The organism is Rhodococcus sp. X156 (assembly GCF_004006015.1).
Classification (GTDB): Bacteria; Actinomycetota; Actinomycetes; order Mycobacteriales; family Mycobacteriaceae; genus X156.
On the sequence record NZ_CP034766.1, the window covers coordinates 2871174 to 2928844 of the forward strand.

49 protein-coding genes, 2 pseudogenes and 1 riboswitch (2 of these 52 cut by a window edge) are annotated in these 57671 nt (G+C 72.5%); of the genes and pseudogenes, 19 read left to right on the plus strand and 32 right to left on the minus strand.

Annotation, left to right across the window (positions count from 1 at the left end):
• Nucleotides 1-3: the beginning of a uracil phosphoribosyltransferase gene (gene upp, locus ELX43_RS13605; RefSeq protein ID WP_127783890.1), read on the minus strand. 621 nt of this gene lie to the left of the window's left edge; only the first 3 of its 624 coding nucleotides appear in the window; its start codon is at nt 1-3; its stop codon lies beyond the left edge, outside the window.
• A gap of 96 nt (nt 4-99) precedes the next feature.
• Between upp and ELX43_RS13610 the strand changes: the two genes are divergently transcribed.
• The 6 genes from ELX43_RS13610 to ELX43_RS13635 all read left to right on the plus strand — a co-directional run bounded on the left by ELX43_RS13610 (nt 100) and on the right by ELX43_RS13635 (nt 6105).
• A complete protein-coding gene (locus tag ELX43_RS13610; RefSeq protein ID WP_127783891.1) occupies nt 100-1329 on the plus strand; it encodes a primosomal protein in 1230 nt (409 codons plus the stop codon).
• Complete coding sequence (locus tag ELX43_RS13615; RefSeq protein WP_127783892.1) at nt 1326-2411, plus strand: adenosine deaminase; 1086 nt, start codon at nt 1326-1328, stop codon at nt 2409-2411. Before ELX43_RS13610 ends, ELX43_RS13615 begins: the two co-directional genes overlap by 4 nt.
• 236 nt (nt 2412-2647) lie before the next feature.
• Nucleotides 2648-3061, plus strand: coding sequence for a succinate dehydrogenase, cytochrome b556 subunit (gene sdhC / locus ELX43_RS13620; RefSeq protein WP_127783893.1), 414 nt, complete (start codon nt 2648-2650; stop codon nt 3059-3061).
• A 2-nt stretch (nt 3062-3063) separates the two neighbouring features.
• Nucleotides 3064-3495 (plus strand): succinate dehydrogenase hydrophobic membrane anchor subunit, encoded by a 432-nt coding sequence (locus ELX43_RS13625; protein WP_127783894.1) that lies wholly within the window; start codon nt 3064-3066, stop codon nt 3493-3495.
• Between the two features lie 70 nt (nt 3496-3565).
• Complete coding sequence (gene sdhA, locus ELX43_RS13630; protein ID WP_127783895.1) at nt 3566-5317, plus strand: succinate dehydrogenase flavoprotein subunit; 1752 nt, start codon at nt 3566-3568, stop codon at nt 5315-5317.
• Nucleotides 5317-6105, plus strand: coding sequence for a succinate dehydrogenase iron-sulfur subunit (locus ELX43_RS13635; RefSeq protein WP_127783896.1), 789 nt, complete (start codon nt 5317-5319; stop codon nt 6103-6105). Before sdhA ends, ELX43_RS13635 begins: the two co-directional genes overlap by 1 nt.
• A 77-nt stretch (nt 6106-6182) precedes the next feature.
• On the opposite strand, the gene ELX43_RS13640 is transcribed toward ELX43_RS13635, so the two are convergent.
• The 6 genes from ELX43_RS13640 to ELX43_RS13665 all read right to left on the minus strand — a co-directional run bounded on the left by ELX43_RS13640 (nt 6183) and on the right by ELX43_RS13665 (nt 11090).
• Nucleotides 6183-6464 carry a hypothetical protein gene (locus ELX43_RS13640; protein ID WP_127783897.1) on the minus strand — a complete coding sequence of 94 codons (282 nt, stop codon included), beginning with the start codon at nt 6462-6464 and terminating at the stop codon, nt 6183-6185.
• Between the two features lie 28 nt (nt 6465-6492).
• Nucleotides 6493-7527 carry an inner membrane protein YhjD gene (gene yhjD / locus ELX43_RS13645; RefSeq protein WP_241248957.1) on the minus strand — a complete coding sequence of 345 codons (1035 nt, stop codon included), beginning with the start codon at nt 7525-7527 and terminating at the stop codon, nt 6493-6495.
• 3 nt (nt 7528-7530) lie between these two features.
• Nucleotides 7531-8559, minus strand: a complete 1029-nt coding sequence (gene trpS, locus ELX43_RS13650) for a tryptophan--tRNA ligase (protein ID WP_127783898.1) — start codon at nt 8557-8559, stop codon at nt 7531-7533.
• Nucleotides 8560-8612: 53 nt separating this feature from the next.
• A complete protein-coding gene (locus ELX43_RS13655) occupies nt 8613-9455 on the minus strand; it encodes an exodeoxyribonuclease III (protein ID WP_241248958.1) in 843 nt (280 codons plus the stop codon).
• Nucleotides 9424-9729 (minus strand): DivIVA domain-containing protein, encoded by a 306-nt coding sequence (locus ELX43_RS13660; RefSeq protein WP_127783899.1) that lies wholly within the window; start codon nt 9727-9729, stop codon nt 9424-9426. The genes ELX43_RS13655 and ELX43_RS13660 overlap by 32 nt, the downstream gene beginning before the upstream one ends.
• A gap of 140 nt (nt 9730-9869) precedes the next feature.
• Nucleotides 9870-11090, minus strand: a complete 1221-nt coding sequence (locus tag ELX43_RS13665; RefSeq protein WP_127783900.1) for an NADP-dependent isocitrate dehydrogenase — start codon at nt 11088-11090, stop codon at nt 9870-9872.
• A 267-nt stretch (nt 11091-11357) separates the two neighbouring features.
• Between ELX43_RS13665 and ELX43_RS13670 the strand changes: the two genes are divergently transcribed.
• The 3 genes from ELX43_RS13670 to ELX43_RS13680 all read left to right on the plus strand — a co-directional run bounded on the left by ELX43_RS13670 (nt 11358) and on the right by ELX43_RS13680 (nt 15143).
• The gene (locus tag ELX43_RS13670) at nt 11358-12350 is read left to right on the plus strand and encodes a malate dehydrogenase (protein WP_127783901.1); all 993 of its coding nucleotides are present in this window, start codon (nt 11358-11360) and stop codon (nt 12348-12350) included.
• Nucleotides 12351-12409: 59 nt separating this feature from the next.
• A riboswitch (SAM riboswitch) is annotated at nt 12410-12527 on the plus strand.
• Between the two features lie 151 nt (nt 12528-12678).
• On the plus strand, nt 12679-13989 hold the full coding sequence (locus tag ELX43_RS13675) for a bifunctional o-acetylhomoserine/o-acetylserine sulfhydrylase (protein ID WP_127783902.1): 1311 nt from the start codon (nt 12679-12681) through the stop codon (nt 13987-13989).
• Nucleotides 13990-14069: 80 nt separating this feature from the next.
• Nucleotides 14070-15143: a homoserine O-acetyltransferase gene (locus tag ELX43_RS13680; RefSeq protein WP_127784915.1), complete on the plus strand. Its 1074-nt coding sequence runs from the start codon at nt 14070-14072 to the stop codon at nt 15141-15143.
• A gap of 12 nt (nt 15144-15155) precedes the next feature.
• On the opposite strand, the gene ELX43_RS13685 is transcribed toward ELX43_RS13680, so the two are convergent.
• Genes ELX43_RS13685 through ELX43_RS13695 form a run of 3 tightly spaced genes read right to left on the minus strand, consistent with a single transcriptional unit; the run spans nt 15156 to nt 17010 of the window.
• Nucleotides 15156-15440 (minus strand): DUF3017 domain-containing protein, encoded by a 285-nt coding sequence (locus ELX43_RS13685; protein ID WP_127783903.1) that lies wholly within the window; start codon nt 15438-15440, stop codon nt 15156-15158.
• Nucleotides 15440-16303, minus strand: a complete 864-nt coding sequence (locus ELX43_RS13690) for a bifunctional methylenetetrahydrofolate dehydrogenase/methenyltetrahydrofolate cyclohydrolase (protein WP_127783904.1) — start codon at nt 16301-16303, stop codon at nt 15440-15442. Before ELX43_RS13690 ends, ELX43_RS13685 begins: the two co-directional genes overlap by 1 nt.
• A 59-nt stretch (nt 16304-16362) precedes the next feature.
• A complete protein-coding gene (locus tag ELX43_RS13695; protein ID WP_241248959.1) occupies nt 16363-17010 on the minus strand; it encodes a pentapeptide repeat-containing protein in 648 nt (215 codons plus the stop codon).
• A 269-nt stretch (nt 17011-17279) separates the two neighbouring features.
• On the opposite strand from ELX43_RS13695, the gene ELX43_RS13700 reads away from it, so the two are divergent.
• The 3 genes from ELX43_RS13700 to ELX43_RS13710 all read left to right on the plus strand — a co-directional run bounded on the left by ELX43_RS13700 (nt 17280) and on the right by ELX43_RS13710 (nt 20955).
• A complete protein-coding gene (locus ELX43_RS13700; protein WP_127783906.1) occupies nt 17280-18500 on the plus strand; it encodes an ice-binding family protein in 1221 nt (406 codons plus the stop codon).
• A gap of 92 nt (nt 18501-18592) precedes the next feature.
• On the plus strand, nt 18593-19201 hold the full coding sequence (locus ELX43_RS13705; protein ID WP_241248960.1) for a class F sortase: 609 nt from the start codon (nt 18593-18595) through the stop codon (nt 19199-19201).
• 98 nt (nt 19202-19299) lie between these two features.
• The gene (locus ELX43_RS13710; RefSeq protein WP_127783907.1) at nt 19300-20955 is read left to right on the plus strand and encodes an FAD-binding dehydrogenase; all 1656 of its coding nucleotides are present in this window, start codon (nt 19300-19302) and stop codon (nt 20953-20955) included.
• Here the strand turns inward: ELX43_RS13710 and ELX43_RS13715 are convergent.
• The 3 genes from ELX43_RS13715 to ELX43_RS13725 all read right to left on the minus strand — a co-directional run bounded on the left by ELX43_RS13715 (nt 20952) and on the right by ELX43_RS13725 (nt 27570).
• The gene (locus tag ELX43_RS13715) at nt 20952-24284 is read right to left on the minus strand and encodes an error-prone DNA polymerase (protein WP_127783908.1); all 3333 of its coding nucleotides are present in this window, start codon (nt 24282-24284) and stop codon (nt 20952-20954) included. The two genes, ELX43_RS13710 and ELX43_RS13715, sit on opposite strands and share 4 nt — an antisense overlap.
• Before the next feature lie 63 nt (nt 24285-24347).
• Complete coding sequence (locus tag ELX43_RS13720) at nt 24348-25889, minus strand: AMP-binding protein (RefSeq protein ID WP_127783909.1); 1542 nt, start codon at nt 25887-25889, stop codon at nt 24348-24350.
• Between the two features lie 64 nt (nt 25890-25953).
• Nucleotides 25954-27570, minus strand: coding sequence for an NAD(P)/FAD-dependent oxidoreductase (locus tag ELX43_RS13725; RefSeq protein ID WP_127783910.1), 1617 nt, complete (start codon nt 27568-27570; stop codon nt 25954-25956).
• Between the two features lie 138 nt (nt 27571-27708).
• On the opposite strand from ELX43_RS13725, the gene ELX43_RS13730 reads away from it, so the two are divergent.
• Entirely contained in the window at nt 27709-28362 is a 654-nt protein-coding gene (locus ELX43_RS13730; protein ID WP_127783911.1) for a helix-turn-helix transcriptional regulator, read from the plus strand.
• A 22-nt stretch (nt 28363-28384) separates the two neighbouring features.
• Here ELX43_RS13730 and ELX43_RS13735 read toward each other — a convergent pair.
• Together ELX43_RS13735 and ELX43_RS13740 are read right to left on the minus strand one after the other, a co-directional pair.
• Nucleotides 28385-29994: pseudogene (locus ELX43_RS13735) on the minus strand (DNA polymerase Y family protein).
• A gap of 14 nt (nt 29995-30008) precedes the next feature.
• Nucleotides 30009-30782 carry a hypothetical protein gene (locus tag ELX43_RS13740; RefSeq protein ID WP_127783912.1) on the minus strand — a complete coding sequence of 258 codons (774 nt, stop codon included), beginning with the start codon at nt 30780-30782 and terminating at the stop codon, nt 30009-30011.
• A gap of 269 nt (nt 30783-31051) precedes the next feature.
• On the opposite strand from ELX43_RS13740, the gene ELX43_RS13745 reads away from it, so the two are divergent.
• The gene (locus ELX43_RS13745; RefSeq protein ID WP_127783913.1) at nt 31052-31567 is read left to right on the plus strand and encodes a DinB family protein; all 516 of its coding nucleotides are present in this window, start codon (nt 31052-31054) and stop codon (nt 31565-31567) included.
• On the opposite strand, the gene ELX43_RS13750 is transcribed toward ELX43_RS13745, so the two are convergent.
• From ELX43_RS13750 to ELX43_RS13795, 10 genes are all read right to left on the minus strand, one after another.
• Nucleotides 31546-32643: a hypothetical protein gene (locus ELX43_RS13750; protein WP_127783914.1), complete on the minus strand. Its 1098-nt coding sequence runs from the start codon at nt 32641-32643 to the stop codon at nt 31546-31548. The genes ELX43_RS13745 and ELX43_RS13750 overlap by 22 nt on opposite strands.
• A 40-nt stretch (nt 32644-32683) precedes the next feature.
• Nucleotides 32684-33802, minus strand: a complete 1119-nt coding sequence (locus ELX43_RS13755; RefSeq protein WP_241248961.1) for a phosphotransferase family protein — start codon at nt 33800-33802, stop codon at nt 32684-32686.
• 107 nt (nt 33803-33909) lie between these two features.
• A complete protein-coding gene (gene purH, locus ELX43_RS13760) occupies nt 33910-35484 on the minus strand; it encodes a bifunctional phosphoribosylaminoimidazolecarboxamide formyltransferase/IMP cyclohydrolase (protein WP_127783915.1) in 1575 nt (524 codons plus the stop codon).
• 10 nt (nt 35485-35494) lie between these two features.
• Complete coding sequence (gene purN / locus ELX43_RS13765) at nt 35495-36139, minus strand: phosphoribosylglycinamide formyltransferase (RefSeq protein WP_127783916.1); 645 nt, start codon at nt 36137-36139, stop codon at nt 35495-35497.
• Nucleotides 36140-36245: 106 nt separating this feature from the next.
• Nucleotides 36246-37664 carry a DUF6350 family protein gene (locus tag ELX43_RS13770; protein ID WP_127783917.1) on the minus strand — a complete coding sequence of 473 codons (1419 nt, stop codon included), beginning with the start codon at nt 37662-37664 and terminating at the stop codon, nt 36246-36248.
• Nucleotides 37665-37779: 115 nt separating this feature from the next.
• Complete coding sequence (locus tag ELX43_RS13775) at nt 37780-38640, minus strand: DUF5336 domain-containing protein (RefSeq protein ID WP_127783918.1); 861 nt, start codon at nt 38638-38640, stop codon at nt 37780-37782.
• Between the two features lie 209 nt (nt 38641-38849).
• Nucleotides 38850-39725, minus strand: coding sequence for a succinate--CoA ligase subunit alpha (gene sucD, locus ELX43_RS13780; protein WP_127783919.1), 876 nt, complete (start codon nt 39723-39725; stop codon nt 38850-38852).
• A gap of 14 nt (nt 39726-39739) precedes the next feature.
• A complete protein-coding gene (gene sucC, locus ELX43_RS13785) occupies nt 39740-40906 on the minus strand; it encodes an ADP-forming succinate--CoA ligase subunit beta (RefSeq protein WP_127783920.1) in 1167 nt (388 codons plus the stop codon).
• Between the two features lie 145 nt (nt 40907-41051).
• Nucleotides 41052-41438, minus strand: coding sequence for a hypothetical protein (locus ELX43_RS13790; protein WP_127783921.1), 387 nt, complete (start codon nt 41436-41438; stop codon nt 41052-41054).
• Nucleotides 41435-43264, minus strand: a complete 1830-nt coding sequence (locus ELX43_RS13795; protein WP_127783922.1) for a hypothetical protein — start codon at nt 43262-43264, stop codon at nt 41435-41437. Before ELX43_RS13795 ends, ELX43_RS13790 begins: the two co-directional genes overlap by 4 nt.
• A 266-nt stretch (nt 43265-43530) precedes the next feature.
• On the opposite strand from ELX43_RS13795, the gene ELX43_RS18240 reads away from it, so the two are divergent.
• Nucleotides 43531-44421, plus strand: a complete 891-nt coding sequence (locus ELX43_RS18240) for a M23 family metallopeptidase (protein ID WP_277601700.1) — start codon at nt 43531-43533, stop codon at nt 44419-44421.
• Nucleotides 44422-44443: 22 nt separating this feature from the next.
• Here the strand turns inward: ELX43_RS18240 and pcrA are convergent, their stop codons facing one another.
• Nucleotides 44444-46831: a DNA helicase PcrA gene (pcrA, locus tag ELX43_RS13805; protein WP_127783923.1), complete on the minus strand. Its 2388-nt coding sequence runs from the start codon at nt 46829-46831 to the stop codon at nt 44444-44446.
• A gap of 299 nt (nt 46832-47130) precedes the next feature.
• Between pcrA and ELX43_RS13810 the strand changes: the two genes are divergently transcribed.
• Nucleotides 47131-47424 (plus strand): chorismate mutase, encoded by a 294-nt coding sequence (locus ELX43_RS13810; RefSeq protein ID WP_127783924.1) that lies wholly within the window; start codon nt 47131-47133, stop codon nt 47422-47424.
• 76 nt (nt 47425-47500) lie between these two features.
• Nucleotides 47501-48352: pseudogene (locus ELX43_RS18075) on the plus strand (serine/threonine-protein kinase); the annotation flags it as partial.
• A gap of 781 nt (nt 48353-49133) precedes the next feature.
• Here the strand turns inward: ELX43_RS18075 and ELX43_RS13820 are convergent.
• Entirely contained in the window at nt 49134-49796 is a 663-nt protein-coding gene (locus ELX43_RS13820; protein WP_127783926.1) for a response regulator transcription factor, read from the minus strand.
• Nucleotides 49789-50961 (minus strand): ATP-binding protein, encoded by a 1173-nt coding sequence (locus tag ELX43_RS13825; RefSeq protein WP_241248975.1) that lies wholly within the window; start codon nt 50959-50961, stop codon nt 49789-49791. The genes ELX43_RS13820 and ELX43_RS13825 overlap by 8 nt, the downstream gene beginning before the upstream one ends.
• Before the next feature lie 121 nt (nt 50962-51082).
• On the opposite strand from ELX43_RS13825, the gene ELX43_RS13830 reads away from it, so the two are divergent.
• Together ELX43_RS13830 and ELX43_RS13835 are read left to right on the plus strand one after the other, a co-directional pair.
• The gene (locus ELX43_RS13830; protein WP_127783928.1) at nt 51083-52240 is read left to right on the plus strand and encodes a PspC domain-containing protein; all 1158 of its coding nucleotides are present in this window, start codon (nt 51083-51085) and stop codon (nt 52238-52240) included.
• Entirely contained in the window at nt 52233-52595 is a 363-nt protein-coding gene (locus ELX43_RS13835; RefSeq protein ID WP_346773855.1) for a hypothetical protein, read from the plus strand. Before ELX43_RS13830 ends, ELX43_RS13835 begins: the two co-directional genes overlap by 8 nt.
• A 23-nt stretch (nt 52596-52618) precedes the next feature.
• On the opposite strand, the gene guaA is transcribed toward ELX43_RS13835, so the two are convergent.
• The 4 genes from guaA to guaB form a co-directional block, all read right to left on the minus strand.
• The gene (guaA, locus tag ELX43_RS13840) at nt 52619-54220 is read right to left on the minus strand and encodes a glutamine-hydrolyzing GMP synthase (RefSeq protein WP_277601701.1); all 1602 of its coding nucleotides are present in this window, start codon (nt 54218-54220) and stop codon (nt 52619-52621) included.
• Nucleotides 54221-54242: 22 nt separating this feature from the next.
• Entirely contained in the window at nt 54243-55991 is a 1749-nt protein-coding gene (locus ELX43_RS13845) for a GMC family oxidoreductase (protein ID WP_127783929.1), read from the minus strand.
• Nucleotides 55992-56097: 106 nt separating this feature from the next.
• Nucleotides 56098-57246: a GuaB3 family IMP dehydrogenase-related protein gene (locus ELX43_RS13850; RefSeq protein ID WP_127783930.1), complete on the minus strand. Its 1149-nt coding sequence runs from the start codon at nt 57244-57246 to the stop codon at nt 56098-56100.
• Nucleotides 57247-57344: 98 nt separating this feature from the next.
• A protein-coding gene (gene guaB, locus ELX43_RS13855) for an IMP dehydrogenase (protein WP_127783931.1) crosses the window boundary here: on the minus strand, nt 57345-57671 show its end. It continues 1197 nt past the right edge of the window; 327 of the gene's 1524 nt are visible here — the last part of the coding sequence; the start codon falls outside the window, past its right edge; its stop codon occupies nt 57345-57347.

The following is a 57671-nucleotide window of genomic DNA, read 5'->3' on the forward strand; positions in this document are numbered from 1 at the left end:
CATGCGGGCAGGATATGCGGGGCGCCTGCCGGGCTCGCTGCCGCCGGTGCCGGCCTGCCTCTGCAACCGGCACACCCGGTCGCCACTAGGCTCGCCCCCATGGCACAGGACATCGTTCCGGTCGAGCTCGGACTCACCGAGGGTGACGTGCTCACCCTCTGGGCGCCGCGCTGGCGGGAAGACGGCGAGGAGTGGGAAGCCTTCCTCGGGCACGGCGAGCACCTCTACTGCTTCGACGAGGTCGCCGAGCTGGCTGCCTTCATCCGGACGGTGGACGAGCACGACCTGGTGGAGCACCCGGCGTGGCCGGCGGTGACCAGCCTGGCCGTGGCCGAGCTGGAGCCGGACGAGGACCACCGCTACGACATCGTGGGAGTGCCCGAGCTGGCCGCCGGCGAGCCCGACGCCTGGACGGTGAACCAGCTCGACGACGTGCTGCAGATGGTCGGTGCGCTCGCCGAGGTCTGCGAGCTGGACAAGGTCACCGAGGTGCTGGACTCCACCGACGGCTTCGCCGCGCTGCCGGCCGGGCCGACGGCGTTCCTGGGCAAGGACGGCCGCAAGCTCTGGGACGACCTCGGCACCGTGCTGGCCGAGCGCTGGGACGACGTGCTCGACGCCCTGGACGGGCTGGTGTTCGTGCCTGAGGTGGACGAGGAGGCGCTGGAGACCGCGCGGGACGAGCTCCTCGCCGCCCAGCCCGACGACGACCCCGAGGAGACCGACGACCTCGACGTGGTGGACGAGGACGAGGAGCCCGACGCCGACGCGGCGCACGAGGACGGCTTCTGGGAGAACGTCGGCATCGACCCGATCACCATCATCACCAGCGGCGAGGAGCTGCACTCGCTGCGCTGCTACCTCGACGACAAGCCTCTCTTCCTCGGCAGCGGCGGCAAGATCGACGTCTTCACCTCCCCGCGGGCGCTGGCTCGGTTCCTCGCCGAGGACACCGACCACGACATGGCCGCGCTGAGCACCTTCGAGGAGGTGCAGCAGGCCGCCGTGGCCGGCGAGCTGGAGATCACCGTCTCCGACGACAACACCTACGTGCTGCCCGGCATCGCCGACGACATCGCCGACGGCCCGAGCGCGGTCGACCCGGCGCAGCTGGAGCTGGCGGTGGAGCTGTTCACCGACGCCGCGGACGCCGCCGGGGACGACTCGGTGGACGTCGCGCTGGTGAGCTCCTCCCCGCTGGGCTGGTTCGTGGACTTCGTGCTCCGGCCCAACCCGACCCGGCTGGCCCCCAGCCCGCCCTTCGACGGCGAGGCGGCGGCCTGGCGCGAGCTGGAGGCCGGCTTCGACGACCGGCTGCGACGGCGATGACCACGCCGGCCGGGGAGGCGCTGCGGCTCGCGCCGAAGGTGCTGCTGCACGATCACCTCGACGGTGGCCTGCGCCCGGCCACCGTGCTCGACCTCGCTCGCGAGGGCGGCTACCGCGACCTGCCCGCCGACGACCCGGCGAGCCTGTCGCGCTGGTTCCGGGAGTCGGCGGACTCCGGGTCGCTGGAGCGGTACCTGGAGACGTTCACCCACACCGTCGGGGTGATGCAGAGCCGGTCCGCCCTGGTCCGCGTGGCCCGGGAGTGTGCCCTCGACCTGGCCGCCGACGGGGTGGTCTACGCCGAGTCCCGCTTCGCCCCCGAGCAGCACATGGAGGACGGCCTGAGCCTGGACGAGGTGGTCCAGGCGGTGCTCGACGGCTTCCGGGCGGGCATGGCCGAGGCGGCCGAGCTGGGTCACCCCATCCGCATCGGGGTGCTGGTCACCGCGATGCGCCACGCGGCTCGGTCGCGGGAGATCGCCGAGCTGGCCGTGCGCTTCCGCGACGACGGCGTGGTCGGCTTCGACATCGCCGGCGCCGAGGCGGGCTACCCACCCACCCGTCACCTGGACGCCTTCGAGTACCTGCGCCAGGCCAACGCGCACTTCACCATCCACGCCGGCGAGGCCTTCGGGCTGCCGTCGATCCACCAGGCCATCCAGTGGTGCGGCGCCGAGCGGCTCGGCCACGGGGTGCGGATCACCGACGACATCACCTTCGCCGAGGACGGCACCGCGCAGCTGGGGCGGCTGGCGTCCTTCGTCCGCGACAAGCGGATCCCGCTGGAGCTGTGCCCGTCGTCGAACGTGCAGACCGGGGCGGTGGCCTCGCTGGCCGAGCACCCGTTCCGGCTGCTGGCCGACCTGCGCTTCCGCGTGACCGTGAACACCGACAACCGGCTGATGAGCGACTGCACCATGAGCTCGGAGATGGCCAAGCTGATGGAGACCTTCGGCTACGGCTGGACCGATCTGCAGCGGTTCACCATCAACGCGATGAAGTCCTCGTTCCTGCCGTTCGACCAACGGCTGGCCCTCATCGATGAGGTGATCAAGCCCGGCTACGCTGTGCTGGTCGGATAGGTCCAGGTCGTCCAGGCGGTCCTCCCCAACGGATTCGGCCAGAACCGACGGCTGATCTGTCTGGTTTCTCACACCGGCCCAGGCCAGTGTCGCGCAAGTTCACGTCCGGTTTACGATTCAGAAACGCACTGCTCTGCTCGACGTGCTCAAGCCTGAGTGCCTGGGTAGCTCGACGGAGGAGGACGGCAGGTGGCCGTCCCGAGCAGTACCTGGCCAAGTTGGAGGCGTTGCACGCGATGGTAAGCACAATGGCAGCACAGAGTGCCCCGCGCACTCGGTCGCTGTACAAGGGCGACCCAGGAATGTGGTCCTGGGTCGCACACCGCATCACGGGTGTGGCGACCTTTTTCTTCCTCTTCGTCCACGTTCTCGACACCGCGCTCGTCCGGGTCTCCCCGCACGACTACGACGTCATCATCGAGACGTACAAGAACCCCGTGGTCAACCTCATGGAGGTCGGGCTCGTCGGCGCGGTGCTGTACCACGCGCTCAACGGCGTGCGCATCGTCCTGGTGGACTTCTGGGAGAAGGGCCCGAAGTTCCAGCGCCTGATGCTCTGGATCATCCTCGCCGTCTGGATCGTCGTGATGATCCCCGGCACCTACTTCATGATGGAGCGCACCGTGCGTGACCTGTTCGGGGGTGCCTAACCATGGCCGCTACTGACCACAGCACGAGCGTTGCCGCCCCGCGTGCCCCGCACCCCGGCTACAAGCAGCACCGGCCGGCGAAGACCAACTTCGAGATGTACGGCTGGATCTTCCAGCGCGTGTCCGGCCTGGCCCTGCTGGTGCTGGTCCTGGGCCACCTGCTGATCATGAACGTTCTCGACGGCGGCGTGCACCGCATCAACTTCGCCTTCGTCGCCGGCCGCTGGTCCAGCCCCTTCTGGCAGACCTGGGACCTGCTGATGCTCTGGCTGGCCGAGCTGCACGGCGCCAACGGCCTGCGCATCGTCATCAACGACTACGCCCGCAAGGACTCCACGCGGTTCTGGCTGCAGACGCTGCTCGCAGTGTCCGTGGTGCTCGTCGTGGTGCTCGGTACGTACGTCATCTTCACCTTCGACCCCAACATCGCCTGAGGCGTGTGTTGCTTCACGCCGCCGGGACACGTCGCGCCGGCCCGATCTACAGCCAGGAGCTGAGCTGCTGATGCAGGAACACACTTACGACGTGGTCATCGTGGGCGCCGGCGGTGCCGGTATGCGCGCGGCCATCGAGTCGGGCCAGCGGGCACGCACCGCGGTCCTCACCAAGCTCTACCCCACCCGGTCCCACACCGGCGCGGCCCAGGGCGGCATGTGTGCCGCCCTGGCCAACGTCGAGGAGGACAACTGGGAGTGGCACACCTTTGACACCGTCAAGGGTGGCGACTACCTGGTGGACCAGGACGCCGCGGAGATCATGGCCAAGGAGGCCATCGACGCGGTGCTCGACCTGGAGAAGATGGGGCTGCCGTTCAACCGCACCCCCGAGGGCAAGATCGACCAGCGCCGCTTCGGTGGGCACACCCGCGACCACGGCAAGTCCGCGGTCCGCCGGGCCTGCTACGCCGCCGACCGCACCGGTCACATGATCCTGCAGACCCTCTACCAGCAGTGCGTCAAGCACGAGGTGGAGTTCTACAACGAGTTCTACGTCCTCGACATGTGTCTCACCGACACCCCCGAGGGCAAGGTCTGCACCGGCGTCATCGCCTACGAGCTGGCCACCGGCGAGCTGCACATCTTCTCCGCCAAGTCGGTCATCTTCGCCACCGGCGGCGCGGGCAAGATCTACAAGACCAGCTCCAACGCCCACACCCTCACCGGTGACGGCCTGGGCATCGTCTTCCGCAAGGGCCTGCCGCTGGAGGACATGGAGTTCTTCCAGTTCCACCCGACCGGCCTGGCCGGCCTCGGCATCCTCATCTCCGAGGCCGTGCGTGGTGAGGGCGGCATCCTGCGCAACGCCGACGGTGAGCGCTTCATGGAGCGCTACGCCCCCACCATCAAGGACCTGGCGCCCCGCGACATCGTGGCCCGCTCCATCGTCCTGGAGGTCCGCGAGGGCCGGGGCTGCGGACCGGACAAGGACTACGTGGTCCTGGACGTCACCCACCTCGGTGCCGACGTCCTCGAGGCCAAGCTGCCCGACATCACCGAGTTCTCCCGCACCTACCTCGGCGTCGACCCCGTCGTCGAGCCGGTGCCGGTGTTCCCCACCTGCCACTACGTCATGGGCGGCATCCCCACCAACGTTCGCGGTGAGGTCCTCGCGGACAACACCACGGTGGTCAAGGGCCTCTACGCCGCTGGTGAGTGCGCGTGCGTGTCGGTGCACGGCTCCAACCGCCTGGGCACCAACTCGCTGCTGGACATCAACGTCTTCGGTCGCCGCGCCGGCATCGCCGCCGCGGAGTACGCCAACGGCACGGTGCACACCGAGCTGCCCGAGGCGCCGTCGAAGATGGTCGAGGACTGGATGGCCCTCATCCTCTCCGAGCACGGTGACGAGCGGGTGGCCGACATCCGCATCGAGCTGCAGGCCTCGATGGACAGCAACGCCTCGGTGTACCGCACCGAGGAGTCGCTGAAGGAGGCGCTGGCCGACATCCGCAGGCTCAAGGAGCGCTACTCGCGGATCACGGTGCAGGACAAGGGCAAGCGGTACAACACCGACCTGCTCGAGGCGGTCGAGCTCGGCTTCCTGCTGGAGCTCGCCGAGATCACCGTGGTGGGCGCGCTCGCCCGCAAGGAGACCCGCGGCGGCCACGCTCGCGAGGACTACCAGGAGCGCGACGACGTGAACTTCATGCGTCACACCATGGCGTACAAGCTGGGCGACGACCTCATCTCCGACATTCGCCTGGACTACAAGCCGGTCGTGCAGACCCGCTACGAGCCGATGGAGCGTAAGTACTGATGGCTGCCACTGCAGAGAAGACTCACACGCAGCAGAGCTCCGGCCCCAAGCCGCCGCCCGTCTCCGAGGGCTCGACGATGGTGACGGTGAAGATCCGTCGCTTCGACGCCGACGCTCCCGACGACGCCCGCTGGGACAGCTTCCAGGTCCCTGCGCAGCGCACCGACCGGGTGCTCAACCTGCTGCACTACATCAAGTGGTACCTGGACGGGACGCTCACCTTCCGGCGTTCCTGTGCCCACGGTGTCTGCGGCTCCGACGCGGTGCGCATCAACGGCGTCAACCGCCTCGCCTGCAAGGTCCTGCTGCGGGACATGCTGGAGAAGGACGGCAAGGACACCACCATCACCATCGAGCCCATCCGCGGCCTGCCCGTGGAGAAGGACCTCGTGGTGGACATGGAGCCGTTCTTCGCGGCCTACCGCGCGGTCAAGCCGTTCCTCATCACCACCGGGAACGAGCCCACCCGCGAGCGCTACCAGTCGGCGGCTGACCGGGCCCGCTTCGACGACACCACCAAGTGCATCCTGTGCGCGGCGTGCACCACGTCGTGCCCGGTGTACTGGTCCGACGGCAGCTACTTCGGCCCTGCCGCCATCGTCAACGCGCACCGGTTCATCTTCGACAGCCGCGACGAGGGCTCCTCCGAGCGCCTGGAGATCCTCAACGACGTCGACGGGGTGTGGCGCTGCCGCACCACCTTCAACTGCACCGACGCCTGCCCCCGTGGCATCCAGGTCACCAAGGCCATCCAGGAGGTCAAGCGGGCCCTGCTCTTCGCCCGCTGACACCCCTCAGCGCCACCCAGGACCGCCCTGCTCCCCCGCCCGGGGAGCAGGGCGGTCCTGTCTCGTGTGCGGGCTCCTCAGCGCCCGGCAGGGACCTGCGGGGCCTCGACCGAGGCGGCGGTGCGCCGGGCGGCGAGCAGGCCCCGGATGCCGAGCACCCCGATGGCGGTCCCCAGCACCAGCGACGTCGCCACCAGCAGCGCGTGCACGACGAAGAACGGGGTGGCGCCGCCGCCCAGCTCGGCGGCGGTGAAGGAGCGCTCGTCGGCCCAGATGTTGCGCAGGAAGCTGGGCCAGATGAACCAGCTCCAGACGCCGAACGCGAGCAGGAACAACGACCATCCACGAGTGAGCCTCATGGGCCCATTGTCCCAGCGCGAGCTCGGCTCAGCGGCGGCGGCCCAGCAGGGTGGCCAGCGCCGCACCCACGCCCACCAGCAGCACGCCCAGGCCCACCCCGGGGCCCCGGCGCACCTGCACCTGGGGGGCGATCACGGCGGGTCCGGGCACCGGCGTGGTGGCCAGCAGCACCTGGTTCTCCCGGGCGGTGGCCGCCCAGGCGGTGGCGAAGAGCACCAGCCGCGAGGTGACGTAGAAGAAGACCAGGATGCCGATGATCGGGCCGAAGGTGACACCGGCCGGCCCTCCCGTGACCTGCTGCAGGTAGAACACCCCCACCTGCTTGAACACCTCGAACGCCACCGCCGCCAGCAGGGCCGCCCGGATCGCGCTGCGCCAGGTGACCGGCTCGCGCGGCAGCCGGGCGATCACCCAGACGAACACCCCCCACGTCGCAGCCACGGACAGCACGATGGCCAGCAGCGCGGTGAGCAGGAAGATCCCCGGCGCGTCCTCCACCCCGAGCAGGCGCAGCACCACGGCGTAGCCGCCACCGCCCAGCGCCGACAGGCTCAGCGACACCACCAGCGCCAGACCCAGGCCCACCAGCGCGCCCAGGTCACCGACCTTGGTGCGCGCGAACGACTGCCGGTCGTGCTGGGTGTCCCACTGCTCGGTGAGCGCCTCGCGCAGGTTGGCCATCCAGCCCAGCCCCGCGTACAGCGCACCGAGCAGGCCGATCACCCCCACGGCGCCGCGGGAGGCCAGTGACTTGGTGATCAGCTCGTTGATGGTGGCGCCCAGCGAGCCGGGCACGCTGCGGGTGATCGACTCCTGCAGCTCCACCAGCAGGTCGGGGCGGTCGGCCAGGACGAAGGCAGCCACCGCGAAGCCGACCATGGCCAGCGGGAACAGGGCCAGCACGCTGAAGTAGGTGATGGCCGCGGCGTAGAAGTCACCCTTCTGCGCCTTGTACCGCAGCCCCGTGCGCACCGCGTGGTCCAGCCAGGGCCGGTCCTGCCGCTCGCGCTGCAGCCGGGCCACCAGCGCGCCCTGCCGCCCCGCTCCCCCCTCGGTGGCCACTGCCTAGCGGGCCGGGGGCAGGAAGCCGACGCGGTCGTAGACGTCACGGACGGTGGCCGAGGCGACCTCGCGGGCCCGGCGCGCACCCGCAGCGAGGATGCGGTCCAGCTCGGCCGGATCGTCCAGGTAGCCCTGCACCGCGGCCTGGAAGGGCTCCACGAACTCGGTGAGCACGGTGGCCACGTCCACCTTGAGGTCGCCGTAGCCCTTGTCCGCGTAGCTCGTCTCCAGGTCGGCGATCGACTGCCCGGACAGCGCGGAGTGGATGGTCAGCAGGTTGCTGACGCCAGGCTTGTTCGCCAGGTCGTAGCGGATCTCGCGCTCGTCGTCGGTGACCGCCGAGCGCACCTTCTTGGCCGACTTCTTCACCGGGTCGAGCAGGTCCACGATGCCGGCCGGGCTGGAGGCCGACTTGCTCATCTTCGCCGTGGGGTTCTGCAGGTCGTAGATCTTGGCGACGTCCTTGATGATGTGCGGCTCCGGCACCACGAAGGTGGTGCCGTAGCGGGTGTTGAACCGGGCCGCCAGGTCACGGGTGAGCTCCAGGTGCTGGCGCTGGTCCTCGCCCACCGGCACCCGGTCGGCCTGGTACAGCAGGATGTCGGCGGCCATCAGGATGGGGTAGGTGAACAGGCCCACCGAGGAGCGGTCGTGACCGAAGCGCTGCGACTTGTCCTTGAACTGCGTCATCCGGCTGGCCTCGCCGAAGCCGGTGAGGCAGCTGAGCACCCAGGTCAGCTCGGTGTGCTCGGGCACGTGGCTCTGCACGAACAGCGACGCCCGCGACGGGTCGATGCCCAGCGCCAGGATCTGCGCGGCGGCCACCCGGGTGCGCTGGCGCAGCACCTGCGGGTCCTGCTCGACGGTGATGGCGTGCAGGTCCACCACGCAGTAGAACGCGTCGTGGTCGTCCTGCAGCGGGGCCCACTGCCGCAGCGCACCCAGGTAGTTGCCCAGGTGGAAGGAGTCAGCCGTCGGCTGGATGCCGGACAGCACGCGCGGGACTCCGCTGGTGGGTGCAGGGGTGGACATGGGTGGTGATCCTCTCACGCAGGTGGAGCGGCCAGGAGCTTTCGGTCGGCCCGCTAGGAGGCCCAGCGGTAGCCGACGGTGACGGGGGCGTGGTCGGACCAGCGCAGCGCGTGCTCGGCGGCGCGCTCCACGCGGGCCCAGGCCACGGTGTCGGCCAGCGCACGGGTGGCCAGCTGGTAGTCGATGCGCCAGCCGGCGTCGTTGTCGAAGGCACGGCCGCGGTAGGACCACCACGTGTAGGGGCCGGGCACCCCGGGGTGCTGCGCGCGCACCACGTCCACCCAGCCCCCCGCCGGGGACAGCACCCGGTCCATCCACTCCCGCTCGTGCGGCAGGAAGCCGGAGGACTTGCGGTTGCCCTTCCAGTTCTTCAGGTCGCTCTCGGTGTGCGCGATGTTCCAGTCGCCACACACCACCGCAGCGCCGTCGGCCAGGCTCGCCAGGTAGGGCTCGAAGTCGGCCATGAACCGCTCCTTCTCCTCCTGCCGCGGGGTGCCGACCTCGCCGGAGGGCAGGTAGAGGCTGGCCACGGTGACGACCCCGTCCGCGGTGGCCAGGTCCACCTCCAGGTAGCGGCCGCAGTCCTCGAACTCCGGGGCACCGAAGCCCACCCGCACCGCCTTGGGCTGGCTGCGGGTGAGCACCGCGACTCCGTTGCGGCCCTTGAGCGCCGGCTCGGCCGACTCCAGGTGCCAACCGGCGTCCAGCGCCGGGGCGAGGGCCTTGCGCAGCTGGGTGTCGTCGGCGCGGGTCTCCTGCAGGCAGACCGCGTCCACCGTGGTCTCGGCGAGCCAGGCCAGCAGGCCCTTGCCGGCAGCGGCGCGGACGCCGTTGACGTTGACGCTGGAGACGCTCAGGTGGGGGCTATCGATGCTTGGCGGGGGTGGGGCGCTCACTGGAGGCAGCGTAGTGCTGGCGGGTGGCCGGCTCGACGCTGGGCTGGCGGCGCCGGGGCAGCGGCTCGCCGGTCAGCTCGGCCACTCGGTCGCGCAGCTCGTCGTTCTCCTGCACCAGGCGGGACAGCTCCAGCCGGTGCTGGGCCCGCAGCTGGAGCAGCTGCTCGTAGACGTGGTCGAGGAAGGCGTCCACCTCATGCTCGTGGTAGCCCCGCTGGCCCCACGGGGCGCGGTCGAAGGTGACGTCGCGAACCTCGTCCGGAGTCAGACCCATCGTGGGCGCCTCTCTGTGGGTGGGACAGTGCCTGGTGCGAGGAGAAGTGGTGCGGGAGGCCATGGTGACACGACCGCGGCCCGGCCACGCCAGAGGCGGGACCGGGCCGCGGTCGTGTCAGCCGCGCAGGTAGCCGGAGGCTACTTCTGCATCGCGGCGCTGAGGTTCTCGTCCAGCGCGGCGAGGAACTTCTCGGTGGACAGGTACGGCGCGTCCTTGGAGATGAGCAGCGCCAGGTCCTTGGTCATCTTGCCGCTCTCGACGGTCTCGACGCAGACGCGCTCGAGGGTCTCGGCGAACTGGGTGACCTCGGGGGTGTTGTCCAGCTTGCCGCGGTGCTTGAGGCCACCGGTCCAGGCGAAGATCGACGCGATCGGGTTGGTCGAGGTCTCCTTGCCGGCCTGGTGCTGGCGGTAGTGCCGGGTGACGGTGCCGTGCGCGGCCTCCGCCTCGACGGTCTTGCCGTCCGGGGTCATCAGCACCGAGGTCATCAGGCCGAGCGAGCCGAAGCCCTGGGCCACGGTGTCCGACTGCACGTCACCGTCGTAGTTCTTGCAGGCCCAGACGTAGCCGCCCTCCCACTTCATCGCGGCGGCGACCATGTCGTCGATCAGGCGGTGCTCGTAGGTGAGCCCGGCCTTGTCGAAGTCAGCCTTGAACTCGTCCTCGTAGATGCGCTGGAAGATGTCCTTGAACGCACCGTCGTAGGCCTTGAGGATGGTGTTCTTGGTGGAGAGGTACACGGGGTAGTTCCGCTGCAGGCCATAGGACAGCGAGGCCCGCGCGAAGTCCTCGATGGACTTGGTGAAGTTGTACATGCCCATGACGACGCCGCCGTCCTCGGGCATCTGCACCACCTCGTGCTCGATCGGCTCGGAGCCGTCGGAGGGGGTGTAGGTGATGGTGACGGTGCCGGGCCCGGGGACCTTGAAGTTGGTCGACTTGTACTGGTCGCCGTGGGCGTGGCGGCCGATGATGATCGGCTTGGTCCAGCCCGGGACCAGGCGCGGCACGTTGCTGCAGATGATCGGCTCACGGAAGACCACGCCGCCGAGGATGTTGCGGATGGTGCCGTTGGGCGAGACCCACATCTTCTTCAGGCCGAACTCCTCCACCCGTGCCTCGTCGGGGGTGATGGTGGCGCACTTGACGCCGACGCCGTGCTTCTTGATGGCGTTGGCCGCGTCCACGGTCACCTGGTCGTCCGTGGCGTCCCGGTGCTCGATGCCCAGGTCGTAGTACTCCAGGTCGATGTCCAGGTACGGGTGGATCAGCTTGTCCTTGATGAACTGCCAGATGATGCGGGTCATCTCGTCGCCGTCGAGCTCGACGACGGTGCCCTGAACCTTGATCTTGCTCATGCGGTGGGTCTCTCCTCTCGCTCCTCGCCGGGCCTCACGCACCTGTGCGATTGACGTGACCCAAGCAAGACGAGCGTACTGGTACGGGGGCTGACACGGTCCGTGAGCCTCAGCAGGCACGCTACTGCGCCGGCCCTGCTCAGGCAGCGCGACCCTGGTGGTCACGATCACCGTTGGTCCTCCGCAGTTGCTAGCGTCGAGCCCTGCCCGCCATCGGTGTGCCAGAGCGTTCCTCGCCCTCGGCGCTGAACTCGTGAGGAGCCAGTCGTGAGCAACACCCCCGTGAAGGTGGCCGTCACCGGTGCCGCCGGCCAGATCGGCTACCAGCTGCTCTTCCGCATCGCCAGCGGGGCCATGCTCGGCCCGGACACCCCTGTGGCACTGCGCCTGCTGGAGATCCCCGACGCCGTGGGCGCCGCCGAGGGCGTGGCCATGGAGCTGGAGGACTGCGCCTTCCCGCTGCTGCGCGGCGTGGACATCTCCGACGACGCCAACGAGTCCTTCGCCGGGGTCAACGTGGCCATGCTGGTGGGCTCGCGCCCGCGCACCAAGGGCATGGAGCGCGGCGACCTGCTCTCCGCCAACGGCGCCATCTTCACCAAGCAGGGCCGCGCGCTCAACGACAACGCCGCCGACGACCTGCGGGTGCTGGTGATCGGCAACCCCGCCAACACCAACGCCCTCATCGCGATGAGCAACGCCCCGGACGTGCCGGACGAGCGGTTCACCGCGATGACCCGGCTGGACCACAACCGGGCCATCGCCCAGCTGGCCAAGAAGACCGGCGTCCCGGTGCTGGACATCGCCAAGATGTCCATCTGGGGCAACCACTCCGCCACCCAGTACCCCGACCTGTTCCACGCCGAGGTCGACGGCAAGATCGCCGCCGAGGTGGTCAACGACCAGCAGTGGCTGGAGAGCGACTTCCTGCCCACCGTGCAGAAGCGCGGCGCGGCCATCATCGAGGCCCGCGGGTCGTCCTCGGCCGCCTCGGCCGCCTCGGCCGGCATCGACCACGTGCACGACTGGGTGCACGGCACCCAGGTCGGCGACTGGGTGTCCATGGCGGTGCCCTCCGACGGCTCCTACGGCGTCCCGGAGGGGCTCATCTCGTCCTTCCCGGTGACCTGCTCGGGCGGGCGCTACGAGATCGTCCAGGGCCTGGAGATCGACGCCTTCTCCCGCGGCAAGATCGACGCCTCCGTCGCCGAGCTCACCGAGGAGCGCGACACCGTCCGCGAGCAGGGCCTGCTGGGCTGAGCCCCGCCCACCCCACACCTGTTACGCGCGAGACGACGGCTCCGCTAACATCTCTGCCAGGTCATGAGTGCCAGCGCGTAGCCCCGGCTTGCTGGACGGCAACCCTCCAACCGCGGTGGGGTGCCCCGGGTGATGACCGGGTCGATCGGAGCAACGTCCGGTCGTCAAGCGCGGGCCCGTCGCACGACTGGCCCCCCGTCTGTCGGAGGTCTCGCCATGTGTAGCGACTGTTGACCACCCAGGAGATCGCCCGCGGCCCGCTGGCCGCGCATCCCTTCCCCCACCGGGCGTGGACGACGCCCGCACCTTCTTGGAGCTGACTGACCCGATGAGCGACCCCACGACTTCCGATCCCGCTGCTTCCTGGAGCTTCGAGACCAAGCAGATCCACGCGGGCCAGGCCCCCGACCCCACCACCGGGGCCGTCGCGCTGCCGATCTACCAGACCACCGCCTACGCCTTCCGCGACACCGACCACGCGGCGGCGCTGTTCGCCCTGGCCGAGCCGGGCAACATCTACAGCCGCATCATGAACCCCACCAACGACGTGGTGGAGCAGCGGCTGGCCGCCCTCGAGGGCGGTGTGGCCGCGCTGCTCGTGGCCTCCGGCCAGGCCGCCACCACCTACGCGCTGCTCAACGTCGCCGAGTCCGGTGACCACGTGGTGGCCAGCCCGAGCCTCTACGGCGGCACCTACAACCTGTTCACCCAGACGCTGCCCAAGCTCGGCGTGCAGGTGTCCTTCGTCAGCGACCCGGACGACCTCGAGGAGTGGCGGGCCGCCATCCAGCCCAACACCAAGGCGTTCTTCGGCGAGACCATCGCCAACCCGCGCAACGACGTCCTCGACGTCCCCGGCGTGGCCGAGGTCGCCCACGCCGCGGGCATCCCGCTGATCGTGGACAACACCGTCGCCACCCCGTTCCTGATCCAGCCGCTGGCCCTGGGCGCCGACGTGGTGGTGCACTCGGCCACCAAGTACCTGGGCGGCACCGGCACCACCATCGCCGGCGCGGTCGTGGACGGCGGCACGTTCGACTGGACCAGCGGCCGCTTCCCCGGCTTCACCACCCCCGACCCCAGCTACAACGGCGTGGTCTTCGCCGACCTGGGCGCCCCGGCCTACGCGCTGAAGATGCGCGTGCAGCTGCTGCGCGACATGGGTGCAGCGCTGTCGCCGTTCAACGCCTGGCTGATCAACCAGGGCCTGCAGACGCTGAGCCTGCGCATGGAGCGGCACGTGGCCAACGCCCAGCAGGTGGCCGAGTTCCTCTCCGCCCGCGAGGACGTGGAGTCGGTGGCCTACGCCGGCCTGCCCAGCTCACCGTGGTTCGACCGTGCCCAGAAGCTGCTGCCCAAGGGTGCCGGCGCGGTGCTGGCCTTCGAGATCGCCGGTGGCGTGGAGGCGGGCAAGCGCTTCGTCAACGCGCTGCAGCTGCACAGCCACGTGGCCAACATCGGCGACGTCCGCTCGCTGGTCATCCACCCGGCCTCCACCACGCACGCCCAGCTCTCCCCGGAGGAGCAGCTCTCCGCAGGCGTCACGCCGGGCCTGGTGCGCCTGGCGGTCGGCATCGAAGGTATCGAGGACATCCTGGGTGACCTGCGGACCGGGTTCGAAGCAGCAGCACAGGCGTGAGCTTGCTGCACGACGAGCACCCGTCGGCGTCCCGTCCGGCCGGTGCCACCCTTGCCGGGGCGCTTCGTCCGGACGGGGCGCTGACGACGGTCGACCTCGGCCCGCTGACGCTGGAGAGCGGCGTCGAGCTGGCCGAGGTGACCGTGGCCCTGCAGAGCTGGGGCACCCTGAACGCCACCGCCAGCAACGCCGTGCTGGTGCTGCACGCCCTCACCGGTGACTCCCACGTCACCGGCCCGGTCAGCCCGGAGCACCCCTCCCCCGGGTGGTGGAGCGGGTTGGTCGGCCCCGGCGCGGCGCTGGACACCGACGAGTGGTGCGTCATCGCCCCCAACGTGCTGGGCGGCTGCCGGGGCACCACCGGACCGTCCTCCCTCGCACCGGACGGCAAGGCGTGGGGCTCGCGCTTCCCCGCCATCACCATCCGCGACCAGGTGGCCATGGAGGCTGCCCTGGCCGACCGGCTGGGCGTCCCCCGCTTCGCCGCGGTGATGGGTGGCTCCATGGGGGGGATGCGCGCCCTGGAGTGGGTGGTGGGCCACCCCGACCGGGTGGGCGCGGCGCTGGTGCTGGCCACCGGGGCACGGGCCACCGCCGACCAGATCGGCACCCAGTCCGCCCAGATCCTGGCCATCACCTCCGACCCGGACTGGCAGGGCGGGGACTACCACGGCACCGGCCGCAGCCCGCGCACCGGCCTGGGCCTGGCCCGGCGCATCGCGCACCTCAGCTACCGCGCCGAGCACGAGCTGGACAGCCGCTTCGCCAACCTGCCCCAGGAGGGGGAGGACCCCGCCGAGGGTGGGCGCTACGCGGTGCAGAGCTACCTCGACCACCAGGCCGCCAAGCTGGTGCAGCGCTTCGACGCCGGCAGCTACGTGCGGCTGACCGACTCGATGAACTCCTACGACGTGGGTCGCGGCCGGGGTGGGGTGGCCGCGGCGCTGCGCGGCGTGCGCCGACCGGTGGTGGTCGGCGGCATCGACTCCGACCGGCTCTACCCGCTGCGGCTGCAGGCCGAGCTGGCCGAGGGGCTGCCCACCTGCGACCGGCTGCGGGTGATCACCTCGGAGTTCGGCCACGACGGGTTCCTGCTGGAGGCCGATGCGGTCAGCGAGCTCATCCAGGAGACCCTGGCGCGCTCCGCGGACTAGCCCTGGGTGGCGCTAGACCGTGCCCAGCGCATCGATCGAGCCGGCCAGGGCGAGCACGGCCACGCCGAACGCCGCGTAGGTGAGCACGTCCACCGGGCGCTGGCGCACCGCCAGCAGGCCCACCTGGTCGTCGCGCAGCACGGCCCGCAGCGCGGCGCCCACCAGCATGGCCGCACCCAGCACGATGGCGCCGCGGCGCCAGCGGTCGGTGAGCACGAATCCGCCGGCGACCAGCACCATCAGCACCACGGTCACGAACGGCCAGTGCAGGGTGCGCAGCCGCGCCGCGAGCGCCATCAGCCGCGCTGCGAGGCCAGGATCGCCTCGGCCCGCTCGACCACGTTGACCAGCAGCATGGCGCGGGTCATCAGGCCCACGCCGCCGGGGTTGGGCGAGAGGAAGTTGGCGACCTCGGCCACGTCCTTGGCGACGTCACCCACCAGGCCGGCCTCGGTGCGAGTGACCCCCACGTCCAGCACCGCCGCGCCGGGGCGGACCATGTCCGCGGTGACCAGCCCGGGCACCCCGGCGGCCGCCACCACGATGTCGGCACGGGAGACCTCTGCGGCCAGGTCGCGGGTTCCGGTGTGGCACAGGGTGACGGTGGCGTTCTCGGTGCGCCGGGTGAGCAGCAGCCCCAGCGGACGGCCGACGGTGATGCCGCGCCCGACCACCACCACCTTGGCGCCGTCGATCGGCACGTCGTAGCGGCGCAGCAGCGCCACGATGCCGCGCGGGGTGCACGGCAGCGGGGCGGGCTCGCCGAGCACCAGCCGGCCGAGGTTCACCGGGTGCAGGCCGTCGGCGTCCTTGAGCGGGTCCATCCGCTCCAGCGTGCGCACCTCGTCGAGGTGCCGGGGCAGCGGCAGCTGCACGATGTAGCCGGTGCACTCGGGGTTGGCGTTGAGCTCCTCCACCGTCTCCAGCAGCTGCTCCTGGCTGACGTCGGCGGGCAGGTCCCGGCGCAGGGAGGTGATGCCCACCCGCGCGCAGTCGGCGTGCTTGCCCTTGACGTAGGCGTGCGAACCCGGGTCGTCGCCCACGAGCACGGTCCCCAGCCCGGGGGTGATGCCCGCCTCGATGAGCCCCTGCACCCGGGTCTGCAGGTCCGCGTAGATCGCGTCGCGGGTGGTCTTGCCGTCCAGAAGGGTTGCCGTCACGCGCTCAGTGTTCCAGAACGCGTGCGGCACAGGTCTCAGGGACCTGGGGCGGCGGCCAGCTACTGCTGCAGGTCGACGCGCAGGCCGTGTGCAGCGGCGAAGGACAGCGCCTGCACGGGCTCCACCTGCACCCCGGTGAGCCGTGCCCCCACCCAGAGGTCGGCATCCACCCGCGCGCCGCGCAGGTCGGCCTCCTCCAGCCGGGCACCCGAGGTGCGCGCCCCGCTGAGGTCGGCGCCCCGCAGCACCGCCTTGCGCAGGTCGGTGCCCACCAGGTTGGCCTCCCGCAGCCGCGCGGCCGTGAGGTCCACCCCGCGCAGGTCCGCCTGGCCCAGCGAGGTCAGCGACAGGTCGACCTCCTCGAGCACCAGCGGCCGCAGCCGGGCCCGCTCGAACACCGAGCCCATCAGGGTGCAGAAGCGAAAAGTACTGTGGTACAGGCTTGCCCGGGTGAAGTTGCACGACCGGAAGGCCGAGCCCAGGTGCACGGAGTCGCGCAGGTCGGCGCCGGTGAAGTCACAGCCGGTGAAGGTGACGTTCTCGGTGCGCAACCCGCTGAGGTCGGCGTCGACGAAGCTGCAGTCGGTGTAGCTGCGCCGGGTCCAGTGCTCGTTGGCCAGCACCGTGTCCGCGAGGCTCTCCCCGATGAGCTCGGCGCCATCCTGCTCGTCGTGCGCGGACGTCTCGTCGTTCGGCCCAGCGGCCACGTGGTCCTCCTCCGATCGGCGCCCGGGTTCTCCCGCCGCCCGGCGATCCTGCCCCATCGACGGGCGAGCGGCGCAGGCACCGTCCGTGGGCGGGGAAGAACAATCTTCACGTAACTCACTGTTATCTATTGTGGACACAGAGTAATCGTGAAACGGTGGGACCACTCGGGTCACGTTGTAGCCGCAGGCTGCGGGCCAGAGTGGGAGCCGTTGCCGAGGTCGTTCCACGACCCGCGCCGCCCCTCCTCGGCCCAGAACACCGGTGACACATGAGCACACACAGGCGACCCTCGACCCGACCCGCACTGCGCTACGGCGGTGCCGCCGTCGCAGCACTGGTCACGGTGGCCACCGCCGGGCTGCTGCTGGCCAACGCCGGCACCGCCCAGGCCGCAGCCACCGTGGTCCCCCTCAACACAGCGGCGGACTTCGCGGTCCTTGCCGGCTCGGGCATCACCAACACCGGCGCGAGCACCATCGTCGGGGACGTGGGGTCCTCGCCCACCCCCGCCCAGACCGGTTTCGTCGCCTGCCCCGGGGCCGCCGACTGCGTCGAGCTCACGGGCACCAACCATCGCGTCGCCAACGCGGAGACCGGCCGGGCCAAGGCCGACCTGAGGACCGCCTACACCAACGCCGCCGGGCAGGGCCCCACCACCGAGGTGCCCACCGAGCTGGCCGGGCAGAAGCTGGTCGCCGGGGTCTACGGCTCGGCGTCGGGCACCTTCGGCATGACCGGCACGCTGGTCCTGGACGGCGCGAACAAGCCCGGCTCGGTGTTCATCTTCCAGACCGACAGCACGCTGATCACCGGCGGCACCGGCAACGTCTCCCTGATCAACGGGGCACAGGCCTGCAACGTCTTCTGGCAGGTGGGCAGCGCCGCCACCCTGGGCGCCGGCTCCACCTTCCGCGGCACGATCATGGCGCACGACGACATCTCGGTGAAGGACGGCGTGACGGTGGAGGGACGGCTGCTGGCCGGCCAGCAGGCCTCCGGCGCGGGGGCAGTGACGCTGATCAACGACACCATCACCGTGCCCAGCTGTGCGGTGACGCCACCGACGAGCACCGTGCCCCCGACGAGCACCGTCCCGCCGTCGAGCACCGTCCCGCCGACCTCCAGCGCCGGCCCGACCACCACGACTGCACCCACCACCACCGTGACGCCCACCACCACTGCTGCCCCCACAGCCAGCACGCTCCCGACTCCCAGCGCGACCCCCACCACCAGCGCGGCGCCCACCACCGTGACGCCGGCGCCCACGACTGGCGCCACCCCGACATCTCCTGGGGGTGGCGCCGCTCCTGCTCCGGGCACCAGCGCGGGCGGCACCATCGCCCCTCCGGGTACCAGCAGCGGCAGCAACAGCGGCGACTCCGGGTCGATGACGACCGGCTCGGCGACCTCCACGCGAATGGGCGGAGGCAACCAGGTCAGCCAGGTGCCGGTCGGGTCCGTCGACGCCGGGGACGGCAGCGCCCGCTGACCGGGCGCCACCGCAGGGCCCGCACCCACCGCCGGGTTCCGCGGCTGCGGGCAGCGGTTCTCGGCGCAACGGTTCTCGGCGCAGCGGTGCTGGTGGCGGTCACCGGCACGCTCACCGCGGGCAGCCGGGCGCTCGACGACGCCACCCCGGCCCCCGCTGCGGCCACGGTCACCCTGCCCGTGCCCACCACGCCCACCCCCAGCGCACCCGCTGCCACCGTGGCTCCGGCGCTGCTGCTGGACCGGTCGGCCCCGGTGCGGCTGCAGATCCCCTCGATCGGGGTGGACTCGGCGCTGATGGACCTCGGCCTGCAGCCCGACGGCACCATGCAGGTGCCCCCCACCGGCTTCCCGGCCGGTTGGTACACCGGCGCCCCCACCCCAGGTGAGCAGGGCCCCGCCGTGCTGGCCGGGCACGTGGACTGGGCGGGCAGTCCAGGGGTCTTCCACGAGCTGCGGTCGGTGCGGCCCGGCGCGGAGGTCGCGATCTCCCGCGCCGACGGCACCGTGGCGACGTTCCGGGTCAGCCAGGTGGAGCAGCACGACAAGGACGCCTTCCCCACCGGTCTCGTCTACGGCAACCTCGATCGAGCCGGGCTCCGGCTGATCACCTGCGGCGGCTCGTTCGACGAGCAGGCGAGCAGCTACCGGGACAACATCGTGGTGTTCGCCGACCTCGTCGCCGTCGCCCCTGCCGGCTGACGCCTGCGAGCACCGCACGCTCAGACCGGAACCCACGCTCGGCCTGTGGCACTCTCAGGCCTCGGCGCGGTGCACGGCGCCGGGAGCGGGAGAAGCAGATGAGCGTGGACGTCGACGTGATCGTGGTGGGTGCCGGCCTGGCCGGGCTGGTGGCCACCTACGAGCTGACCAGGGCCGGGCGCACCGTCACCGTGGTGGAGCAGGAGAACCGGGCGAACCTCGGCGCGCAGGCGTTCTGGTCCCTCGGTGGGCTGTTCCTGGTGGACAGCCCCGAGCAGCGCCGCCTGGGCATCAAGGACTCCTACGAGCTGGCGCTGCAGGACTGGATGGGCACCGCCGCCTTCGACCGTCCCGAGGACTTCTGGCCGCGGCAGTGGGCGCAGGCGTACGTGGAGTTCGCGGCCGGCGACAAGCGCGCGTACCTGCACGAGCTGGGCCTGCGGCTGATGCCCACGGTGGGCTGGGCCGAGCGCGGCAGTGGCACGGCCACCGGGCACGGCAACTCCGTGCCCCGCTTCCACCTCACCTGGGGCACCGGCCCCGAGGTGGTGCGGGTGTTCCTGGAGCGGGTGCTCGACGCCGAGCGCGCCGGGCTGGTCACCTTCTGCCACCGCCACCAGGTGGACGAGGTGCTGGTCAGCGACGGCCGTGCCTGCGGGGTGCGGGGCACCGTGCTGGAGGTCTCCGAGCAGCCGCGCGGGGTGGCGTCCTCGCGCACCGCGGTGGGTGAGTTCGAGCTGCACGCCCAGGCGGTGGTGGTCACCTCCGGTGGCATCGGCGCCAACGCCGAGCTGGTGCGCAAGAACTGGCCGAAGCGCCTGGGCGAGGCGCCCCGGCACATGCTCACCGGGGTTCCCGCGCACGTGGACGGGCGGATGCTGGAGATCACCGAGAACGCCGGCGCCAACCTGGTCAACCGCGACCGGATGTGGCACTACACCGAGGGCATCACCAACTGGGACCCCATCTGGCCCAACCACGGCATCCGCATCCTGCCCGGGCCGTCTTCGCTGTGGCTGGACGCCACCGGCACCCGGTTGCCCACCCCGTTGTTCCCTGGTTTCGACACGATGTCCACCCTCAGCCACATCCTCACCACCGGCCACGAGCACACCTGGTTCCTGCTGGACCAGTCGATCATCGAGAAGGAGTTCGCGCTGTCGGGCTCCGAGCAGAACCCCGACATCACCAGCAAGAGCCTGAAGATGGCGCTGAGCCGGGTGAAGAAGGGTGCGCCGCCGCCCATCGAGGCGTTCAAGCAGCACGGGGTGGACTTCGTGGTGCGCGACACCCTGCGCGAGCTGGTGGCCGGGATGAACGAGCTCACCGAGACGCCGCTGCTGGACTTCGACCACATCGAGCGGCAGGTGCTGGCCCACGACCGCGAGCTGGCCAACCGCTTCGGCAAGGACCTGCAGATCGCCGCCATCCGCGCCGCCCGCAGCTACCTCAGCGACCGGATCACCCGGGTGGTCAAGCCGCACGCGCTGCTCGACCCGGCGCACGGCCCGCTGATCGCGGTGCGGCTGCACCTGCTCACCCGCAAGACGCTGGGCGGGCTGGAGACCAACCTGGACTCGCAGGTGATGCGCGGCGACGGCAGCGCCTTCGACGGCCTGTACGCCGCCGGGGAGGTCGCCGGCTTCGGTGGTGGCGGGGTGCACGGCTACAACGCGCTGGAGGGCACCTTCCTGGGCGGGTGCATCTTCTCCGGCCGCGCCGCCGGGCGGGCGCTGGCCCGCGACCTGGGCTAGCGGAAGTCGCGGCTGGTGGAGGCGACGCGCAGGTCCATCCGCTGCACGTGCTCGGCCACCACGGTCACCGCCCCCTCGGCGTTCTGCACCACGCCCCGGATCAGCAGGGCCGGTGCCGAGCGCACCACCCGGCGGTAGCGGGCCCACAGCCCCGGCGAGCACACGATGTTCACCATGCCGGTCTCGTCCTCCAGGTTGAGGAAGGTGACCCCGCTGGCCGTGGCCGGGCGCTGGCGGTGGGTGACCGCCCCGCCCACCAGCACCCGGCTGCCGTCCCGCACCCCGGTGAGCAGCTCCGCCGCGGGAACCACCCCCAGCCGCTCCAGCTGCGGGCGCAGGAACTGGGTGGGGTAGCTGTCCGGCGAGACCCCGGTGGCCCACACGTCGGCCACCGCCAGCTCCACCTCGCTCATGCCCGGCAGCGTCGGCGCGGTGGTGCCCACCCCGGTGCCGGGCAGCCGGTCGTACCGCTCGGCGGCGGCCGCGCCCGCCGCCCACAGGGCCTCCCGGCGCTGCAGGTCGAAGCAGCCCAGCGCCCCGGCGGTGGCCAGCGCCTCGGTCTGCGCCACGCTCAGCCCCACCCGGCGGGTGAGGTCGAGCAGGCTGGTGAACGGCCCGTGGGCGTCGCGCTCGGCGGTGATCCGCTCGGCCGTGGGGGTGCCCACGCTGCGCACCGCGCCCAGGCCCAGGCGCACCGCGGGGGTACGGTCGTCGTCGCTGAGCGGCTCCAGGGTGGGGTGCGCGCAGCTGCGGTTGACGTCCGGGCCGTGCACCACCACCCCGTGGCGGCGGGCGTCGGCCACCAGCGACTGCGGGGAGTAGAAGCCCATCGGCTGGGCCCGCAGCAGGGCCGCACAGAACGCCGCCGGGTGGTGCAGCTTGAACCACGCCGAGTAGAAGACCAGCGAGGCGAAGCTCAGCGAGTGGCTCTCCGGAAAACCGAAGTTGGCGAAGGCGAACAGCTTCTCGAAGATCCGGTCGGCCACCTCGCCGGTGATGCCGTTGGTCTCCTGCAGGCCCTGGTAGAAGCGTGCCCGCAGCCGCTGCATCTTCTCCGGCGAGCGCTTGGAGCCCATCGCCCGGCGCAGCTCGTCGGCCTCGGCCCCGGTGAAGCCGGCACAGTCCACCGCCAGCTGCATCAGCTGCTCCTGGAACAGCGGCACCCCCAGGGTCTTGGCCAGCGCCCGCTCCATGGAGGGGTGCTCGTAGGTGACCGGCTCCAGCCCGTTGCGGCGCCGGATGAACGGGTGCACCGAGCCACCCTGGATGGGTCCGGGCCGGATGAGCGCCACCTCCACCACCAGGTCGTAGAACACCCGGGGCTTCAGCCGCGGCAGGGTGGCCATCTGCGCCCGCGACTCCACCTGGAACACCCCGATGGTGTCGGCCCGCTGCAGCATCTCGTAGACCGCCGGCTCGCCGAGGTCGAGGTGGGCCAGGTCCACCTGGATCCCCTCGTGGGCGGCCACGAAGTCGATGGCGTAGTGCAGCGCGGAGAGCATGCCCAGCCCGAGCAGGTCGAACTTCACCAGCCCCACCGCGGCGCAGTCGTCCTTGTCCCACTGCAGCACGCTGCGGTCGGCCATCCGCGCCCACTCCACCGGGCACACGTCGGCGATGGGCCGGTCGCAGATCACCATGCCCCCGGAGTGGATGCCCAGGTGCCGCGGGAAGTCCTCCAGCTGGGCGGCCAGTGCCAGCACCGGCTCGGGGATGTCGTGCTCCTGCTCCTGCGGGGACTTGTCCTGGGCGCTCGGCCCGACCAGCGGCCCCCAGCGGTCGATCTGCTTGCCCCACGCGTCCTGCTGCCCCTGGGAGTAGCCCAGCGCCTTGGCCATGTCGCGGACCGCGGAGCGGCCGCGGTAGGTGATGACGTTGGCGACCTGCGCGGCGTGGCTGCGGCCGTAGCGGCCGTAGACGTACTGGATGGCCTCCTCCCGGCGGTCGGACTCGATGTCCACGTCGATGTCCGGTGGGCCGTCGCGCTCCGGGGACAGGAACCGCTCGAACAGCAGCCCGTTGGCCACCGCGTCCACCGCGGTGACGCCCAGGGCGTAGCAGACCGCGGAGTTGGCTGCCGAGCCCCGGCCCTGGCAGAGGATGCCGCTGCGCCGGCAGAAGCTGACGATGTCGTGCACCACCAGGAAGTAGCCGGGAAAGCTCAGCTCGCCGATGACGGTGAGCTCGCGCTCTATCTGGGCGTAGGCGGCGGGGTTGGCCGCCGGGGGGCCGTAGCGCTCGGCGGCCCCCCGCAGGGTGAGCTCGCGCAGCCAGGACTGCTCGGTGTGCCCGGCCGGCACGGCGAAGGGCGGCAGCTGCGGGGCGACCAGGCGCAGGTCGAAGGCGCACTCCCGGCCCAGCTCGGCGGCGGTGGGCACCGCGGCCGGGTGCCGCGCGAAGCGGGCGGCCAGCTCGGCGCCGGAGCGCAGGTGCGCGCCCCCGGCCGGGGGCAGCCAGCCCGCGGCGTCGTCCAGGCTGCGCCGGGCCCGCACCGCGGCCATCGCCGCGGCCAGGCGGTGCCGCGACGGGGTGGCGAAGTGCGCGGCCGTGCTGGCCACCACCCGCAGCCGGCGGCGCTGGGCCAGCTCGGCCAGCACGTCGTTGCGCTCGTCGTCGGTGGGCAGGCCCTGGTGGGTGAGCTCCACCGCCACGTGCTCGGCGCCGAAGCGCTCCACCAGCTCGGCCAGCGCCGCCTCGGCCGCCGCGGGTCCCCCGGTGCTCAGCGCCTGGCGCACCGCGCCCTTGCGGCAGCCGGTGAGCACCTGCCAGTGCCCGCCGGCGGCCGCGCTGAGCTGGTCCAGGTCGTAGCGGGGGCGGCCCTTCTCCCCACCGGCGAGGTGCGCGGCGGAGATCTCCCGGGACAGCCGCCGGTAGCCCTCCTGTCCCCGGGCGAGCACCAGCAGGTGGGTGCCCTCCGGGTCGGCCACCCCGTTCTGCGGCTCGCTCAGCCCCAGGCTCAGCTCGGCGCCGAACACGGTGCGCACGTTGAGCTCTCGTGCAGCCTCGGCGAAGCGCACCACTCCGTAGAGGCCGTCGTGGTCGGTGAGCGCGATGGCCTCCAGGCCCAGCCGGGCTGCCTCCTCCACCAGCTCCTCGGGCTGGCTGGCGCCGTCGAGGAAGCTGAACGAGGAGTGTGCGTGCAGCTCGGCGAAGGGCGTGGGGGCAGGCCCGGGGCGGCGGGGGGCCGGAGGCGGCTGGTAGCTGGCGCGCTTGCGCGACCAGGCGGGGCTGTCGCTGCCGTCACCGGGGTGCTGCGCCTCGTGCCGGGGCCGGCCGGAGAGCACCCGCTCCAGCTCCGCCCACGGCACCGGCGGGTTGCCGAAGCCCATCGCGCCACCTCCCGTGTTCGAACACTTGTTCTACTCGCAGGCGAGGGTGGCCGTCAAGGCGCGCTAGCCGGAGGGGCGGGAGGACACCCGTCCGTGCGCCCGCGCCAGCACCGACTCCCGCAGGGCCACCCGGGAGCGCTTGCCGGTGGCCGTGGTGGGCAGGAGGTCGTACTCCAGCAGCGTGCGCGGCACCTTGTACGGCGTGAGCCGGTCCCGGCAGTGGCTGGTGAGCTCAGCGGGGTCCAGCCGCCAGCCGGCCCGCGGCACCACGCAGGCCACCAGCTTCTCGCCCTGGCGCTCGTCGGGCACCCCCAGCACCGCCACGTCGGCCACGCCGTCGTGCTCCAGCAGCACCTGCTCCACCTCGCGGGGGTAGATGTTGAAGCCGCTGACCACCACGGTGTCCTTGGCCCGGGAGACCACGTGCAGGCGGCCCTCGGAGTCCAGCCGCCCCACGTCCCCGGTGTCCAGCCACCCCTGCGGGCGCAGCACCAGTGCCGTCTCGGCCGCGTCGTGCAGGTAGCCGCTCATCACGTTGTAGCCGCGCACCAGCACGCGGCCGTCCGCCCCGTGCACCGGCCGCCCCGCGTCGTCCACCACGGCCACCTCCACGCCGGGCAGCGGCGTGAGCCCCGCGGCGGCACCCTCCTCGGCCACGCCCACGGTGGCCACCGCCACGCTGCCGCACGCCTCGGTGAGCCCGTAGCCGCTCACCAGCGTGGTGATGCCCAGGGAGGTGCACAGCGCCTGCATCCGGTCCACCGACACGTCCGCGCCCCCGGTGATGGCCAGCCGCGTCACCCCGGTGAGGTCGGCCCCGGCGGTGGCCAGGTCGTGGAAGATCGTGGGTGGCCCGAGCACCACCGAGATGCCCTCCCGCTGCAGGATCTCGGCGAGGTGCCCGCGGTCGTGCGGCGACACCAGCCGCACCGCCGCACCCTGGACCAGCGCCAGCAGCAGCACCCCGTTGAAGCCGAAGGAGTGCGCCAGCGGCACCGCGCCGAGCAGGACGTCGGTGGCGGTGACCCCGACTGCCGCGGCCATGTCGGTGTAGCAGCGCACCAGCTGGCCGTGGGTCATCGGCACGTGCTTGGGGGTGCCGGTGGTCCCGGAGGTGGGCAGCACCACCGCCACGGCCTCGGGCGAGACCGCCACCGGCTCGGCCACGGCGCAGCCGTCGGCGGCGCCCTGCAGGCCGGCCAAGGTGTGCACCTCCACGTCGGGCTCCCAGTCCCGCTGCTCGGAGAGCACCAGCCGGGGTGCGACGCGGTCGAGCACCAGCCGCCGCTCGCGGCTCGACGCCGCGTGGCCGACCGGCACCAGGACGGCACCGGCGAAGACGACGCCGAGCGCCACCTCCACCCAGGACACCGAGCTGCGCCCGCACACCACCACGGCGTCCCCCGCCCGCACGCCCCGGGCGGCGAGCGCGGTGGCCACCTGCCCGGCCCGCTCGGCCAGCGCCGCGTACGTGCGGCTGCGGTCGGTGTCGCGCACGGCCAGCCGCGTCCCGTGCGTGACGGCACGCCGCCGGCACAGCTCGGGCAAGGTCGTCGCAACCGGCAGCAACGGGCTGGTCAGAGTCGGCCGACCCTCAGGACTCATGCCGGCATTGAATCACCCGAGGACGCAATCCACCCGGGCGACCGCCCGTGCGACGACACGGGCCTCACGAGCTGAGCGTGAAGCCCTCGTAGCCCTTGGCCGCCACCTCGTCGCAGGCCCGACGGTAGGTGCCGAAGCCCCCGATGTAGGGCATGAACATCTGCTTCTTTCCCTCGATGTTGGCTCCCATGTACCAGGAGCGGGCCTGCGGGAACAGCGTCCCCTGCGCGACGGCGTCCACGTGCTCGGTCCACTCCTCGGCGGCCTCGCGCCGTGCCTCGACGGTGGCCACTCCCCGCTCCCGGCAGCTCGCCACCAGGTCGACGAGCCAGTCCACCTGAGCCTCGGCGTGCAGCACCATGTTGGCCAGCACCGACGGGCTGCCCGGACCGCTGAGGTTGAACAGGTTGGGCAGGCCGGGGATGGCCATGCCCAGGAAGGTGACCGGGCCTGCACCCCAGGCGTCGGCGATGGTGGTGCCCCGGGCTCCGCGGATGTCGATGCGCAGGAGCGCCCCGGTCATGGCGTCGAACCCGGTGGCGTAGACCAGCACGTCCAGCTCGTGGACGTCGTGCTCGGTGACGACTCCGGTGGGCGTGATCTCCACGATGGGGTCGGTGCGCAGGTTCACCAGCCGCACGTGGGGCTGGTTGAAGGTCTGGTAGTAACCGATGTCGGTGCAGATCCGCTTGGTGCCGATGGGGTGGTCGGTGGGCACCAGCGCGTCGGCGACCTCCGGGTCGGCCACCACCGAGCGGATCTTGGCCTCGGCGAACTCGCGGACCACGTCGTTGGCGGCGAGGTTGGCGTTCTGGTCGGGGAAGGTCTTGCCGAAGAGCACCCCACCCTCGGCCCAGCGCGCCTCCATGGCGGCCAGCCGCTCCTGCTCGCTGAGCTCCAGCGCGTTGTGCGGGTAGCTCTCGTGCGGAGTCCCGGCCGGTGCGTAGGCGGACTTCTTGCGCCGCGCGGGGTACTCGGCGCGGATGCGCTCCTGGTCGGCGGGGGTGAGCACGTGGTTGGGCATGGGGACGCTGTAGTTGGCCGAGCGCTGGAACACCGTGAGCGAGGCGGCCCGCTCCGCCAGCAGCGGCACCGACTGCACTCCCGAGGAGCCGGTGCCGATGATCCCCACCCGCTTTCCGGTGAGGTCAGGCTCCTGCTGCGGCCACGCGGCGGTGAAGTACACCTCGCCGGCGAAGCTGTCCGTGCCGGGGATGTCGGGCTTGTTCAGCGCGGACAGGCAGCCGGTGGCCATCAGCACGAAGCGGGCCAGGTAGGTCTGGCCGGTGTCGGTGCCCACGTGCCACACCGCGGTGTCCTCGTCCAGGTGGGCGCTGGTGACCCGCTGGCCCAGCACGATGTCGCGGCGCAGGTCGAAGCGGTCGGCCACGTGCTCGAGGTAGGCGAGGATCTCCGGCTGCCCGGCGTAGCGCTCGGACCAGATCCAGCTCTGCTGCAGGTCCTCGTCGAAGGAGTAGGAGTAGTCGACGCTCTCCACGTCACACCGGGCGCCCGGGTAGCGGTTCCAGAACCAGGTGCCTCCCACGCCCGTGCCCGCCTCCACGGCCAGCACGTCCAGCCCGGCCTGGCGGGCGCGGTGCACGGCGTACAGGCCGGCGAAGCCCGCCCCCACCACGAGGACGTCGTGGACCGACTGCGGCGCAGGAGCGGTGCTGGTCATGGGTGATCCCCCGATGCGTTGTTCCGACTGCCCCCCGAGGAGGGCTTACGTTCGCGGAGGACTATACCTATTAGTAATAGTAGTGTCTAGCGGCGGTTCGCCGGCAGGCGGTTGCTACCAACGGGTAGGTTCTGTGCCATGGCAGATGACGACGCGGCGACCGAGTTCCCCTCGCTGCGGCCGACGAGCTGGGCCGTGCTGGGTCTGCTGTCCTTCGGCTCCGAGCTCTCCGGCTACGACCTCAAGAAGTGGGCGGACTGGAGCCTGCGCTTCTTCTACTGGGCCCCCTCCTACAGCCAGATCTACAGCGAGCTGCGCAAGCTCGAGGACTGCGGCTACGCCACCTCCCGCGTGGTGAGCAAGGACGACGTGCGGGGCAAGCGGCTGTACTCCATCACCGAGGAGGGCAGGGAGGCCGTGGCCCACTGGGCCAACGAGTCGCCGGTGGAGCCCGCCGTGCTCAAGCACGGGGTGATGCTGCGCATGTGGCTGGGCCACCTCGGTGACCCGGACCGGTTGCGCGAGGTGCTGGCCGAGCACCGCGACCAGTCGGAGAAGATGCGGGTACGGGCGGTCGCCGATGCAGTGGGCGCCGCCGAGGAGCCCGGCTGGGCCTACCCGGAGATGGTGCTGCGCTGGTCGGAGCAGTACTACGAGTCCGAGCGCGACCGGGCCGACGCGATGCTCGCCGACCTGGACCGGCTGGCCCAGGACCGCACCAAGAAGGGCCGCACCAAGCGAGCCAAGCCCACTCCGCGCTCCTCCGACGAGCTGACCAAGCACACCAAGTGAGCCTGGCCGGCCAGCAGCCGGCTCAGTCGTAGACACCCTCCAGCTGCCACCGGCCCTGCGAGCACCGCAGCAACAGCGCCAGCCGCTCCCCTGTACCCGCCTCGCCTGGACCTGACCCCCCTGGACCTGACTCACCGAGCAGCACCTGGGCGCGCACGGCCCGGTGCGCCTCGGCGGGATCCCACCACCGCTCGTCCACCGGCCAGGGCCCGGCCCACGCCAGCACCGGCCGCAGCCGGCCGTCGTAGCGGGCGGCCACCGGCTCCCCGCTGACCTCCGCCCGGCCGGTGACCTCCACCGGGAGCCCGGCGGCGTCCACCAGGTCCACCACCAGCGGCTCCGGGGGAACCGTGGCCGGCGCAGGGGCGGGCAGGCGACCCGGCCACGGCGCGGCCGGGTCGGCGGCGGGCACCCGCTCGTCACCCCAGGGCAGCAGGGTCACCTGCTCGGCCGGCCCGCGGCCCCCGCTGGGCACCCCCACCTGCACCGCGTCCCCCCGAGCAGGCCCTGCACCCGCACCAGGGCGCGCCGGGCCCGCTCGTCGCCCTCGCCGACCCCGCCCCACAGCCCCAGCTGCAGGGCCCCGGCGGAGACCACCTCCACCGGCTCCAGGCGCAGCAGCACCACTCCCGCGGTCGGCCGGGAGCTGCTGCGCCCGGTCAGCCACCCGTCCAGCTGCCAGCGCACCCGGTCAGCGGTGCCCGCGGGGGTGAGCGGTTCCGCGCAGCGCCAGGTGCGAGCCAGCTCCTCGCCGTTGCCGGTGCGGGCGCGCACCAGCAACCGGGTGCAGGCCACCCCGGCCGCCGAGAGCGTGGCGTGCAGCCGCTGCGCCAGCGCGCGGCCGGCGAACGCCGCGGCGTCCACCCGCTCCACCGGTGGGTCGCAGTCCAGCTCCACCTCCAGCTCCACCGGGGCCCGGCGGGCGGCAGGGGGACGCTCGGCCAGCCCGCGCGCGCTGCGGTGGGCCAGCACGGCGTCAGCACCGAAGCGCGACGCCACGTCGGTGGCGGTGAGCGCGGCGAAGTCCCCCACGGTGTGCAGGCCCAGCCGGCGCAGCAGGTCCACCAGCTCCACCCGGGCCGGGGCGGCCAGGCTCGGCTCGCGGGCCAGCTCGGCCACCGGCAGCGGGGCCAGGAACTCCGCACCCCCGCCGGGCGGAACCACTCGGCCGGTGCGGGCCGCCACCACCGCGGTGGACATCGCGTCGGCGATGCCCACCTGGCACTCCACCCCCACCCCGGACACCTCGTCCACCAACCGCTCGGCCGCCGCCTCCTCACCGCCGAAGTAGCCTGCCGGCCCCTGCGCGGCGAGCACCAGCAACCCCGGGCGCAGGATCTCCACCCCGGGGGCGAGTGCGTCCACGGCCGCCACCACCGGCTCGAAGAACCGGGCGTCGCGGTCGGCGTCGACCGTCACCACGTGCAGCTCCGGGCACCGGCCCTGCGCCTCCCGCCGACGCAGCCCCCGGCGCACCCCGTCGGCCCGGGCACCAGCCGTGCAGGCCACCACCCGGTTGGCCGAGACCACCGCCACCGGCGCCGCGGCCGAGAGACCGGCGGCGGTGGCGGCGGTGACGGCCGGCCAGTCCGGGCACCACACCGCCAGCGTCCGGGACCGCCGCCGCGTCACCTCCTCCGGTCCGCTCACGCGCGCACCGCCCGCACCGGGACGGATCCAGGGGGCAGGGGCCCAGGGGCGGCTGCGGGAGCACCGCCCTGCCACTGCACCGTGGAGGGGGTCCCGGCCCCGAGCACCACGTGGGTGCCCCGAGCCCGCACCGCCTGCCCGCGTCCACGCACCTGCACCGCCAGCTCCCGGCTGCGCAGCCGGCCGTGCCCCCGACCCAGCCCGCGGCACCCGCGGACCTGGGCCCGAAGCTGCAGCTCAGCACCCGGCCAGGTGCCCCCGGTGACCACCAGCACCCCGCCTCGGTGCCGGGCCCGGGCCACCAGCCCGCGGGCCCGGGTGGGCGCCACGGTGGCCCCGCCCAGGTCGAGCACCACCAGGTCCATCCCGTCGAGCAGCACCGCGGCCACGTCCACCGGGTCCTCGCCGGGCTCGGGCACCAGCGCCACCCGGCCGAGGTCGGCCCCCATCTCCTGCGCCGCGAGCAGACCCAGGCTGGGCCGGCCCACCACCGCCGCCCAGCTGCCCGCCGCCGTCACCGACGCGATCAGCCCGACCAGCAAGGAGGTGGCGCCACTGACCGAGACCACCGTGCCGCGGGTGAGCCCACCCCGAGGCAGCAGGGCGGCCAGCGCCTCCGGCACGGGCAGCACCGGACGGGGCCGCGACACCTCGGCGGCGTTGGCGCCTGCGCCCTTCCCCGGCACAGCCACCAGCCGTCGCAGCGCCGCGAGCCGCTCCTCGCGGGTAGCCTCGCCCGCACCTGCCGGCACCGTCAGAGCAGCCGTCATCACCACACCACCTCCGCACATCCCCAACCGCTGGGCAGGTACCGCGGGGAAGGCACGGCGCACACCAACAACTGCACTGACTCACTTATTCGAACGTGTGTTCGAACGTGGACCAAGTACACCCCCTCGGAGGGTGCTCCGTCAAGTGCGGATCCGGCGGATCACCGGAGCACGACCGAGGGCGAGGGCGAGGCGCTCGGGCCGTGCCGAGATGTCCGCGGAGCAGGACCCGAGTCGTGGGGCGGCCCTGCCCCACCTAGCCTGGTCGGGTGCTGCGCACGGAGTGGGAAGCGGTCCTCGAGTCCAACCGCGCGGCCCTGGTCCGAGCGGTGCAGCCGCTCACCGACGAACAGAGCCGCCGGCGGCTGGTGCCCTCGCTGACCACGCCGGCAGGACTGGTCAAGCACTGCGCCGCCGCTGAGCGGGTGTGGTTCCAGCGCACCATCGGTGGGTTGGCAGAGGGCCAGTGCGACGGCTACGCCAGGGGTGATGACGGCGGCTGGCTGGTGCCGCCCGAGCAGACCCTGACCCAGGTGATCGCCGAGTACCAGGCCGCTGCCGCCCGGTCGCGGGCGATCGCCCGGACCGTCGCCGACGATGACCTCTTCGTCCACTACCGCCGCGGCGCGGTCAGCTTCTCCTGGATCTGCGCGCACATGATCGAGGAGCTCGCCCGCCACGCGGGGCACGCCGACATCCTGGTCGAGCAGATCCTCGCGGCGGATGCCGCCGGCCAGACCCGCGCAGACCGCCGCTCCATCCCTCAGTCGGCCACCGAGGAGTAGTCGACGAACCCGCTGGGGTCGTGCCGACCGATGCTGGCGTGCTCGAGCATCCCCCACCCCACGGCCCCGTCGCAGGTGGCCCGCGCGACGTGGTCGATCACGCCCCAGGGCACCCGGGCGACCACCTCGGGGTCGGTGAGGTCGTAGGCCTGCGCCTGCACCCAGCCCGCCCCCTTCCACTGTCCGTGCGTCCAGTCCGGGTCGCCGCCGTAGCCCGCGCCCACGTGCAGCGCCACGTGGTTCACCGTCTCCACGTCGATGGTCACCGGGGAGCCGTCGCCCGCCGTGAGGTGCAGGCGAGCACGCTCGGGGTGGCGCGTGCCGGAGCGGTAGGTGATGTCCAGCCGCGGCCAGCCCAGCTGCTCCACCCGCCCGTCCGGCCAGATCCGCTTGGCGTCGTTGAGGGTGCGGTAGCCGTCCGGGCGCTCCTGGATGATCACCACCACCGCGAAGTCGTCGAAGCGCAGCGGCACGTACAGCCACCAGAACCCCTCGGCCGGCTCGGCCGCGGCCCGGCCCGCGGGCTCGCCCTCCCCCACCGGACGGATGCCCCAGGAACGGTCCCTGGTCCCCGACCACACGTCCGGGGTCACCGCGACGTCCTCCCCGGCGATGGACAGGGTTCCGCTCCAGGTGCCCAGCTGGGCGAAGCGCTGCGCGTCCAGGGTGGGGCGCGCCCCGCTCAGCATCAGGTGCGGCTCCTCGTCCACCGCCGGGAACGCGCCGGTCCAGGTGATGTCCGCGCTCAGCGTCTCGTGCTCGCACACCAGCCGCAGCATCTTCAGCGGCTCCAGCACCTCGATGCGGTACCCGCCCACCGCCAGGTCCAGGCTGCGCTCGGTGAGCGCGTCGGAGAAGCGCACCACGTGCTGGCAGTCGTCGCGCCGCACGGTGAGGAAGGCGTCGGTGACCCCCAGGTTGGGGTACACCCCGAAGCCGGTGACCAGGAAGATCCCGCCGTCCTGGTTGTGCGCGTTGAGGTAGGACCGGTCGTAGAAGTTCCGGTCGCTGCTGGCCACGCGGTCCATCGTCAGCGGGGCCTGGTGGATGGGGAGCTCGTCGAGCGGAGAGGGCATGGGTCGTCTCTTCCGTCAGGAGGGATGTCGCAGGAAAGGGTCAGGACCAGCCGTAGGTGCCGGCCAGCAGCTTCTCCATCGCCACTCGGTGCATGACGAAGTCGTCCGGGTCCTCCGGCAGGGTGTCCTCGCCGAAGTGCATGCTGCGACGCTTGATGCGGGCCATCACGATGGCGTGGCGCAGGGCGGCGTAGACCAGGTAGAAGTCCAGGTCGGCCACCGTGGCGCCGGAGGCCTGCTCGTAGCTGCGCACCACGTCGCTGCGGCGCAGGAAGTCCGGCAGCCCGGGCACCCCGGCCATGTCGGCGAAGTCCTGGAAGAAGCGGTGCAGGAAGATGAACCAGGCGACGTCGATCTCGCGCGGGCCGACCGCGGCCATCTCCCAGTCGAACACCGCCACCGGCTCGAAGTCCTGGTACATCACGTTGCCGATGCGGGCGTCGCCCCACAGCAGCACGTTGGGCCCGGGCTCGGCCGGCCAGTGCTGCTCCAGCCAGGCGAAGGCGCGGTCGATGATCGGCACCCGGATGCCGTCGTCCAGCAGCGCCCACCGGTAGTAGGCGTGCTGGTCGTCGACGTGGCGGCGCAGCGCCTGTGCCGGGTCGCCGGGGCACAGGTCGTCGAAGACGGTCTCGGGCTCCCCGATGGCGTGGATGTCCGCCAGCACCTGCAGCGTGCTGTCCTGCAGGCGCTGGCGCTGCTCAGGAGTGGCGTCGAGCACCCAGCTGTCGAAGACGTAGGGCAGGTTGTCCGGCGGCACCTGCCCGTAGGCGCGCTCCATCACGAAGAACGACGCCCCCAGGACCGCCGGGTCGGTCTCCAGCCACCACAGCCCGGGCACCGGCACGTCGCTGAGCGCGGCCACCCGCCGCAGGATCTCGAACTGCTGGGCCATGTCGTAGCGCGGGAAGACCAGCATGGCGGTGGACTCCGGCGCGGTGCGGGCCACGAACGACCCGCTGTGCCTGCGCCCGTCCACCGTCCAGCTGGCGTCGAAGAGCACCGAGGCGCTGGAGAAGCCCATCACGTCGTCCTGGTCGGCGACGGTCAGCTCCGCCGTGGCGTCACCGACCCGATCCGCCAGCCAGGCCCGCAGCGGCTCCTGCAGCGACGCGAACGAGCGCGCCGTGGTGGTGATGCGGTGCTTCTCCAAGGTCACGACGACCACCCAGCTCTGCTCGGTCCACAGGGGCGGGACCAGCAGGACTAGAACCGGTTCCAGTCGCGAATGTAACCTGGGTCACAACCATCGGGCAAGACCCGAGCTCAGTGGGCGAAGTGCCGTGCCCCGGTGAGGTACATGGTGATGCCGGCCTCCTGCGCCGCCGCGATCACCTCGTTGTCGCGCACCGAGCCGCCGGGCTGGACCACGGCCCGCACCCCACCGTCGATGAGCACCTGCAGCCCGTCCGGGAACGGGAAGAAGGCGTCCGAGGCCCCCACCGACCCGGTGGCTCGCTCCCCTGCCCGCTGCACCGCCAGCTGGGCGGCGTCCACCCGGTTGACCTGACCCATGCCCACGCCCACGCTGGCGCCGTCGGCGGCGAGCAGGATGGCGTTGGACTTGACCGCACGGCAGGCGCGCCAGGCGAAGACCAGGTCAGCCAGCGTCTGGGCGTCGGCCGGCTCACCGGTGGCCAGCGTCCAGCTCTGCGGGTCGTCGCCCGGAGCGTCGAGGATGTCGCGCTGCTGCTGCAGGGCGCCGCCGGAGATGGGTCGCAGCTCGGTGCCGGCGCGCTCCGGCGCCTGCGCCACCAGGATGCGCACGTTCTTCTTGCGGCTGAGCACCTCCAGCGCACCGTCGGCGAAGGACGGCGCGACGATCACCTCGGTGAAGATCTCCGCCACCTGCTCGGCCATCTCCACGGTCACCTCGCGGTTGGCCGCGATCACCCCGCCGAAGGCGCTCACCGGGTCGCACGCGTGGGCCTTGCGGTGCGCCTCAGCGATGGCCCCGGCACCGTCCAGGGCGGACACGGCGATGCCACAGGGGTTGGCGTGCTTGATGATCGCCACGCACGGCCCCTCGTGGTCCCAGGCGGCCCGCCAGGCGGCGTCGGAGTCGGTGTAGTTGTTGTAGGACATCTCCTTGCCGTGCAGCTGCTCGGCCTGGGCCAGGCCGGCGGGCGCACCGGGCTGGGCGTACAGCGCCGCGGCCTGGTGCGGGTTCTCGCCGTAGCGCAGCACTGCCGAGCGCTCCCAGGTCTGCCCGCTCCACGCCGGGAACAGCTGGTCCGGCTCCGGCGCCAGCACCGAGCCCATCCAGGTGGCGACGGCGACGTCGTAGCTGGCGGTGTGGCGGAAGGCGTCCGCGGCCAGCGCGGTGCGCTCGCCCAGCGTGAAGCCCCCGGCCGACACCGCGTCGAGCACCTCGGCGTAGCGCTGCGGGTCGACCACCACGGCCACCGACGGGTGGTTCTTGGCGGCGGCACGCACCATGGACGGCCCGCCGATGTCGATCTGCTCCACGCACTCGTCCGGGCTGGCCCCGGAGGCCACGGTCGCGGTGAAGGGGTAGAGGTTCACCACCACCAGCTCGAAGGCGGCGACACCGAGCTCCTCCAGCTGGGCGAGGTGCTCGGGGCGACGGGTGTCGGCGAGCAGGCCGGCGTGCACGCGGGGGTGCAGCGTCTTCACCCGACCGTCCAGGCACTCGGGGAAGCCGGTGAGCTCCTCCACCGGGGTCACCGGAACACCGGCGGCGGCGATCTGCTGGGCGGTGGACCCGGTGGAGACCAGCTCGACTCCCGCGGCGTGCAGCCCCTGCGCGAGCTCGGCGAGCCCCGTCTTGTCGTAGACGCTGACCAGCGCACGCCGGACGGACTTTCGCGTACCACTCATCTGGGCTGCCTCACTCATGGATTCGGGCCTTCCGTCCGTCGGTGCTGATTCCTCTGGCGGCCACGGCGGACACCACGTCCACCAGCAGCCGTCGTTCCACAACCTTGATGCGCTCGTGCAGGCTCGCCTCGTCGTCGTCGTCGAGGACCGCCACCGCCTCCTGCGCCAGGATCGGACCGGTGTCCACACCGGCGTCCACCAGGTGCACGGTGGAGCCACTCACCTTCACCCCGTAGGCCAGGGCGTCGGACACCGCGTGCGCGCCGGGGAACGACGGCAGCAGCGCGGGGTGGGTGTTGAGGGTGCGCCCGCCGAAGCGAGCCAGGAACGCCGGGCCGAGCACCTTCATGAAGCCGGCGGAGACCACCAGGTCGGGGGCGTGCGCGGCGACGGCGTCGGCGAGCGCGTGGTCCCACGCCCCGCGGTCCGGGTGGTCGCCGAGGCGGACGGTGAAGGCAGCCAGGCCGGCGTCGGTGGCGTGCTGCACAGCGGGGCAGTCACGGTCGGTGCCCACGGCGACCACCTGGAAGGGGTGCTCGGCAGAACCGGCGGCAGCGACCAGCGCCTGCATCAGGCTGCCGGCACCCGAGACGAGGACGACGACGCGGGCCGGTGCCCCGGCGACCGGCGGTTGATCCTCGCGGGGCGCGTTCAGGGCAGAACTCCTGGCTACTCGACGGACAGCCCGGGCGCGGACTGGTCGTCAGCCTAGACGGCACCCAGGACGCCGCTTCCGTCCAGGTCGGTCCGGAAGGCGCTGGTCAGTCCTGGGAGCCGCGGCGCCCCTTCTCCTCGGCCTTGGACAACCGCTCGACCCGCGCCGCCTTGGCGGCCTCTGCCGTGGACGGCTTGCCAGCCCGCCGCGACGGGCGACTCGCGCGCAGCTTCGCCTTCTCCTCGGCGGTCTTCACTGGCTTGGCCTTGTGCGGCTTGACCTTCTTGGCCGCCTTCCGCACCGTGACAGCCTCAGCCTTGGCCGCCTTCCGCTCGGCGCGCTCCGGCTCGTCGTGCTCGCGCAGCAGCGCCACGCTGGCGCTCACCAGCAGCAACCACGCCGCCGTGGCCCCGCCCAGGGCGAGCACCGGAACACCCACCGGCGACAGCGTCCCGGAACCCAGGGTGCCCCCGGCCAGTGCCCCCAGCAGCGCCACCACGAGTCCGGCGAGCACCGCCGTGGCGCCCAGCACCGCGAGCACCGATCGCTGCCGGCCACCACCGGTGTCCCCGCCGGCTGCGCGCACCACCCGGGCGCCCAGCCGGGCAGCCACCACCACCGGCACCACCAGCACCACCGGCCACCACCAGGAGCCGCTGCCGGAGGGCACCGCGGCCAGCACGGGCAGGGCGGGCAGGGGCGCATCCACCGAGCCGAAGGCCGTCACCGTGCTCTGCCCGAGCACCGCGCCGGGGCCCACCGTCACCGAGACGGCACCGAGGACCACGTTGGGGAGGTAGCCGAGGGACAGCACCACCAGGCCCAGCCCGCCAGCCAGGCCCCCGCCGCTGGAGACCAGGTCGGCGACCGTGCCGAGGGAGAGCAGCAGGCTGAGGACGGTGAGCACCGCGGCGCCGAGCACCAGCTCGGCCACCGCCCGCGGGACCAGCAGCAGCGCCGCGGACAACCAGTCGGGCAGCGGGGCCAGTGCCCGCTCGCGCAGCCGCGGTTGGGCGGCCGCACCGAGCAGCGCGCCGAGCAGGTGCACCCCGGCGACCGCGAGCAGGGCCACGACCGGGTTGGGGTTCTCCAGCGGCAGGTCAGCGGACTGGGTGTGCACCAGGGCCAGGGCGAGGCCCGCGAGCACCACCGGGCCCGCCACCGCCGCGCCCAGCGCCCGGCGCGGGTCGTGGTCGTGGCGCAGCGCCGCGGCAGTGCTGCGGGCCGTGGCCCACACCAGCAGCGCGGTGGGCAGCAGCGGCAGCACGCCGAGCACGCTGCCGCCGAGGGTGACGGGGACCTGGTGCATGGCGAGCCACGTCATCGCGGTGGACGCGGCCACCCCGCCCAGCTGGGCACCCGCAGTGACCAAGGTGAGCAGGACCAGCGCGGCGGCGATGGCGGCGGAGGCACCCGCGGGCCCCACCGCGACTGCGAGCAGGCCGCGCAGCTCGGCCCCCCTCGACCGCTCAGCGCCCCTGGAGCCGGAGTCGTTGCGGTCGGGGCGTTCGAGCAGAGCAGTCACTCTTGCAAGGATTGCACCGCGGCCGGGCACCGCTGGGCAGGCGCGCCGAACGCCGAACGGGGCACCACGCGTGCTGCGTGGTGCCCCGTCCGGGTGTTCGAGTGTTCAGTAGCAGCTACTGCTGGTTGGGCTGCCCGTACTGCGAGTCACGGGGGTGCGGGCCGGAGCCCTCCGCGGGGGTGGCGCCGAACGCCTGCGTCGGGGGCGCGTACGACCCGGACGGCTGCCCCTGCTCGGGGTTGTCCTGCGGCCACGACTGCTCCTGGCCCTGCTGGCCGTAGGGCTGCTGGCCGTAGGACTGCTGCTGGCCGTAGGGCTGCTGAGCCTGCCCGTAAGGCTGCTGCTGCTGCTGCGGCGCCTCGCCGTAGTAGCCGCCCTGCTGCGGCTGGCCGTAGGACTGCTGCTGCTGGGCGCCGCCCTGGCCGAACTGGCCGAACTGGCCCTGCTGCCCGGACTGACCGAACTGGCCGGCGCCACCGGCGCCCTGGCTGGACTTCCGCGGTGCCTTGACCACGCCGAGCTCGAGCAGCAGCGCACCGACGGTCACGAGCATGAGCACGAGACCGAGCACGAGCTCGAGGTAGTTGCCCCAGGCCAGGTCCGTGCCGTCGCTGGCGGTCGCCGCACCGATGGTGGAGAAGACCAGGTAGATGAAGCCGGAGACGCCGAGCACGGCGGCCAGGCCGGTGTACCGCTCCTGCCGGGGCAGCAGCGGGAGCGCCAGGAGCAGGCCGGCGATGAAGAGCACCACGAGCGGGCCAGCGTTGCCCGCCTCGTAGAAGTTGCCGCTGGAGTCCGAGCCCCTGGCGCTGGACTTGATGTGGGGCAGGAAGCCGAGCAGCAGGACGAGCAGGCCGAGGCCGGCGGCCACCAGGCCGAGCAGCCGCCCGAGACCGACGTCAGCACCCGTTCCGGGCCGGCCTGCGCCCGCGGGGGCGGACGAGCCCTGACCCGCGCTGGAAGGTTGGTAGGTCATCACTTCTCCGTGTCTGTAGAGGCAGTGGTCTGCCGGAACAGGTTGCTGCGGAGCATCTCTGCGCGCCGCAGCCGCCTGGAACGGCATCATTCTCGCCCACGGTAACGGATCGTCACCCTCATCCGGGACGAGAACGGGCCGACCCCCCGGAGGGAGTCGGCCCGTTCAGCGACGATCTGCGCTGATGATCAGCCGTGCAGCACGAAGTGCTACAGGGACTTCATGATCTCGCGCATCAGGTCCGCGGTGGCGGACGGCGTCTTGCCGACCTTGACCCCGGCGGCCTCGAGAGCGTCCTGCTTGGCCTGCGCGGTGCCCGAGGAGCCGGACACGATGGCGCCAGCGTGGCCCATGGTCTTGCCCTCGGGGGCGGTGAAGCCGGCGACGTAGCCCACGACGGGCTTGGTCACGTGCTCCTTGATGTAGTCGGCGGCACGCTCCTCGGCGTCGCCACCGATCTCACCGATCATCACGATGGCCGCGGTGTCGGGGTCCTCCTCGAACGCCTTGAGGCAGTCGATGTGGGTGGTCCCGATGACCGGGTCGCCGCCGATGCCCACGGCGGTGGAGAAGCCGAAGTCACGCAGCTCGTACATCATCTGGTAGGTCAGCGTGCCGGACTTGGAGACCAGCCCGATCTTGCCGGACTCGGCGATGTTGGACGGGATGATCCCGGCGTTGGACTGTCCGGGGCTGATGATGCCGGGGCAGTTGGGGCCGAGGATGCGGGTCTTCTCGCCCTGCTCCACGTTGTAGGCCCAGAAGCCGGCCGAGTCGTGCACCGGGATGCCCTCGGTGATGACCACGGCGAGGCCGATCTCGGCGTCGATGGCCTCGACGACGGCAGCCTTGGCGAACGCCGGCGGCACGAAGATGACGCTGACGTCGGCGCCGGTCTCCTTCATGGCCTCGGCGACGCTGGCGAACACCGGGATGCCGTCGACGTCAGTGCCCGCCTTGCGCGGGTTGACACCGCCCACGACGTTGGTGCCGGAGGCGACCATGCGGCGGGTGTGCTTGGTGCCCTCCGAGCCGGTGATGCCCTGGACGATGACCTTGCTGTCCTTGGTCAGGAAAATAGCCACAGTGATCGATTCCCTTACTTCGCGGCCGCGAGCTCGGCAGCCTTGCTGGCCGCGCCGTCCATGGTGTCGGCCTGCTGCACCAGCGGGTGCGCGGCCTCGGCGAGGATGCGTCGACCCTCGTCGACGTTGTTGCCGTCCAGACGGACGACCAGCGGCTTGGTAGCCGAGTCACCGAGCATCTCCAGCGCCTGCACGATGCCGTTGGCGACCGCGTCGCAGGAGGTGATGCCACCGAAGACGTTGACGAAGACGCTCTTCACGCTCGGGTCACCGAGGATGACGTCCAGGCCGTCCGCCATGACCTGCGCCGAGGCGCCGCCACCGATGTCCAGGAAGTTGGCGGGCTTGACGCCACCGAAGTCCTCGCCCGCGTAGGCGACGACGTCCAGGGTGGACATGACCAGACCGGCGCCGTTGCCGATGATCCCGACCTCGCCGTCGAGCTTGACGTAGTTCAGGCCCTTGGCCTTCGCCTTGGCCTCGAGGGGGTCAGCTGCACCCTTGTCCTCCAGGTCGGCGTGGTCGGCGTGGCGGAAGTCCGCGTTGGCGTCCAGGGTGACCTTGCCGTCGAGGGCCAGGATCCGGTCGTCCGGGGTGCGCACCAGCGGGTTCACCTCGACGAGGAGCGCGTCCTCGTTGACGAAGACGTCCCACAGCTTGGTGATGCACTCGGCCGCGGAGTCGAGCACCTCGGCGGGCAGTCCACCCTTCTCGGCGATGCTGCGCGCGGTGGCCAGGTCGACACCCTTGTTCGCGTCCACGGGCACCTTGGCCAGCGCGTCGGGGTTCTCCTCGGCCGTGACCTCGATCTCGACTCCACCCTCGACCGAGCACATCGCGAGGAACGTGCGGTTGGTGCGGTCGAGCAGGAAGGAGATGTAGTACTCGGCGGCGATGTCGCTCGCCTCGGCGACCAGGACGTTGGGCACGACGTGGCCCTTGATGTCCATGCCGATGATGTTCTGGGCTTCCTTGTGCGCGTCCTCGGCGGTGGCGGCGTACTTGACGCCACCGGCCTTGCCACGCCCACCGACCTTCACCTGGGCCTTGACCATGACGGGCTTGCCGATCTCCTCGGCAATGGTCTTGGCCTCCTCGGCGGTCTCAGCGACCCGGCCGGGGGTGGTCGGTACTCCGTGCTTGGCGAAAAGGTCCTTCGCCTGGTATTCGAAGAGATCCATCAGCTCACCATCTCGTCTACGTTGACGCCCGACCAGGGGATGGCCGGATCCTCGGGGCACATTATCGACGTCTGGCCCCGCAGCGGGGATGGCGGGTCGCGCTAGTGGTCCAGGTCACCCGTCATCCGGCTCGGCGCCGCTCCACTCAGGAGGCCGGGCCGACGTGCTCGAACACCCAGCGCGGCACGGCATCGGCGTCGGCCGACGCGGGCAGGACACCGTCCAGGTCGGACTCCGCCGCTGCCTCCGGGGTGAGCGCGAGCACGCCGATGTCCGCCGCTCCCTGCTCGGCGAGCCGAGCCACGAGCTCCGCGCGGTCGGCGACGGTGGCCTGCAGCAGCCCCACCGCGTCGACGTCCTCCTGCAGCGCGCTGCCCAGCACGTGCTCGACGGCGTGGCCCCAGCCGGCGAGGACGACCTCGAACCCGGCGTTGCGGAGCGCCCGAGCCACCGCCGCCGCCGAGACGCGGCCCCCGCCCTCGCCCTCCGTCTCGGGCTCGGGACCGAGCCCGGCCAGCAGCACCCGGATCACGACTCCTCCGCGACCGGGCGCTGCGTGCCCTGCCGGTGGAGCGCCACCGCGAGGACGGCGGTGACCACCATCGCCAGCCCGGTGAGCACCACGCCGAGGCCGACCGTCGGGTCGGGCAGCCGGCCGGCGGTGAGCGGCCAGCTGAGCAGGTGCACCACCAGCACCAGCTCCACCCCGGCGAGCAGAGCCAGCGCTCGCGGCAGCCGGGCGCTCGTGGCCACCCCCAGGGCGCTGAGCACCGTCAGCGCCACCACCGCCAGCGTCCAGGTGTCCCACCCCCAGCTGGTGGAGAAGATCGCTGCCGCCTCCGCCTCTCCGCCGGAGTAGAGCGGAAGTCCGAGGCCGAGCAGCGCCGCAGCTGCGGCCACGCCCGCGCAGGTCCGTACCCCGGGAAGCGGGTCGCGCTGGCGGGAGAGGTCCACCTCGTCGCGCTCCACCGCCCCCGCCAGGCCCGCGGCGGCACCGGCCACCCCGGCGAGCAGCACGCTGAGCACGGTCAGCCAGGCGCCGGCGCCCAGGCCCACACCCGGCACGCTCACGGCCACGCGCACGGCCTCCAGCACTCCGCCGGCCCCCAGCAGCGGCGCCGCCCACAGCACCGCGACCACCGGCCGCACCTCCGCACCGAGCTCGCTGGGCAGCATGGCCACGCCGGCCGCGGCCAGCAGCACGCCGGCCAGCAGCAGCACCCGCACCGCGTGCACGTCCGGCTGCGGCACGCCGGCGGGGACCGCCAGCACCGGCAGCAGCGCCGCCACCACGGCGACCGCGCCGGCAGCCACCGCGCTGCCGCCGGCCAGCCGGTGCAGCCGCGACAGCGCAGGGAGCTGCACCTCGGTGGCGGCCCGCTCCGTGGCCGAGCGTGGGGTGCCGAACCGGCTGCGGCGCACCAGCAGCAGCGCGCAGCCAGCCAGCAGCAGAGCCCCTGCGGTGCCCACCAGCGAGCCGGCGCCGGCGCCGAGCCGATCGAGCAGCGTGCCGGCCACCAGCCGTGGTGCGAGGACGGCCAGCGCCCCCAGGGCGACCCCGGCGACCGCGCCGGCCCCGGCGGCGGCACTGGTGGAGACGAGCGCGAGCGCCACGGTGACCAGCACCGCCAGCGCGAGCAGGGCAGAGCCCAGCAGCACCGGGCCGGGTGACTCCACGACGCTGCCGACCAGGATCACCGGGTCCGTCGAGCGCAGCGGCGGGGCGAACACCGCGGCGGCCGTGACCGCCGCCGCCACCATCACCAGGGCGGTGGTGCCCCGCCCGGCCTTGCCGGCCAGCGAGGTGCCGCGGGCCTCCTGCTCACCGCCACCCAGCAGCCCGATGTCGAAGACGTCCGGGTCGTCCAGCAGGGCGGTGCGGCGCAGCGTCCACAGGGCCAGCCCGCCGCCGAGCACCGCCAGCACGTGGCCGACTAGCACGGCCACCACGCCCGCCCCCGCCTCGAGGGCTGCGGCGCCGGTGGGCCGGAAGAGCTCGAGGCGGTTGGCGTCGATCGCCCCGGTGAACAGCTGCAGGTCGAGCACGGCGGCAGCCAGGCTCGCGCCGGCCCAGCCGAGCAGCACTCCCACCGCTCCCACCACGCGCCCGCCACGCAGCAGCCACAGCGCTAGCAGGGGCGTCCCCACGGCCAGCAGCGCGGTGACCGCGGCCGCCAGGCCCTGCGGACCGGCCGGGGCAGCCACCGAGGTGACCACCTCCAGCAGCGGGGCACAGGCGACGGCCACCCCGCCGATCAGGGCGGTGGTGGCGGCGACCGCGGTGCCCCCGACGCCCACCGCCAGGTCGGGTCCGCGCACGGCGGCAGGGTGGTTGGTCTCCAGGTTGGGCGCTGACACGGGAGGGACGCTAACCGCTCGCCCAGCGCCGCCCCACCTCCCACACCGCCGGGCTCCCCCCACGCTGTGGGATCACTCACCCCCGGCCGCTGCGCCGGGAGAGGTGCTTGCGCCCAATGTGACTGCTAGTTAGCGTGACGACACACGACATCACGAGATGGTCACGGACAGGCAACGAGCAGGTTCCGAGGCACCAGGTTCCGACGCTCCGAGTCTGACTGGCCCCCGGCTGTGCCTGGACGTCATCGCGGACGATAGGGCAGGTCTTGGCGCGTCATCGCAGTACTGGTCACCGCAGCACTGGTGGTCGCAGCTCCACCCCAGCACTCGGCTCGGCCCAGGGTTCGCCCCCGGTCGACGCCGCGCCGCACGACATCCTGCAGGCCATCGCCGCCTACCCGCGCACCGGCGTGGCCCGTCACCGGGCCGCCACCTCGCCCCTGCTGCGGGGCCGGGTGGCCACCGCCTTCCTCACCGTCGGGGCCGCGGTCGCCGTGGGCCACCTGACCCAGGCTCCCGTCGCCGCCAGCACCACCGCTGCCTCCGGGCCGGTCTCGCTGGCCGCCGGACCGGCCACCCCGCTCGCCGGCACCACCGGAGGTGCCGCCACCGTGCGCAGCGCCAGCCTGGACAGCACGCGCCTGGACGCGGCGGCCTCCCCCAACGTGCTGCCGGTGGCCAAGGCCGCTGACGTCGTCGCCCTGGACCAGCTGGTCAAGAGCGAGCGGATGAGCGCAGCCCGGGCCGCACGCGAGGCGGAGGCTCGTCGCCCGCTGTACGTGCTGCCCGCGGTCGGCACCTTCACCTCCGGCTACGGCCACCGCTGGGGCACCGAGCACGCCGGCATCGACATCGCCAACGCCATCGGCACGCCCATCGTCTCGGTGGCCGACGGCGTGGTGATCGACGCCGGCGCGGCCAACGGGTTCGGGCTGTGGGTGCGGGTGCAGAACACCGACGGCACGGTCGCCGTCTACGGCCACGTGGACGAGATCCGCACGGCGGTGGGCCAGCAGGTCCGCGCCGGCGACCTCATCGCCACCATGGGCAACCGGGGCCAGTCCACCGGGCCGCACCTGCACTTCGAGATCCACCTGGGTCCGCTGAAGCTCGACCCGCTGCCGTGGCTGGCGCTGCACGGCCTGTCCGTGCGGTAGGGCCTCGCTCGCGGGGCCCGGACTAGAGCTTCACCATGGGCACGCCGCCGATGAGCATCAGCCGGACGGTGCCCGAGGTGCCGAAGTCGATGGTGGCGGTGGCGCGCGGGCCCACCCCGTCGGCGGCGATCACCGTGCCCAGGCCGTACTTGTCGTGGCTGACCCGGTCGCCGACGGCCAGCACCAGACCCTGCTTGCTGCCGCCCCCGCCACTGCCCCAGCCGCTGAACCCGGTGCTGCGCATGCCGCGCGCCGAGAGCCCGGCCTGGGCGGAGTCGCTGCCCGTGCGGTCGCCGCCCAGGGAGCGGCCCGAGGAGGTGCGCTGCGGCTCCAGGCGTCGCCAGTCGATGAGGTGCTCCGGGATCTCCTGCAGGAAGCGGGAGGCGGGGTTGGTCATCGGCTGGCCCCACGCGGAGCGGACCATCGCCCGCGAGAGGTACAGGCGCTGGCGGGCCCGGGTGATGCCGACGTAGGCCAGCCGCCGCTCCTCGGACAGCTCCTGCGGGTCGCCGAGCGCCCGCATGTGCGGGAACTGCCCGTCCTCCCAGCCGGTGACGAACACGACGGGGAACTCCAGGCCCTTGGCGGTGTGCAGCGTCATCAGGGTGACCACGCCCTCGCCGGACTCCGGCAGCTGGTCGGCGTCAGCCACCAGCGACACCCGCTCCAGGAAGGCGGCCAGCGAGCCAGGCTGCGGCAGTCCCTCCTCGGCGGCCGCCAGGTCGACGGTGTCCACCCCGCCGGCCTCCTCGGCGAACTCCCTGGCCACGCTGACCAGCTCGGTGAGGTTGTCCAGCCGGGACTCGTCCTGCGGGTCGCTGCTGGCCTCCAGCTCGGCCCGGTAGCCGGTGCGGTCCAGGACCGCCTCGGTGAGTGCGGCGATGTCCACGCCGGGGGTGTTGCCGTCGCCGTTGAGCAGGGTGCGCAGCCCGTCCAGCAGCTCCACGAAGGAGCCGATGGCCCGCTGGGACCGGGTGTTCAGCAGCGCGACGTCGCCGCGGGCACCGTCGCGCAGGGCCTGGGCGAAGCTGACCCGGTTGCGCTCGGCGTGCGCGGCCACGCAGGCCTCGGCCCGGTCGCCGATGCCGCGGCGCGGGGTGTTGAGGATGCGCCGCATGCTGGCCTCGTCGTCGGGGTTGGCCAGCACTCGCAGGTAGGCCACGATGTCGCGGACCTCCTTGCGCTCGTAGAAGCGCACCCCGCCCACCACCTTGTAGGGCAGGCCGAGGCGGATGAAGACCTCCTCCAGCGACCGGGAGGAGTTGTTGGTCCGGTAGAACACCGCGATGTCGCCGAAGACCGCGTCGCCGTTGTCCACCAGGCGGTCGATCTCGCTGGCCACGAACGCGGCCTCGTCGTGCTCGTTGTCGGCGACGTAGCCCACGATGAGCTCGCCGTCGCCGGCGTCGGTCCACAGCCGCTTGTCCCGGCGCTCGGTGTTGCGCGCGATCACCGCGTTGGCGGCGCTGAGGATGGTCTGGGTGGAGCGGTAGTTCTGCTCCAGCAGGATGGTGCGCGCGTCGGGGTAGTCCCGCTCGAACTCCACGATGTTGCGGATGGTGGCGCCGCGGAAGGCGTAGATGGACTGGTCGGCGTCACCGACCACCACCAGCTCGGCCGGCGGCACCGCGTGCGCCTCGCCGGGGGAGCTGGCCCTGGTCAGCTCGCGCACCAGCATGTACTGGGCGTGGTTGGTGTCCTGGTACTCGTCCACCAGCACGTGCCGGAACCGCCGGTGGTAGTGCTCGGCCACGTCCGGGAACGCCTGCAGCAGCGCCACCGTCTCGCCGATCAGGTCGTCGAAGTCCAGCGCGTTGGCCGCACGCAGCCGGCGCTGGTAGTCGCGGTACACCTCGGCCACCCGCCGCTGCATGTCGTCGGCGGCGTCGGAGGCGGCGGTGTCGGGGTCGACCAGCTCGTTCTTGAGGTTGGAGATCTGGGTGGCCAGGCTGCGGGCCGGGTAGCGCTTGGGGTCGAGGTCCAGGTCCCGCGCCACCAGGGTGATCAGCCGCCGGGTGTCGTCGGAGTCGTAGATGGAGAACGACGAGGTGAGGCCGGGCAGGTGCTGGGCCTCGCGGCGCAGGATGCGCACGCAGGTGGAGTGGAAGGTGGACACCCACATCGCCCGCGCCCGGGTCCCCACCAGCGCCGCGACCCGCTCGCGCATCTCGGCGGCCGCCTTGTTGGTGAAGGTGATGGCCAGCACCTGGCCGGGGTGCACGCCGCGCTCGGCCAGCAGGTGGGCGATGCGCCGGGTGAGCACCGCCGTCTTGCCCGACCCCGCGCCGGCCACGATGAGCAGCGGGGAGCCGGAGTGCAGCACCGCCTCGCGCTGGGGGGCGTTGAGCCCGGCCAGCAGCTCGTCGGTGGAGGCGGGGGCGTCAGTGGGCAGTGCGGGCACGGTGTTCATCGCCTGACCACGTTACCGGCGGACCACGACAGTCCTGAGCCCTCGCCCCGCTGGTGGGCCTGCCACGGGATGCGCCGGTGAGCGGGAACACCGGCTTCCACCCCGTGCGCCCGCGTGGCAGACTGACCTGGTGCACAGCGCCTGGCGATTTTTCTACGGGTACCGGACTCCGGTGCCCGTGGCCTGAGCACGACCACCACGAGCCCCGCGGTCCGCATCCGGATCCGGGGCTCGTTCCGTGAGCGGCCCGCGGCACCGGGTGCACCGCGGCGGTTGGAACCCACATGAGGAGCACGAACATGACCAACCCGAGCAGCGCCCCGCACGGCAGCACCCAGACCACCATGGCGCAGGCGGACATCGACGAGCTCCGCAAGGAGATCGACCAGCTGGACCGGCAGATCCTGGACGCCGTGAAGCGCCGCACCGAGGTGTCCCGCCAGATCGGCGCCGCGCGGCTGGCCTCCGGCGGCACCAAGCTGGTGCACGTCCGGGAGATGGCGGTGCTGGAGCGGTTCGGCGAGCTGGGCCCCGAGGGCCGCAAGCTGGGCATGCTGCTGCTGAACCTCGGCCGCGGCCGCCTCGGTCACTGATCCGCGCCGTGGGTCGGCGGCGCCGTGAGCGCCGCCCGTCCCTCGCCGTCGGGCCGGTCGACTAGCCTCAGCAACCATGTCTGGCAACGGTGGCGACAACCGGCGCGCGGCGCCGGGGTACCTCGTCGCCGGCCGCTACCGGTTGCTGCGCCGGATCGGCAGCGGGGGCATGGGCTCGGTGTGGCTGGCCAACGACCAGCTGCTCGCCCGCGAGGTCGCCCTCAAGCAGATCACCCCCACCCCGGGCAGCAGCCAGGCCCAGGCCGAGGAGCAGAAGCAGCGCTTCCTGCGCGAGGGCCGCATCGCCGCTCGGCTCACCCACCCGCACGCCATTGCCATGTACGACGTGGCGGTGGAGGCCGGTGAGCCCTGGCTGGTGATGGAGTACCTACCCTCCCGCAGCCTCGCCACCGTGCTCGCCAACGGCGCCACCCTGCCCGCCGACGAGGTGGCCCAGATCGGCGCCCAGCTGGCCGACGCCCTGGCTGCCGCGCACGGCGCCGGGATCGTGCACCGCGACGTCAAGCCCGGCAACGTGCTCATCGCCGACGCTGGACCGGCGGAGGGCACGGTGAAGATCACCGACTTCGGCATCTCCCGGGCCCACGGCGACGTGGCGCTCACCCAGACCGGGATCATCAACGGCACCCCGGCCTACCTGGCGCCGGAGGTCGCGCGCGGACACGACCCCACCGAGGCCAGCGACGTGTTCGCCCTGGCGGCGACGCTGTTCACCGCCGTCGAGGGCACCCCGCCGTTCGGGCTGGACCCCAACCCGATGGCCCTGCTGCACCGGGTGGCCGCCGGCGAGATCGACCAGCCGCACCACGCCGGGGCGATGACGTCCACCCTGCTGTGGATGCTCGAGCCCGACCCCGCCCGCCGGCCGACCATGCCCCAGGCCAGGGACGAGCTGGCCCGGGTGGCGGCCGGCCGCGGCGGCGACACCCGCTCGGTGCTGTCGGCCCGCACCTCGGTCGCGGCTGCACCCAGCAGTCCCCCGCCGCCCACCGCGCGCTACGCCCCGGTGACCGACCCGCAGGACGGACGCACCTCCGCGCAGCCCGGTCCCCGCCGCGGGCGGCGCGTGCTGGGGGTGGCCGTGGCCGCCGTGCTCGTCGCTGCCGGGGTGGCCCTCGCCGTGTCGCTGGGCTCCGACGACACCAGCACCGGCGCGTCCCCCACCGCAGCACCCGCGGCCGCAGCCACCTCAGCCCCGGCCACCCCAGTCCCGGCCACCTCCACCACGGCGACCAAGGCGGCCACGACGACGGCCGAGTCCAGCACGCCGACCACCACCACCCCCGAGCCCACGACCACCACCCCGGCACCGACAACCACCCCACCGCCGGCCACCACCGCGGCGGCAGCGGCCTCAGGTGATGCGGCGCAGGCCCTGGTGCGCGACTACTACGGGATGCTGCCCGCCGACACCCAGGCAGCGTGGAGCCGCCTCGGTCCCGGGCTGCAGGCCCAGGGCTTCGGGTCCTTCAACTCCTTCTGGAAGGGCTTTCGGGACATCTCGCTGACCTCCGCGAGCTCCCCGGACAACGGCGCCACTGTGCTGGTGGACGTGGTGTTCACCCGCCCCAACGGCAGCACGGTGGCCGAGACGCACCGGCTGCAGATGTCCACCGGGCCCGACGGCGCCCCGGTGATCGACAGCGACACCCTGGTCAGCTCCCGCTCCGGGCGCTGACCCCGACCAGCTAGACGATCTTGCGGCGGTGGGCCCACCGCGTCAGCGCGTTGCGGTTGGACTGCTGGGTCTTGCGCAGCACGTTGGAGGAGTGCGTCTCCACCGTCTTCACCGAGATCACCAGCTCCTCGGCGATCTCCCGGTAGGTGTAGCCCCGCGCCAACAGCCGCAGCACCTCCCGCTCCCGTGGGGTGAGCGCGTCCAGCTCCGGGTCGCTGGCCGTGGCGGGCTCGGGCGCGGCACCCGTGAAGGCGTCCAGCACGAACCCGGCCAGCCGCGGGCTGAACACCGCGTCGCCGGAGGCCACCCGGCGCACGGCCGCGGCGAGCTCCACCCCGGAAATGACCTTGGTGACGTAGCCGCGGGCACCGCCGCGGATCACCGCGATGACGTCCTCGGCGGAGTCGGACACGCTCAGCGCCAGGCACACCGGCCCGGGGTCCAGCGCGGCCAGCACGGCCTGCCCACCGCCGTCGGGCAGGTGCACGTCCAGCAGCACCACGTCCGGGCGCAACCGGTTGATGCCGGCGACCGACTCCGCCACGGTGCCGGCCTCGCCGACCACCTCCAGGTCGTGCTCCACGCCCAGCTCGGCGCGCACGCCGGCCCGGAACACCGCGTGGTCGTCCACCAGGAACACCCGGAGCCGGCTGGCCGGCGGCGCCTCAGTCATCGCTGGTCCCCAGCGGCAGGCCCAGGCGCACCTCGGTGCCGCGACCGGGGGCGCTGATCACCTCGGCGGTGCCGCCGTGGCGGACCATCCGGTCGTGCACCGACCGCTGCAGGCCGTGCCGGTCGGCGGCCACCGCCTCCGGGTCGAAGCCCTTGCCCCGGTCCCTGACGAACACGCTCACCCGTTGCTCCTCCACCTCTGCGAACACGTCGACCTCCTGGACCCCGGCGTGCTTGGCCGCGTTCACCATCGCCTCCCGGGCCGCGGCGCACAGCGCGCGCAGCTCCGCGGTGAGGTCGGCGTCGCCCACGATCACCGGTCGGATGGTGACGCCGTGGTCGTCCTCCACCTCGGCCGCGACGGCGCGCAGGCAGGCCGCCAGGGTGGGCGCGGCCGGGTCGTCGGAGCTCTCCTCGCTGAACAGCCAGCTGCGCAGGTCCCGCTCCTGGGCGCGTGCCAGCCGGCTCACCTCCGTGGGGCTGTGCGCCTGCTTCTGGATGAGGGCCAGCGTCTGCAGCACCGAGTCGTGCAGGTGCGAGGCGATGTCGGCGCGCTCCTCGCTGCGGATGCGCACGCGGCGCTCCTCGGCGAGGTCGCGGGCCAGCCGCAGCCAGAACGGCACGCTGAGCAGGGCCACCCCGAGCAGCGTCGCCAGCACCGCCAGCACGCCGGCACGCAGCGCCCCCAGGTCGAGCTGGCCCAGGACCACCACCGCGAACCCGACCACCACCAGGGTCACGCCCGCGACCACCCGCGCCAGGGTCAGCATCTTGGGGCGGGTGCGCAACCCCCGGCCCGCGTCCGCCTCCTGCCACACCAGGGCCGCGCCGACGGAGATCACCAGCAGTGGCGCCAGTGCCCCGGCACTGCCGCTGAGCAGCATGGACATCACGCCGGCCAGGGCGAGGCCGATGACGGCGAGCCCCAGCGCCCGCCGCCGCTCCCCCGGCGGGGCGGGGGCCACGTCGTCGCCAGGGCGGGTGAAGATCCAGAGCAGGCCGTAGCCGACGACGCCGGCCCCACCCAGCGCGGCCAGCAGCACGAACACCACGCGCACCCGGAAGACGTCTACGCCCAGGTGCTCAGCCACCCCACCCGCCACACCACCGATCACCCGCGCACCGGTGCGGCGGCGCAGCGCCGGGGTGGAGGTGGCGGTGGGCACGTCACCATCCTCACACGGGCACCCCGGGTGGGGACCCGGGCTCAGCCCCGACATCTGGCGCGGTGAAGTTCAGGGTGATCACTGATGTGCAGCGGGGCCACCAGCGCGCACGCTTGCCGACATGACCACACCAGGCACCCAGGCACCCCAGCTGAGCTCGCTGCTGCAGGAGATGTGGCGGACCCGTCCGCACCGGCTGCGCGCCGAGGGCAAGATCGGCGGGGTCTGCGCCGGCATCGGGTACCGCTACGGCGTCGACCCGGTCCTGGTGCGGGTGGCGTTCGTGGTGTCTGCCCTCTTCGGCAGCGCCGGCATCCCGTTGTACCTGGCGCTGTGGCTGCTGCTGCCCGCGGCCGGCGACGAGGTGTCCGCGGCCGAGGCGATGGCCGGCAAGGGGCGCAGCTCGATGTCGCGCCACCACGCCATCGTCCTGGTCGTCGCCTGCGTCTTCACCTGGTCGGGGGTGGTGGGCGCGCCGTTCTGGCAGGACGTGGGGGGCAGCGGCGTGCTGGGCCTGGCCCTGATGCTCGGCGCGCTGTACCTGATGCACCGCCGCCAGCCCGTCCCGCCGCCACCGCCCGCGCCCAAGGTCGACCTGACCAAGCCGGGCGCGGCCGCGGGCAGCGGGCAACAGGCGCCGCCCAGCTGGGACCCGTTGGGGGCCGCGCCGTTCGCCTGGGACCTGCCCGAGCCCGCACCCCCGGCACCGCCCAGGCGGCGCTCCCGGCACACCCCGGTGACGCTGGGACTCGCCCTGATCCTGGTGGGCGCCGCCATCGCGGTGCGCCTGGCCGCGGACACCGAGTGGCTCACTCCGGCGCGCATCGGGGCCATCGGCTTGGCGGTGATCGGCGCCGGCCTGGTGGTCGGGGCGTTCCGCCGCCGCGGCTGGGGGCTGCTGCCGCTGACCGGGCCGCTGATCGCGTTCGTGGTGATCGCCTCGGCGGTGGACCACGTGGGCCCGCTGCACAGCGTCGGCAACCAGAACCTGGTGGTGCAGACGCCCGAGCAGCTGCAGGACAGCTACCAGTTCGGGGTGGGCAACGCCCTGCTCGACCTCACCAGCCTGACCTTGACCGGCAACAGCGAGGTGACCGTCCGCGGCGGCATCGGCAACGTGACGGTGCTGCTGCCCCGCGACGTGCCGGTGACGCTGACGTGCGAGTCCGGGATCGGCGACACCCGCTGCGACACCCCGTCCAACAAGGGCCTGCAGGGCCCGACCCTGGACGTCTCCATCCGCTCCGGCATCGGCAACGTGGAGGTGCACCGTGGCTGAGCACGAGGACTACCCAGGCGACCAGCTCCCCCGCGAGGCCGAGCAGCCGCTGCCGACCGTCGAGCCCCGCACCACTGACCCGATCCCTGACCACCCAGGAGCGCACACCGTGGACCAGCCAGACCCGAGAGCCACCGAGGTGGGCACCGAGGCACGCCGGCCGTCGGTGGTGCTGCTCCTGGCGGGTGTCGTGGCGCTGCTGGTGAGCGTGGCCGCGCTGACCGGGCTCATTCCCTGGGTGCTCGAGAACCGCCCCGACGCCGGTGTGGGCCGGTGGGTCGCCGTCGCCGTCGTGGTCGGCGTCGGTGTGCTGCTGGTGGCCGCGCCGATGCGCAAGAAGCACCACCAGCACTGAGCCCAGGGCTCAGCGGCCGGGTGTCACTCCCACTCGATGGTGCCCGGCGGCTTGCTGGTCACGTCCAGGACCACCCGGTTGACCTCGGCCACCTCGTTGGTGATGCGGGTGGAGATGCGCTCCAGCACGTCGTAGGGCAGGCGCGTCCAGTCCGCGGTCATGGCGTCCTCGCTGCTCACCGGACGCAGCACGATGGGGTGGCCGTAGGTGCGGCCGTCGCCCTGCACGCCGACGCTGCGCACGTCGGCCAGCAGCACCACGGGGCACTGCCAGATCTCCTTGTCCAGCCCGGCCGCGGTGAGCTCCTCGCGGGCGATCAGGTCGGCCGCGCGCAGCGTCTCCAGGCGGTCCAGGGTCACCTCGCCGACGATGCGGATGGCCAGGCCCGGCCCGGGGAAGGGCTGGCGGGAGACGATCTCCTCGGGCAGGCCCAGCTCGCGGCCCACCGCCCGCACCTCGTCCTTGAACAGCAGGCGCAGCGGCTCCACCAGCTGGAACTCGAGGTCGTCGGGCAGCCCGCCCACGTTGTGGTGGCTCTTGATGGTGGCCGCGCCGGTACCGCCGCCGGACTCCACCACGTCGGGGTACAGCGTGCCCTGCACCAGGAAGTCCACGCTCTCGCCGTGCTCAGCTGCGTCGCCGAGCACCTCGGCGGTGGCACCCTCGAAGCTGCGGATGAACTCCCGGCCGATGGCCTTGCGCTTGGTCTCCGGGTCGGACGTGCCGGCCAGGGCGGCCATGAAGGTGTCCACCGCGTCCACGGTCACCAGCTTGGCGCCGGTGGCAGCGACGAAGTCGTTCTCCACCTGCTCACGCTCACCGGCGCGCAGCAGGCCGTGGTCGACGAACACGCAGGTGAGCTGGTCGCCGATGGCGCGCTGCACCAGCGCGGCGGCCACCGCCGAGTCCACCCCGCCGGAGAGCCCGCAGATGGCGCGCTTGTCGCCCACCTGGGCGCGCACCTGGGCCACCAGGGCGTCGGCGATGTTGGCCGGGGTCCAGGACGCCTCGATGCCGGCCACGTCCACCAGGAAGCGCCGCAGCACCTCCTGGCCGAACGGTGAGTGCAGCACCTCGGGGTGGTACTGCACGCCCGCCAGGCGCCGGGCCCGGTCCTCGAACGCGGCCACCGGGGCGCCAGAGCTGGTGGCGGTGACGGTGAAGCCGGGCGGGGCGGCGGTGACGGCGTCGCCGTGGCTCATCCACACCGGCTGGGTGGTGGGCAGACCAGCGTGCAGCAGGCCGGGCTCGGGCGCCACGGCCAGGTCGGTGCGGCCGTACTCCCGGGTGCCGGTGTGGGCGACGGTGCCGCCCAGCGCGCCGGCCATGGCCTGGAAGCCGTAGCAGATGCCGAACACCGGGATGTCGGCGTCGAACAGCTCCGCGTCCAGCTGCGGCGCGCCCTCGACGTAGACGCTGGAGGGCCCGCCGGAGAGCACCACGGCCGCGGGCTTGCGGGCGATGATGTCCGCCACGGAGGTGGTGTGCGGGATCACCTCGGAGAAGACCTGCGCCTCGCGGACCCGGCGCGCGATCAGCTGCGCGTACTGGGCGCCGAAGTCGACCACCAGCACCGGGTGGGCGTCGTCCAGCAGCTGTTCGGGGTTCTCGGAGTTCTCGGGCACGGGCCCCAGCCTAGAGACCGGCTCAGCTCGCCTTCACGGCCGTGTCGGTCTTGGTGGCCGGGTTCACCACGGTCAGCGGCAGCCGCAGGGCTGCGGGGGCGTCGGCGGGCACCACCGGGCGCACCGGAGCCACCGGCGCCAGGCGCTGGTAGGGAGCGCCCTGGCTCGGCCGGCGGTCCACCTCACCCTTGTTCGGCCACAGCGAGAAGGCGCGCTCGGCCTGGGCGGTGATGCTCAGCGACGGGTTCACGCCGAGGTTCGCCGAGATCGCGGCACCGTCGACGATGCTCAGGCCCGGGTAGCCGTGCACCCGGTGGTACGGGTCGATCACGCCGTTCTCCGGGGAGTCGGAGATGGCGCAGCCGCCCAGGAAGTGGGCGGTCAGGGGGATGTCGAAGATCTCCCCCCAGGTGCCGCCCGGGATGCCGTCGATCTGCTTGGCCATCCGGCGCACGGCGTCGTTGCCGGCCGGGATCCAGCTGGGGTTGGGCTCGCCGTGGCCCTGCCTGCTGCTGAGCTTGCGGCCGAACAGGCCCCGCTTGGTGAAGGTGGTGATGGAGTTGTCCAGGTTCTGCATCACCAGCGCGATGATGGTGCGCTCGCTCCACCGCTTCACCGGCAGCATCTTCAGCAGCAGGACGGGGTGGCGGGCCACCGAGCCCAGGAACTTCGCCCACCGCGGCACCCGGCCACCACCGTCGGTCTGCAGCGTCTGCAGCAGGCCCATCACGTTGGACCCCTTGCCGTACCGCACCGGCTCGATGTGGGTCATCTCGTCGGGGTGGAAGGAGGACGTGATGGCCACGCCGGTGCTGAAGTTGCGATCAGGGTCGACGGTGTAGCGCCCGGCACCGACGATCGACTCGGAGTTGGTGCGGGTGAGCTCACCCAGCTTGGGCGAGAGCTTCGGCAGCACGCCGGAGTCCTTCATCGCGAACAACAGGTTCTGGGTGCCCCAGGTGCCCGCCGCCAGCACCACCTGCTGAGCGGTGATGGTGCGTCGGTGCTTGCGGGCCCAGGCACCGGTGCGCTCGGTGGTGACGGCCCAGGTGCCGTCGGCGCGCTGCTGCACGGCGGTCGCCGTGGTCAGCGGCAGCACCTCGGCGCCGGCCCGCTCGGCCAGCCCCAGGTAGTTCTTCACCAGGGTGTTCTTGGCGCCCACCCGGCAGCCGGTCATGCAGGCACCGCACTCGGTGCACCCGGTGCGCTCCGGTCCCACGCCGCCGAAGTAGGGATCGGCGCTGACCTCGCCGGGCTTGTCGAAGAACACCCCGATCGGGGTGGGGCCGAAGGTGTCGCCCACCCCCATCTCCTCGGCGACGGCCTTCATCACGTGGTCCGACGGCGTCATGTTCGGGCTGGAGATCACGCCGAACATCCGCTGCGCCTGCTCGTAGAACGGGGTGAGCTCGGCCCGCCAGTCGGTGATGTGCGCCCACTGCTTGTCCCGGAAGAACGGCTCACCCGGCTGGTACAGCGTGTTGGCGTAGACCAGCGATCCGCCGCCCACACCGGATCCGGCCAGGATGAGCACGTCACGCAGCAGGTGCAGCCGCTGGATGCCGAAGCAGCCGAGCCGGGGCGCCCAGAGGTACTTGCGCAGGTCCCAGGAGGTCGTGGCGAAGTCCTCGTCGGTGAAGCGGCGGCCGGCCTCGAGCACGCCGACGCGGTAGCCCTTCTCCGTCAGCCGCAGGGCAGCGACGCTGCCGCCGAAGCCGGACCCGACCACCAGCACGTCGTAGTCCGTCTGCTGTCCCGGTGGCTTGCTCACCCGTGCTCCTACCCGCTCGAACGTCAGTTACCTGTGAACGGGTGTCACCTTAACCCGGCCACCGGAAACGTTCGTCCGGAAGGGCACGGGAGGTTCGGCAGCCGGGTCAGGCCCGGACGGACAGCCCGACCCGCTGGAACTCCTTGAGGTCGGAGTAGCCGGCCTTGGCCATGGAGCGACGCAGTCCACCGACCAGGTTGACCGTGCCGAACGGGTCGTCCGACGGGCCGGCGAGCACCTGCTGCAGCGGGGGGCGGTTCTGCGCCACCGCCACCGGCATGACCGCGCCACGGGGCATGGAGGGGTGCGCAGCGGCGGAGGGCCAGTACCAGCCGGCTCCCGGCGCCTCGGCGGCCGCGGCCAGCGGAGCGCCCAGCATGACGGCGTCGGCACCGCAGGCGATCGCCTTGGCCATGTCCCCGGCGCCGTAGATGTCGCCGTCGGCGATGACGTGCACGTAGCGCCCGCCGGTCTCGTCCAGGTAGTCCCGGCGCGCCGCGGCGGCGTCGGCGATGGCGGTGGCCATCGGGATGCCGATGCCCAGGACGTCACCGGTGGTGGTGGCACCCTCGCAGGCGCCGTAGCCGACGATCACGCCCGCGGCACCCGTGCGCATCAGGTGCAGCGCGGTGCGGTGGTCGCTCACGCCGCCGGCCACCACGGGGATGTCCAGCTCGGCGATGAAGGTCTTGAGGTTGAGCGCGTCCGGCTTGCCGGACTCCCGGCCCACGTGCTCGGCGGAGATGATGGTGCCCTGCACCACCAGCAGGTCGATTCCCGCGGCGAGCAGGGTGGGGGTCAGCGACGCGGCGTTCTGCGGGCTGACCCGCACCGCGGTGGTGACCCCGGCGGCGCGCACCTTGGCGATGGCCTCGGCCAGCAGGTCCGGCTGCAGCGGAGCGGCGTGCAGCTCCTGCAGCAGGCGGATGACCTCCGAGGGGTCGTGGGCGCGTGCGGCCAGGTCGGTGACCCGCTCCAGCTGCGACTCCACGTCGGCGTGCCGGGCCCACAGCCCCTCCGCGTTGAGCACCCCCAGCCCGCCCTGGCGGCCTAGCTCGATGGCCATCGCCGGCGACACCACTGCGTCGGTGGGGTGGGACAGCACGGGCACCTCGAACCGGTAGGCGTCGAGCTGCCAGGCCGTCGACACCTCCTTGGAGGAGCGGGTGCGGCGGGAGGGAACGATGTTGACGTCGTTCAGCTCGTAGGTGCGTTGGGCGGTGCGGCCCATGCCGATCTCAACGAGGTCGCGCACGTGCGCCCCTTTCTGGGGTGTCAGGTGGTGCTCAGGGACTGGTGCTCAGGGAGGTGGACCGCCCGACGAGCGTCGGGCGGTCCAGCGCGGCTGGCCGGCTAGCGGCTGGCGTAGTTGGGCGCCTCGACGGTCATGGTGACGTCGTGCGGGTGGCTCTCCTTGAGCCCCGCTGCGGTGATCTGCACGAAGCGGGCCTGCTGCAGCTGCTCGATGGTGTCCGAGCCGGTGTAGCCCATGGCCGAGCGCAGACCGCCGATGAGCTGGTGCGTCACCTGCTCCAGCGGGCCGCGGAAGGGCACCCGGCCCTCGATGCCCTCCGGAACCAGCTTGTCCTCGGAGAGCACGTCGTCCTGGAAGTAGCGGTCCTTGGAGAAGGACTGGGTCTGCCCCCGGCTCTGCATGGCGCCCAGCGAGCCCATGCCTCG

Bases quoted from the DNA above. Each gene is read 5' to 3' on its own strand.
- ELX43_RS13610 (WP_127783891.1), top strand. From the start codon at position 100: ATGGCACAGGACATCGTTCCGGTCGAGCTCGGACTCACCGAGGGTGAC.
- ELX43_RS13615 (WP_127783892.1), top strand. From the start codon at position 1,326: ATGACCACGCCGGCCGGGGAGGCGCTGCGGCTCGCGCCGAAGGTGCTG.
- sdhC (WP_127783893.1), top strand. From the start codon at position 2,648: ATGGTAAGCACAATGGCAGCACAGAGTGCCCCGCGCACTCGGTCGCTG.
- ELX43_RS13625 (WP_127783894.1), top strand. From the start codon at position 3,064: ATGGCCGCTACTGACCACAGCACGAGCGTTGCCGCCCCGCGTGCCCCG.
- sdhA (WP_127783895.1), top strand. From the start codon at position 3,566: ATGCAGGAACACACTTACGACGTGGTCATCGTGGGCGCCGGCGGTGCC.
- ELX43_RS13635 (WP_127783896.1), top strand. From the start codon at position 5,317: ATGGCTGCCACTGCAGAGAAGACTCACACGCAGCAGAGCTCCGGCCCC.
- ELX43_RS13640 (WP_127783897.1), bottom strand. From the start codon at position 6,464: ATGAGGCTCACTCGTGGATGGTCGTTGTTCCTGCTCGCGTTCGGCGTC.
- trpS (WP_127783898.1), bottom strand. From the start codon at position 8,559: ATGTCCACCCCTGCACCCACCAGCGGAGTCCCGCGCGTGCTGTCCGGC.
- ELX43_RS13660 (WP_127783899.1), bottom strand. From the start codon at position 9,729: ATGGGTCTGACTCCGGACGAGGTTCGCGACGTCACCTTCGACCGCGCC.
- ELX43_RS13665 (WP_127783900.1), bottom strand. From the start codon at position 11,090: ATGAGCAAGATCAAGGTTCAGGGCACCGTCGTCGAGCTCGACGGCGAC.
- ELX43_RS13675 (WP_127783902.1), top strand. From the start codon at position 12,679: ATGAGCGACCCCACGACTTCCGATCCCGCTGCTTCCTGGAGCTTCGAG.
- ELX43_RS13685 (WP_127783903.1), bottom strand. From the start codon at position 15,440: ATGGCGCTCGCGGCGCGGCTGCGCACCCTGCACTGGCCGTTCGTGACC.
- ELX43_RS13700 (WP_127783906.1), top strand. From the start codon at position 17,280: ATGAGCACACACAGGCGACCCTCGACCCGACCCGCACTGCGCTACGGC.
- ELX43_RS13710 (WP_127783907.1), top strand. From the start codon at position 19,300: ATGAGCGTGGACGTCGACGTGATCGTGGTGGGTGCCGGCCTGGCCGGG.
- ELX43_RS13715 (WP_127783908.1), bottom strand. From the start codon at position 24,284: ATGGGCTTCGGCAACCCGCCGGTGCCGTGGGCGGAGCTGGAGCGGGTG.
- ELX43_RS13720 (WP_127783909.1), bottom strand. From the start codon at position 25,889: ATGAGTCCTGAGGGTCGGCCGACTCTGACCAGCCCGTTGCTGCCGGTT.
- ELX43_RS13725 (WP_127783910.1), bottom strand. From the start codon at position 27,570: ATGACCAGCACCGCTCCTGCGCCGCAGTCGGTCCACGACGTCCTCGTG.
- ELX43_RS13730 (WP_127783911.1), top strand. From the start codon at position 27,709: ATGGCAGATGACGACGCGGCGACCGAGTTCCCCTCGCTGCGGCCGACG.
- ELX43_RS13740 (WP_127783912.1), bottom strand. From the start codon at position 30,782: ATGACGGCTGCTCTGACGGTGCCGGCAGGTGCGGGCGAGGCTACCCGC.
- ELX43_RS13750 (WP_127783914.1), bottom strand. From the start codon at position 32,643: ATGCCCTCTCCGCTCGACGAGCTCCCCATCCACCAGGCCCCGCTGACG.
- purH (WP_127783915.1), bottom strand. From the start codon at position 35,484: ATGAGTGGTACGCGAAAGTCCGTCCGGCGTGCGCTGGTCAGCGTCTAC.
- ELX43_RS13775 (WP_127783918.1), bottom strand. From the start codon at position 38,640: ATGACCTACCAACCTTCCAGCGCGGGTCAGGGCTCGTCCGCCCCCGCG.
- sucC (WP_127783920.1), bottom strand. From the start codon at position 40,906: ATGGATCTCTTCGAATACCAGGCGAAGGACCTTTTCGCCAAGCACGGA.
- pcrA (WP_127783923.1), bottom strand. From the start codon at position 46,831: ATGAACACCGTGCCCGCACTGCCCACTGACGCCCCCGCCTCCACCGAC.
- ELX43_RS13810 (WP_127783924.1), top strand. From the start codon at position 47,131: ATGACCAACCCGAGCAGCGCCCCGCACGGCAGCACCCAGACCACCATG.
- ELX43_RS13820 (WP_127783926.1), bottom strand. From the start codon at position 49,796: ATGACTGAGGCGCCGCCGGCCAGCCGGCTCCGGGTGTTCCTGGTGGAC.
- ELX43_RS13830 (WP_127783928.1), top strand. From the start codon at position 51,083: ATGACCACACCAGGCACCCAGGCACCCCAGCTGAGCTCGCTGCTGCAG.